The 41591-nt window shown below is 70.5% G+C and carries 38 protein-coding genes, 1 tRNA gene and 1 pseudogene; 27 read left to right on the forward strand and 13 right to left on the reverse strand.

What is annotated here, in order from left to right:
- A pseudogene (locus ACZ7H1_RS35295) lies at window positions 1–286 on the reverse strand (DEAD/DEAH box helicase); the annotation flags it as partial.
- Between the two features lie 310 nt (window positions 287–596).
- The gene (locus tag ACZ7H1_RS35300; protein WP_030647895.1) at window positions 597–800 is read right to left on the reverse strand and encodes a cold-shock protein; all 204 of its coding nucleotides are present in this window, start codon (window positions 798–800) and stop codon (window positions 597–599) included.
- Window positions 801–1633: 833 nt separating this feature from the next.
- On the opposite strand from ACZ7H1_RS35300, the gene ACZ7H1_RS35305 reads away from it, so the two are divergent.
- Entirely contained in the window at window positions 1634–1804 is a 171-nt protein-coding gene (locus ACZ7H1_RS35305) for a hypothetical protein (RefSeq protein ID WP_470792381.1), read from the forward strand.
- Window positions 1805–1924: 120 nt separating this feature from the next.
- Here ACZ7H1_RS35305 and pdxR read toward each other — a convergent pair whose 3' ends face one another.
- On the reverse strand, window positions 1925–3331 hold the full coding sequence (gene pdxR, locus ACZ7H1_RS35310; RefSeq protein WP_470792383.1) for a MocR-like pyridoxine biosynthesis transcription factor PdxR: 1407 nt from the start codon (window positions 3329–3331) through the stop codon (window positions 1925–1927).
- Between the two features lie 55 nt (window positions 3332–3386).
- On the opposite strand from pdxR, the gene ACZ7H1_RS35315 reads away from it, so the two are divergent.
- From ACZ7H1_RS35315 to ACZ7H1_RS35330, 4 genes are all read left to right on the forward strand, one after another.
- The gene (locus tag ACZ7H1_RS35315; protein WP_470792427.1) at window positions 3387–4565 is read left to right on the forward strand and encodes an MFS transporter; all 1179 of its coding nucleotides are present in this window, start codon (window positions 3387–3389) and stop codon (window positions 4563–4565) included.
- Entirely contained in the window at window positions 4562–5449 is an 888-nt protein-coding gene (locus ACZ7H1_RS35320; RefSeq protein WP_470792384.1) for a ketopantoate reductase family protein, read from the forward strand. The genes ACZ7H1_RS35315 and ACZ7H1_RS35320 overlap by 4 nt, the downstream gene beginning before the upstream one ends.
- A gap of 545 nt (window positions 5450–5994) precedes the next feature.
- On the forward strand, window positions 5995–6735 hold the full coding sequence (locus ACZ7H1_RS35325) for a helix-turn-helix domain-containing protein (RefSeq protein ID WP_470792385.1): 741 nt from the start codon (window positions 5995–5997) through the stop codon (window positions 6733–6735).
- A 2-nt stretch (window positions 6736–6737) separates the two neighbouring features.
- On the forward strand, window positions 6738–7511 hold the full coding sequence (locus ACZ7H1_RS35330; protein ID WP_470792387.1) for a hypothetical protein: 774 nt from the start codon (window positions 6738–6740) through the stop codon (window positions 7509–7511).
- A 353-nt stretch (window positions 7512–7864) separates the two neighbouring features.
- Here ACZ7H1_RS35330 and ACZ7H1_RS35335 read toward each other — a convergent pair whose 3' ends face one another.
- The 3 genes from ACZ7H1_RS35335 to ACZ7H1_RS35345 are packed head-to-tail and all read right to left on the reverse strand — an operon-like array spanning window position 7865 to window position 11917.
- Complete coding sequence (locus tag ACZ7H1_RS35335) at window positions 7865–8578, reverse strand: hypothetical protein (protein WP_470792388.1); 714 nt, start codon at window positions 8576–8578, stop codon at window positions 7865–7867.
- 53 nt (window positions 8579–8631) lie between these two features.
- Window positions 8632–10263, reverse strand: coding sequence for a protein kinase domain-containing protein (locus tag ACZ7H1_RS35340; RefSeq protein WP_470792390.1), 1632 nt, complete (start codon window positions 10261–10263; stop codon window positions 8632–8634).
- A 43-nt stretch (window positions 10264–10306) separates the two neighbouring features.
- On the reverse strand, window positions 10307–11917 hold the full coding sequence (locus ACZ7H1_RS35345) for an alpha/beta hydrolase (protein ID WP_470792392.1): 1611 nt from the start codon (window positions 11915–11917) through the stop codon (window positions 10307–10309).
- 273 nt (window positions 11918–12190) lie between these two features.
- Here ACZ7H1_RS35345 and ACZ7H1_RS35350 point away from each other — a divergent pair, with 273 nt between their 5' ends.
- Complete coding sequence (locus ACZ7H1_RS35350) at window positions 12191–12868, forward strand: response regulator transcription factor (RefSeq protein ID WP_470792393.1); 678 nt, start codon at window positions 12191–12193, stop codon at window positions 12866–12868.
- Window positions 12865–14130, forward strand: coding sequence for a sensor histidine kinase (locus tag ACZ7H1_RS35355; RefSeq protein WP_470792395.1), 1266 nt, complete (start codon window positions 12865–12867; stop codon window positions 14128–14130). Before ACZ7H1_RS35350 ends, ACZ7H1_RS35355 begins: the two co-directional genes overlap by 4 nt.
- Window positions 14131–14223: 93 nt before the next feature.
- Here ACZ7H1_RS35355 and ACZ7H1_RS35360 read toward each other — a convergent pair.
- Window positions 14224–14294, reverse strand: a tRNA-Gly gene (locus tag ACZ7H1_RS35360).
- Window positions 14295–14474: 180 nt separating this feature from the next.
- On the opposite strand from ACZ7H1_RS35360, the gene ACZ7H1_RS35365 reads away from it, so the two are divergent.
- The 3 genes from ACZ7H1_RS35365 to ACZ7H1_RS35375 all read left to right on the forward strand — a co-directional run bounded on the left by ACZ7H1_RS35365 (window position 14475) and on the right by ACZ7H1_RS35375 (window position 15832).
- Complete coding sequence (locus ACZ7H1_RS35365) at window positions 14475–14684, forward strand: hypothetical protein (protein WP_470792396.1); 210 nt, start codon at window positions 14475–14477, stop codon at window positions 14682–14684.
- A gap of 66 nt (window positions 14685–14750) precedes the next feature.
- On the forward strand, window positions 14751–15338 hold the full coding sequence (gene dcd, locus ACZ7H1_RS35370) for a dCTP deaminase (protein WP_470792397.1): 588 nt from the start codon (window positions 14751–14753) through the stop codon (window positions 15336–15338).
- Window positions 15335–15832, forward strand: a complete 498-nt coding sequence (locus tag ACZ7H1_RS35375) for a phosphoribosyltransferase (RefSeq protein WP_470792398.1) — start codon at window positions 15335–15337, stop codon at window positions 15830–15832. Before dcd ends, ACZ7H1_RS35375 begins: the two co-directional genes overlap by 4 nt.
- 68 nt (window positions 15833–15900) lie before the next feature.
- Here the strand turns inward: ACZ7H1_RS35375 and ACZ7H1_RS35380 are convergent, their stop codons facing one another.
- On the reverse strand, window positions 15901–16863 hold the full coding sequence (locus ACZ7H1_RS35380) for a Yip1 family protein (protein WP_470792400.1): 963 nt from the start codon (window positions 16861–16863) through the stop codon (window positions 15901–15903).
- Between the two features lie 276 nt (window positions 16864–17139).
- On the opposite strand from ACZ7H1_RS35380, the gene ACZ7H1_RS35385 reads away from it, so the two are divergent.
- On the forward strand, window positions 17140–18210 hold the full coding sequence (locus ACZ7H1_RS35385; RefSeq protein ID WP_470792402.1) for a hypothetical protein: 1071 nt from the start codon (window positions 17140–17142) through the stop codon (window positions 18208–18210).
- Window positions 18211–18286: 76 nt separating this feature from the next.
- Here the strand turns inward: ACZ7H1_RS35385 and ACZ7H1_RS35390 are convergent, their stop codons facing one another.
- Window positions 18287–20548 (reverse strand): heterodisulfide reductase-related iron-sulfur binding cluster, encoded by a 2262-nt coding sequence (locus ACZ7H1_RS35390; RefSeq protein WP_470792403.1) that lies wholly within the window; start codon window positions 20546–20548, stop codon window positions 18287–18289.
- A 119-nt stretch (window positions 20549–20667) separates the two neighbouring features.
- Window positions 20668–21303 carry a sugar transferase gene (locus ACZ7H1_RS35395; protein WP_470792404.1) on the reverse strand — a complete coding sequence of 212 codons (636 nt, stop codon included), beginning with the start codon at window positions 21301–21303 and terminating at the stop codon, window positions 20668–20670.
- A 205-nt stretch (window positions 21304–21508) separates the two neighbouring features.
- Between ACZ7H1_RS35395 and dnaK the strand changes: the two genes are divergently transcribed.
- From dnaK to ACZ7H1_RS35415, 4 genes are read left to right on the forward strand one after another with little or no spacing between them, the layout of a single operon-like run.
- Window positions 21509–23374 (forward strand): molecular chaperone DnaK, encoded by a 1866-nt coding sequence (gene dnaK / locus ACZ7H1_RS35400; protein ID WP_470792406.1) that lies wholly within the window; start codon window positions 21509–21511, stop codon window positions 23372–23374.
- Window positions 23374–24015 carry a nucleotide exchange factor GrpE gene (grpE, locus tag ACZ7H1_RS35405; RefSeq protein WP_470792407.1) on the forward strand — a complete coding sequence of 214 codons (642 nt, stop codon included), beginning with the start codon at window positions 23374–23376 and terminating at the stop codon, window positions 24013–24015. The genes dnaK and grpE overlap by 1 nt, the downstream gene beginning before the upstream one ends.
- A 52-nt stretch (window positions 24016–24067) precedes the next feature.
- Window positions 24068–25240, forward strand: coding sequence for a molecular chaperone DnaJ (dnaJ, locus tag ACZ7H1_RS35410; protein WP_470792408.1), 1173 nt, complete (start codon window positions 24068–24070; stop codon window positions 25238–25240).
- A 2-nt stretch (window positions 25241–25242) separates the two neighbouring features.
- Window positions 25243–25689: a heat shock protein transcriptional repressor HspR gene (locus tag ACZ7H1_RS35415; protein ID WP_470792410.1), complete on the forward strand. Its 447-nt coding sequence runs from the start codon at window positions 25243–25245 to the stop codon at window positions 25687–25689.
- A 65-nt stretch (window positions 25690–25754) separates the two neighbouring features.
- On the opposite strand, the gene ACZ7H1_RS35420 is transcribed toward ACZ7H1_RS35415, so the two are convergent.
- On the reverse strand, window positions 25755–26771 hold the full coding sequence (locus tag ACZ7H1_RS35420; RefSeq protein ID WP_470792411.1) for a helix-turn-helix transcriptional regulator: 1017 nt from the start codon (window positions 26769–26771) through the stop codon (window positions 25755–25757).
- A gap of 345 nt (window positions 26772–27116) precedes the next feature.
- On the opposite strand from ACZ7H1_RS35420, the gene ACZ7H1_RS35425 reads away from it, so the two are divergent.
- Window positions 27117–27431, forward strand: a complete 315-nt coding sequence (locus ACZ7H1_RS35425) for a Rieske (2Fe-2S) protein (protein ID WP_226731654.1) — start codon at window positions 27117–27119, stop codon at window positions 27429–27431.
- A 126-nt stretch (window positions 27432–27557) separates the two neighbouring features.
- On the opposite strand, the gene ACZ7H1_RS35430 is transcribed toward ACZ7H1_RS35425, so the two are convergent.
- Window positions 27558–27962, reverse strand: a complete 405-nt coding sequence (locus ACZ7H1_RS35430; protein WP_470792413.1) for a pyridoxamine 5'-phosphate oxidase family protein — start codon at window positions 27960–27962, stop codon at window positions 27558–27560.
- A 171-nt stretch (window positions 27963–28133) separates the two neighbouring features.
- Between ACZ7H1_RS35430 and clpB the strand changes: the two genes are divergently transcribed.
- From clpB to ACZ7H1_RS35455, 5 genes are all read left to right on the forward strand, one after another.
- Window positions 28134–30719: an ATP-dependent chaperone ClpB gene (gene clpB, locus ACZ7H1_RS35435; RefSeq protein ID WP_470792414.1), complete on the forward strand. Its 2586-nt coding sequence runs from the start codon at window positions 28134–28136 to the stop codon at window positions 30717–30719.
- Between the two features lie 166 nt (window positions 30720–30885).
- Complete coding sequence (locus tag ACZ7H1_RS35440; RefSeq protein ID WP_470792416.1) at window positions 30886–31428, forward strand: type III secretion system chaperone family protein; 543 nt, start codon at window positions 30886–30888, stop codon at window positions 31426–31428.
- Window positions 31429–31529: 101 nt separating this feature from the next.
- Window positions 31530–32075: a SixA phosphatase family protein gene (locus ACZ7H1_RS35445; protein ID WP_470792417.1), complete on the forward strand. Its 546-nt coding sequence runs from the start codon at window positions 31530–31532 to the stop codon at window positions 32073–32075.
- A 302-nt stretch (window positions 32076–32377) separates the two neighbouring features.
- Window positions 32378–32557 (forward strand): hypothetical protein, encoded by a 180-nt coding sequence (locus ACZ7H1_RS35450; protein WP_470792418.1) that lies wholly within the window; start codon window positions 32378–32380, stop codon window positions 32555–32557.
- A 186-nt stretch (window positions 32558–32743) separates the two neighbouring features.
- The gene (locus ACZ7H1_RS35455; protein ID WP_470792419.1) at window positions 32744–33229 is read left to right on the forward strand and encodes a prevent-host-death family protein; all 486 of its coding nucleotides are present in this window, start codon (window positions 32744–32746) and stop codon (window positions 33227–33229) included.
- Window positions 33230–33649: 420 nt separating this feature from the next.
- Here the strand turns inward: ACZ7H1_RS35455 and ACZ7H1_RS35460 are convergent, their stop codons facing one another.
- Entirely contained in the window at window positions 33650–34837 is a 1188-nt protein-coding gene (locus ACZ7H1_RS35460; RefSeq protein WP_470792420.1) for a pyridoxal phosphate-dependent aminotransferase, read from the reverse strand.
- A 672-nt stretch (window positions 34838–35509) separates the two neighbouring features.
- Here ACZ7H1_RS35460 and ACZ7H1_RS35465 point away from each other — a divergent pair.
- The 6 genes from ACZ7H1_RS35465 to fbaA all read left to right on the forward strand — a co-directional run bounded on the left by ACZ7H1_RS35465 (window position 35510) and on the right by fbaA (window position 41460).
- Entirely contained in the window at window positions 35510–36028 is a 519-nt protein-coding gene (locus tag ACZ7H1_RS35465; protein ID WP_470792421.1) for a DUF2617 family protein, read from the forward strand.
- A 126-nt stretch (window positions 36029–36154) separates the two neighbouring features.
- Window positions 36155–37855, forward strand: coding sequence for a polyamine aminopropyltransferase (locus tag ACZ7H1_RS35470; RefSeq protein WP_470792422.1), 1701 nt, complete (start codon window positions 36155–36157; stop codon window positions 37853–37855).
- A 46-nt stretch (window positions 37856–37901) separates the two neighbouring features.
- On the forward strand, window positions 37902–38813 hold the full coding sequence (locus ACZ7H1_RS35475) for an SRPBCC family protein (protein ID WP_470792423.1): 912 nt from the start codon (window positions 37902–37904) through the stop codon (window positions 38811–38813).
- A gap of 27 nt (window positions 38814–38840) precedes the next feature.
- Window positions 38841–39623, forward strand: a complete 783-nt coding sequence (locus ACZ7H1_RS35480; protein ID WP_470792424.1) for an aldose epimerase family protein — start codon at window positions 38841–38843, stop codon at window positions 39621–39623.
- Between the two features lie 35 nt (window positions 39624–39658).
- On the forward strand, window positions 39659–40198 hold the full coding sequence (gene pyrE / locus ACZ7H1_RS35485; protein WP_470792425.1) for an orotate phosphoribosyltransferase: 540 nt from the start codon (window positions 39659–39661) through the stop codon (window positions 40196–40198).
- Window positions 40199–40437: 239 nt separating this feature from the next.
- A complete protein-coding gene (gene fbaA / locus ACZ7H1_RS35490; protein WP_470792426.1) occupies window positions 40438–41460 on the forward strand; it encodes a class II fructose-bisphosphate aldolase in 1023 nt (340 codons plus the stop codon).
- Window positions 41461–41591: the final 131 nt, after the last annotated feature.

A 41591-nucleotide genomic window follows, 5' to 3' on the forward strand; every position in this document is an offset into this window, starting at 1 on the left:
CGCCCTCGGCGGCCAGCGCGGCGAGCAGCTGCTCGGGCAGGTCGAGATCGGCGAAGGCCTCGACGGCGGGCAGCGCGGGAGTGATCGTCTTCGGCGGGGCGAACTCGCCCTGGATCGCGGCGGGCCGGCGGCCGTAGCCGCCGGAGCGGCTCGGACCTCCGGAACGGCTCGGGGCCGACGAGCCGAAGCGGCTGCCCCGCTCCGAGCCGGCGGCAGCGCCGAAAGCGGGGCCGCCGGTGCGGCCGCGGGTGCGAGAGGAACGGTCGTTCGTACGTGTGCGGTTCATTCAGAACCTTCCTTGATGCGGCACATATCAAGGAATTCCCGCAGCGGAAACGCAGTGCGGGGAATCACAAGAACGGGCCGAATGGAATGCGAAAGCGGCTCTGGCCTACAGGAATTCTGTACGGGCGCATGCGCTGAGATGGGGTGACGTCATGCGGACGCGAAACCAAGAAAAATCGAGGGGGTGAAGCGCCGGGCAGGCTGTAACCCTGAGTGCTTCGTCACGCAGGTGACACCACTGCGGGAAATGCGTGCAGCTGGGGCCCGCACCCCGAGGGATGCGGGCCCCAGCTACGAAATGCGCGTCAGCGTCAGGCGGGAACGATGTTCTCGGCCGTCGGGCCCTTCTGGCCCTGCGCGATGTCGAAGGTGACCTTCTGGCCTTCCAGCAGCTCGCGGAAGCCCTGTGCGGCGATGTTCGAGAAGTGGGCGAAGACGTCGTCGCCGCCACCGTCCTGCTCGATGAAGCCGAAACCCTTAGCCGCGTTGAACCACTTCACGGTGCCAGATGCCATGTCATATCTCCTTTGGGGCAGTACACCGGCATCCGCACCGTACGGACACCGTGTCGCCGCGATGATGCCCCGCCGGAAAATGACCCGGAAATATGAAGCACTCGAATGTGGCGCGGAGGCCGACTGGAGTGCCTGAAGTTTTTGGGTACCAAAACTGCAACCGAGATCGACAGTAGCACGCCGCGGCGGCTTGTGTGCGTTAAATATCTCCATCGTGTGCGGTGCGGAAAAACCCTCCCTGCGGGGTCCATTAAACTCTCTGACCGCGGGGATAGATATTGATTCCCCCCGAGTGCAGCGTTTCGTGAGCAAGGGCGTCCACCGGCTGCGCACTCGCTACACGTCTGTTCCGCAGCGTCTGATCGTCACTGCGGTCGTTCGCGAAGCCGCTCTCGCAGGTGGAGGAGAACCTCGGTGTCGGCGACGTTGACCAAGGCTGCCAGCAGGATCCGGATACGAGCGTCATCGCCATGGTGCACAGCCCGCACGATGGCCTCGACGGTGGCGGCCGCCTCAGCGGGAAGGCACGGTGGGTCGGCCGTGGCCCACACGTGAACGGCAGGACCGTCCGTGCCCGGCCGCTCTGCCGGAGTGTCCTGCTCGGGGTCACTGCCTTGATCCACCGGCACCCGTGGGAACCTCCTGGCGAGATGGTCAGCTCGGTGATCTCAGTGGCCACCCCACTGACACGGCTGGACCAAGCCGCCCCCGAGTCCCGGTGCGCCGCTTTCTTCGAGAGTTGCATCAGTGGGGACCGGTGCGTGAAGCCTGTCCCGCTGAGAGGCGTGGCACTCTCGTCGCGAGCACCGTTGGCGGGGAAGGTGGCGTAGGTGATGGCTGAGCTGAAGTTCGAAACCGTCGTGTGCCCGCACTGCGCGGCCTGCCCGGCCCCTGGGCAGGCCCGTACCATCGCCGCCGACCGGCGCCGGGTGACGGTGACGTGGCACCTCCCTTCCTGCCCGCACTACGCCGCCGATCGTGTGTTGGCGGGGAAAGAGGACTAGACAACGACGAGGTCAGTGTGTCGAGGGCGGCGGTGATCCGGGCAGCGGAGCGGGTGACTTCCTCGAGTACGTCGAGCATCCACGTACCGTAAGGCGGGGGGAACCGACACGTGACGCGGGCTATCGGCCCCTGAGCAGGCTGCTGACCGCCGTGATGCCTGCCGTGACGGCACGTTCGCCGACGTTGCCGAACCCGAGGATCAGCTGCACCGGTTCCGTCGCACGAGAGGAGCGGCAGGTGCTCATTCCGTAGAGGCCGACGGAGCGGGCGCGGGCGGCGGAGACGAGTTCCTTCTCGCCGGCCGGTCCCTCGAGGTGTGCCACCGCGTGGAAGCCCGCCGCAAGACCGGTCACCGCGACGGCAGGGGCGTGCTCGGCGAGCGCTGCCACCAGGGCGGTACGACGTGCCTCGTAGGTCGTCCGCATCCGGCGCAGGTGCCGGTCGAAGCGTCCTGACTCGATCAGTCTCGCGAGGGCGAGCTGATCGAGCGTGGGGGACCCGCGGTCGTTCAACTGCTTGTGCTCGACGATCAGTTCGGTGAGCGCGGGCGGGCAGAGCATCCACCCGATGCGTAGCCCGGGCGCGAGGGACTTGCTGACGGTGCCGATGGATATCACGCGGTCTGCGGCGAGTCCCTGCAGCGCGCCCACCGGCTCCCGGTCGTACCGGAATTCGGCGTCGTAGTCGTCCTCGATGACGACGGCATCCCGCCTCCTGGCCCACTCGATCAGTGCGAGTCGTCTCTCGGGCGCCAGGGCGACGCCGGTGGGCCACTGGTGCGCGGGGGTCAGGACGACGGCGCGGGCGTCGGTCCTGGCGAGTGCCCGTACGTCGATCCCGCGCTCGTCGACCGGTACGGGGGTGGCCGACAGGCCCGCCGAGGCCGCGGCGGAGGAGATCGTGGCCGGTGAGCCGGGGTCCTCGTACGCCACCGTACGGATACCTGTCCTGGCCAGGGCGGACAGGGCCAGACCGAGGCCCTGCGCGTAGCCGGAGCAGATCACGATCCGTTCCGGATCTGCCGCGGCGGCGCGCACCCGCCGCAGGTATCCGGCCATGACCTCGCGCAGTGCCGCACTTCCGCGCGGGTCGCCGTAGTCGAGCGCCGCCGTCGGCATGGTGCGTGCCGCTTCGCGCGTGGCCCACAGCCAGTCGGCGAGCGGGAAGCTGCTCAGGTCGGGGACGCCGTATCTGAAGTCGGCGACCAGGGGTGACGGCGCCGGGAGCGGTGACGTGGGCGCCGACGGTACGCCCGCTCCGGCGGCGACCCGCGTGGCCGAGCCGACGCGTGTCACGAGGTAGCCCTCGGCCTGGAGCTGGGTGTAGCACTCCTGCACGAGGCCGCGCGAAACCCCGAGCATCCGGGCGAGTTCACGGGAGGACGGCAGCCGCTCGCCGATCCGCAGCCGCCCGGTCCGGATCGCGTCCCGCAGCCGCAGTTCCAGCTGGGACCGCAGCGGTTCGCCGCTGTCCCGGTCGATGACCAGCAAGAGTTCGGGTGACAGACCGGACCACTCCAGAGGCATGGAATTGGATCTTACTGGCGGTCCGCCCGGCCCCTAGCTTCGTCGTGTGACCAGGATGATCAACTCTCAAGCCGAGGGCCATGGTGTGCGGCCGGCGCTGGTGACTCGGCCCCTGCTGCTGCGCTTCGTCTCGGTTGTCGGTGCCTCGACGAGCTTCTACCTCCTGCTCTCCGTCGTTCCCCGCTACGCCGAGGCGTACGGGGGCGGTCACGCCGCGGGGCTGGCCTCGGGTGCGCTGCTGCTCGCGACGGTCGGAGGCGGGCTGGCCGCTCCCCGGTTCGTGGCCCGCTTCGGGTACCGCCCGCCGCTGGTGGCGGGGTTGGTCCTGCTCGGTGCGCCCGCGCTGGTACTGACCGTGTCCGGGAGCACGGTGTGGATCGCGGCGGTCTGTGTCGTGCGCGGTCTGGGCTTCGGGGTCACGGTCGTCGCGGGTGGTGCTCTGACGGCGTCGTTGATCCCGCCCGAGCGCCGTGGCGAAGGGCTGGCGCTGGTCGGCATCGTGTCCGGGGTTCCGTCGCTGGCCGCCCTGCCGCTGGGGGTGTGGTGGGCAGCGCACGCCGGGTACGGACCGGTGTGCTCCGCCGGTGCGGTGGCCGCGCTGGCCGCCATCGTCTCGGTGCTGGGAGTGCCGGACCGAGAGTCGGCCTCCGAGCAGTCGATCGGGGTGCTGGCCGGGTTCCGGACGGCCGCTCTGCTGCGGCCCGTCGTGGTCTTCTCGGCCACCGCGCTCGCTGCCGGAATCATCGTCACCTTCCTGCCCCTCGCCGTTCCGTCGGCTTCCACCGGAGTCGTCGCCGTGGCCCTGTTCGTCCAGTCCGCGGCAGCGACCGTGGCCCGCTGGGTCGCGGGCCGGCACGGTGACCGGCACGGACCGGCCTCACTCGTCGTACCCGGCCTCGTCGTCTCGGCCGCAGGGACGCTGCTGACCGCTCTGACCCACAGCCCGGTCGCCGTCGTGGTGGGCGTCGCCCTGTTCGGGGTCGGATTCGGAGCCACCCAGAACGCGACGCTGTCGCTGATGTACGCGCGTGTCCCCAAGTCCGGCTACGGCACCGTCAGCGCTCTGTGGAACGTCGCCTACGACGCGGGCATGGCCGTCGGGGCCGTCGGCTTCGGCATCCTCGCCGCCCGGACCGGCTACCCCTGGGCCTTCACCCTCACCGCCGCCCTGATGCTCACCGCCCTAGTCCCGGCCTGGCGCGACCGCCTGGCCACGAACAGGAGCTTCACATGACCAGCACCTCCATGACGGTGGCCATCCTCGGACCCGGCGGAGTCGGCGGCCTGCTCGGCGCGCTGTTGGCCCGCGACGGACACCGCGTCATCTGCCTCGCCGGAGAGGAGACCGCCGCTGTGCTGCGCCGTGACGGTCTGTGCGTCCGGAGCGCGCGGTACGGCGACTTCACCACTCCGGTCGAGGCCGACACTTTGCTGCGCGAACCGGTCGACGTCACGCTCGTGACCGTTAAACAGACCGCCCTGCCCGCAGCCCTCGACCGTGTTCCGCCGCAACTCCTCGGCGACGGCGTCGTCGTACCGCTGCTCAACGGGCTCGAACACGTCGCAGCGATGCGCCGACGATATCCGGCCTGCCAGGTCGTGGCCGGAACCATCAGGGTCGAGGCCACCCGCACGGCGCCCGGACGCATCGCGCACACCAGCCCCTTCGCCGCCCTCGAACTGGCCGCCCCGCTCGACGCCCTCGCATCCTGCCTACGTAACGCCGGCCTCGACGTGACCGTGCGCACCGACGAGAGCGCGATGCTCTGGGACAAGCTCTCCTTCCTCGCCCCGTTCGCCCTGCTGACCACGCGCCACCAGGCCGCTGTGGGCGTCATCCGCGACGAGCGGCGGTCGGAACTGCTCGCCGTCCTCGACGAAATCGCCGCCGTGGCTCGCGCAGCGGGCGCACCGGTGACCGCCGAGGACGTGCTCTCCTTCTTCGACCGGGCCCCCGAGACGATGAAGTCATCGATGCAGCGCGACGCGGAGAACGGTCACCCGATCGAACTCGACGCCATCGGCGGCGCTGTCCTGCGGGCCGCGGCCACTCACAGGATCGAGACACCGATGACCGCACGCCTCGTCGCAGAGCTGGCTCCCACAGCGAGCGAGTAGGCGCAGCCGCGGAAGATCCACGCGGCCTCATCGTTTGAGAGGTCCGGACAACGACGAAGCCCCAGGTCGCTGACCTGGGGCTTCGTTCAAGAGCGGATGACGGGAATCGAACCCGCGCTATAAGCTTGGGAATCTTTGGCGTGCCGGGTGTCGGCAAGGCGCCTGGCCTGCGAAAACAGCCCACCGAGCAGGCTGCCGCACGGGTCCGCCCGCACCCGTGTTGACCGCTGTTCACCGCCGTAAAGGGCACGGATAGGGCACGTGCCCGCCGGCTTGGCGGGCTGGGGTGTTTCCCCCGCTTGGTAGGCGGATTGGAAAGGGTTCGACATCGCGCGACGGGGCCCACGTCGCGTGTGCAGCCAGGGTGTCCGGCAGGTTCGGTGTCGAGGGTGTTCCGTGCCGCAGGGGAAGATAATGCGTCGTACCGCTGCGTAAGCGATTGCGCCTTGCCTCCCGGAATCGTGAGGGTTGACGCAATGGTCGGGGTGGGAGGCTGATTGCGTGTTCTCTCCTGAGTTTGTGAGGGCAGCCGCAAGGAGCTGGTCATGGAATTGCTGTCGGTGAAGCAGGCTGCGGCCCTGCTCGGGGTGGATGACTCCCGTGTTCGTCAGTTGCTGCATGACGGAAAGCTCCAAGGCCGGCGAGTTGGTGGTCGTTGGCTGGTCGCCGGGGACAGCGTCCGAGATCGCAAGGACCGGGGCCCTCGTTCCCGGAGACCTCTGTCGGTCCGCAACGCGTGGGGCGTTCTGGCGGTACTGGACGGCCATCGGCCCGTGGGTCTGTCCGACGCCGAAAGGTCCCGGGTGAAGATGCGGTTGCGGAATCTCCTTGCTCACGAGCGGTCGGCCCCGGTGCTACTCCAAGAGCTTCTTGCTGCCCGGGCGGAGCTGCGCTCGTACCGCGTTCATCCGGGCATGCTGCCGGCGTTGCTCGCCGCTCAGGAAGTGGTGAGGGGCGGAGCGAGCGCCGCAGCCCAGGTGGGGGCGGACTATGTCGCTCTCGGTCGTGCGGAGATCTACGTCCATCCCGAGAAGGTGGACAAGTTGGAAGCCGAGTTCGGGTTGGTCCGTGACGAAGAGCGGGGCAATGTCTCGCTCCGTGTTCCCCCGGCGGAGATGTGGTCGTTCCTGACTTCAAGGCCTGTAACGGCTGGGCAGGTCCATGACGCTCCGGCCTCGGTAGTGGCGGCCGACTTGCTGGACCTCCACGAGGGCCGAGCCGACGCCGCGGCAGCCGGGCTCCTTGAGGCTCTTCTGGCTCGCTACGCACAGCCTCGGAGGGTGTGATCATGGCGGCTGAGATGCCCAACGTGCGACTGGAATCGGATCTGTTCACCGATCCGCTGGTAGAGCTGTGGGGCGTGTTGTTCGACCTGTCGGAGCGCGTGCCGGATGCCTGGTCGCTGATCGGCGGGCAGATGGTGCTCCTGCATGGCCTGGAGCACGGTCGGACTCCACCGGCGGCGAGCGCCGACCTGGATGTCCTGGCTGATGTGCAGTCGGACCAGCAGAGCTTGCGCCGTTTGGTCGCGGCGCTGGAACGGCTCGGATTCTCCCCCGCCGGCATGTCGCCGCAGGGCAACCTGCTGCACCGCTACCAGCGCGGTGTGGAGCCCCAGCGGCTGGTGGTGGATCTGCTGGCGCCCGACAACCTCGGCCCTCGTGCAGATCTCACAACGACGCCGCCCGGCCGCACGCTGGAGGTGCCAGGCGGCCGGCGGGCCGCGCAGCGCACCGAGGCCGTGGTGGTTCAACTGGGGCAGCGAACGGGCCGCATTCGCCGCCCCAGTCTGCTTGGGGCGATCGTGGCAAAGGCTGCCGCAGTGAGCATCAAGACCGCTTCACCGGAGCGGCACTACCGGGATCTGGCGTTCTTGCTCTCGTTGCCCGCCAATCCGCTGCAACTTAGAGATCAACTCGACAGGGGCGACCGCAAGAAGCTCGCGTTCGCGAAAGCTCTGCACGATCCGCAGCATGCTGCTTGGCGTCGACTGGCCGACGAGGGTGCGCGAACCGACGGCCAGGCCATGTACGGGTTCCTGTCTCCGCCGACGGCGAGGTGAGGGTGACGGAAGGCCTGTGACCTGGTCGCCGCCGCTGTGGTGCGCAAGTGGTGCGGGACACCTGAATAGGTCTAGACAACGAAGAAGGCCCAGGTCGCTGACCTGGGGCTTCGTTCAAGAGCGGATGACGGGAATCGAACCCGCGCTATAAGCTTGGGAATCACCCAGCACTTGAACGTGTACGTCGTGTCTGATCTGCGGAAACGCCCATAAGGTGACCCCTTCCGGGCCCCTCGAAGCGTCCGCTAATGACCGCTGTTGACCCGTCCTACTGGCACGTTATGGCACGCCCCCAGCGGCAGTGGGAGCGTGCGGGGGCGCGTTCCAGCCTGGGTGGGATCCGTCGCAGGTGCCTAGAGCCTCATGAACTTGACGGCAAGCTCCATCGTCCCTGCGTCGTCCGCTTCACCTGCGCTGGCTCGGGATCGTCGCTCCGGCATGTGGGGCTGTTCGGTGGTCCGTCCCCCCTTCGTGGCGGGCCACCAAGTAGCGGATGACGAGCGTCGCCAAAAGGTCGCCCACGGACATGCTGGAGTCGAAGGCCGCTTTGCTGAGCTCCCGTTCCCGCAATCCGGACTGCTCCTCGGCGGCGCGGTGTGCCTGCTCGGAGAGGAACTGCGCTCCCGCAGTGCCCTGACCAGCCGCTCGCGCTGGCCGACCAGTGCCCCGACCAGGCCGGGCAGCACGCCGCACACGACCCCGGTGACGAGCACCACCATGACCGAGTACCGCAGCAGCGGCAGGGGCCCTTCGGCCGCGATGACAGCGGTCACGGCAGCCGGTACGGCCAGACACGCGGCCGGCAGAGCAAGTCTGCGCGGCAGGCTCGACCAGCGCAGACCTGCCGTATAGGCCACGATCGCCAGCGCGCCGCCGGTCAGCGGATCGACCCCCACCAGGCCCGCCACGACCACGACGGCCACCGACGGCACCCGTCGGCGGATCAGTACGGCCGACACGGCGCAACCGGCCACCGCAATACGGCCCGCCGACTCGCCGAACAGCCCGGCTCCGACGCCCCAGCTGTCGACCCAGCCGAACAGAACCCACACGGTGGCACCCGACACAGCGATCAGGGTGAGGTCGGCGATGACTCGGTACGAACGGCCCCGCACGACAGTCAGTTGCCGTTGCGGTAGTAGTCCATCGAGATCGTCACCGGACCGCTTTCGGCCACGGTGATCACTCGCACGATCGCGATGTCGTGAGTGCTCCGTGAGCGCACACAGAAGGCGTGTCCGGCCGGCAGGTCGCCGAAGGCGAGGGCCGTCGCCGGTTGCTGGTCGATGGCCGTCGAGCATTCGGCCGGGGTCGGCCGGCCGCTGGGGGTGATGGAGGCGTCGCTGTCCGACGGGCTCAGGAACCCGTCGGCGTCGTGCCCCACGGCCCACGGGGTGGACCCTGCGGGTGTGAGCGTGCCGGTGGTGATGTCGAAGTCGTAGGAGTCGTCGGGTGCGGTCAGGACCGTCTCGGTGTACACCGCGGCGTACATGGCCGTGCTCGCCGCCGCGTCGGGGCTGGTGTCGTCGGACGATTCCGTGTCTTCGAGGGTCTGGTCGGCTTTGATGACGAGAAGCACGCCGCCGACCGCGCCGCCGAGCGCCATCACCAGCGCCACCACGAGCACCGTCTTCCAGGACGCGCCCTTGCGGCGACGGCGGTGGGGCTTGGTCTGCTCGGGTGGCGCCGGAGCGGCAACGGTCGCCGGCGGTGTGGGCAGCAGGGCGGTCGACATCCGGGTCGGGGGGTGCGGGGCGCCGAAGGAGCCGGGCGGTGCCTGGGCGGGAACGGAGGTGGGGGAGACGGCCGTGGGAAGGTGCTGCCGCAGGTCGCAGCGGCGGGTGATGTCGGTGCTGACCCCCATGGGCAGCCAGTCGTCGGCGAAGCGCAACTGCCCGCCCACGGCGGGGTGGGTGCGGGCGGCCTCGATGATCTCGGAGGGAGTCGGCCGGTCCTCGGGCCGCTTCGCCAGGCAGCGCAGCAGCAGCGCGCGCAGGTCGCCCGGGACGCGGTCGAGACCGGGTCGCTCGTTCACCACGCGGTACAGCACCGCGGTTTCCGGCCCCTCACCGAACGGCGGGGTGCCGCCCGCTGCGTAGGCTGCCAGCGCGCCCAGCGCGAAGACGTCCGTCGCGGGGGTGGCCGGCCGGCCCAGGGCCTGCTCGGGCGCCATGAAGGCGGGGGAGCCGATCCGGAACCCGGTGCCGGTCAGCGCGACGGCGTCGGCCGCGCGGGCGATGCCGAAGTCGATCACGCGCGGTCCGTCGGCCGCGAGCAGCACGTTGGCGGGCTTGAGATCCCGGTGCACCACCCCGACGCCGTGGATCGCCTGCAGCGCCTCCGCGACCCCGCCCATCAGGAGCAGCACCGTGCGCACCGGCAGCGCGCCGTGTTCCCGTACCACCTGCTGCAGCGACGGGCCCGGCACGTACGCGGTGGCCAGCCAGGGCACCTCGGCGTCCGCACCGGAGTCGATCACCTGCGCGGTGTACAGCCCGTGGATCCGCCGGGCGTTGGCCACCTCGTGCGCGAACCGCCGCCGGAACTCCGGGTCCTGTGCGAACTCCGGCCGGACCGTCTTCAGGGCCACCGGCCGGCCGCCGGGTGTGTACGACAGGTAGACCCGCCCCATCCCGCCGGCCCCGAGCCGGGCGTGCAGCCGGTAGCCGCCCACTTCGCCCGGGTCGTCGGGCTGCAACGGCTGGAAGACCGCCCGCGCGAGCGAGGAGTCCGGGGTCAGATCGGTGGGCATGCGGAGGGTCTCCAGTGGTACGTACGAGCTGTGAGGTGGCTGTTCAGCAGGTCTTCCCGTCCGGGACCGGCTTGAGGTCGAGGAGGTAGGCGTCCACGGCGTCGGTGACGCAGGCGCTGCGGCCGTAGGCGGTGTGGCCCGGACCCCGGAAGGTGAGCAGCATGCCGCCGGGCAGCTGGGCGGCGAGGTTCTTCGACCACTCGTAGGGCGTGGCCGGGTCGCCGGTGGTGCCGACGACCAGGGCCGGGGGGAGGCCCTCGGCCTGGACGCGGTGCGGCTTCTGCGCTCCGGCGGGCCAGTCCTTGCAGATGAGCTCGGCGAGGACGTTGGAGGTGCCGAAGGCGCCGGCCTCGCGGTTCGCCCGGTCGAGCAGGTCCCAGTAGGGCTGCGGATCCCTGGGGTGCGGCTGGTCGAGGCAGTTGACGGCGATGAGGGCGTCGGAGGAGTTGCCCGGGGGCTGGTCGTCGGTGGCGCCGGGATCGGATCCGGAGCTGTCGGAGCTGTCGTCCTGAGCCGATATACCGGGGTCCACGATCTCGGCGAGTTTCGTCCCGTCGCCCTGCTGTGCGGCGCGAAGCGCCTCGGACAGGGGCTGCCACTGGGACTCGGGCGAGTACATCGACATGCTGACGGCGGTGTGCAGCATGGCCTGGTCGAGCCGCTCTTCGGTGCCCTTGATGCGCAGCGGGCGCTTGGAAACCCGCACGTACAGGTCGGTGATCACCGTGCGGATGCCGTCCGGGGTGGCGGCGGGGCAGGCGTCCTCCACCACGGAGGCGCATTGCCCGGCGTAGTCCTCCACCGACTTCCGGAAGCCCGCGGCCTGCTGGAGGGCGGCCTCGGACCAGTCGAGTGCGGGGTCGGCCGCGGCGTCGAGGACGAGGGCGCGGACCCGGCGCGGGAACAGCTCGCCGTAGACCGTGCCGAGGTAGGTGCCGTAGGACCAGCCGAGGTAGGTGAGCTTGTCGTCACCGAGGGCGGCGCGCAGTACGTCCATGTCGCGGGCGGCGTCCAGGGTGCCGACATGCGGCAGGATCGCGCCGCTGCGGGCCTTGCAGGCGGCGCTCTGGCGTTCGGCGTCGGTGAGCGCGGCGTGACGTTCGGCGTCGGTCTTCGGATACAGACTCGTCGACGTGTCGCCGGCACCGGATATCGGCTGGTCCTCGGCGGCGGGGTCCGAGGACCCGCAGTCGACGGCCGGCTTGCTGCCGGCCACGCCGCGCGGATCGAAGCCGACGATGTCGAAGCGGGCGCGGGCCCGCTCGCTGAAGGACGACAGCCCGCCGGATTTCAGCTGGTCGACCCCGGATTCGCCCGGGCCTCCGGGGTTGAAGACCAGCGATCCGATGCGCCCGGCGGGGTCCGCCGTGACGGCCTTGGCCAGCGGCAGGGTGAACGTCCGGCCGTCCTCGGGGTGTGCGTAGTCCATGGGGACGGTCAGCGTGGCGCACTGCAGCTCACCGCATCGCATCCAGGACAGCTTCTGCCGGTAGAAGCCCTGCAGCTCGCGCTGCCCGGCAGGATCGACGGATACGGCGCCGGCGCCGGGCGGGCGTGCGTCATCACTGGCCGGGCCGCAGCCGGCGAGTGCCGTCGCGGCGAGTGCGGCCAGGGCCAGGATCAGGCTGCCGCGCTTGAGGGCCGGGTGGTTCATGGGAGTACTCCGTCGGGACTGGTCGGCGCCGGTTCACGGCGCGCGCAGGGCACGGGCGTCCAAGCCGGTGCCGCAGAGCAGGGAGGCGGCCGCCTGCGGCCTGCCCCCCGGACGTGGAGCCGGGTGGGGGTGGGGGGTCCACGCCCGGGGGTGTCTCAAGTCGCCGCGTGTTCGATTCCGCTGTGACCTGGATGGATGGTCCCTGAGGGAACCTGAGGATTTGATGAGGACGGGCCCGGGGCCTGCCTGACGGGCGGGGCTATCCTGACCGCCGTGCGAGTACTGGTGGTCGAGGACGACGACGATCTGCGGTTCGCGGTGTCCGCGGCGCTGCGCTCCGAGGGGCTGGCCGTCGACGAGGTCGCCGATCTGCCGGCCGCCGACGAGGCACTTTTCGTCACCGAGTACGACTGCGTGGTGTTCGACCGGACCCTGCCCTCCGGAGACGCCATCGACTACGTGGACAAGCTGCGGCGCGCCGGGCGGACCGTTCCGGTGCTGTTCCTCACTGCCCGCGACACCGTCGCCGACCGGGTCGCGGGGTTCGCCGTAGGCGGCGACGACTACCTGGTCAAGCCGTTCGCCGTGCCCGAGCTGGTGGCCCGGGTGCACAACCTGTGCCGGCGGGCGGGGGCAGCCCGGCCACCGGTGCGGCACATCGCCGACCTGGAGATCGACACCGCCCGCCGGCAGGTGCACCGGGGCGGCGTGCTGCTGGTCCTGACCCGCAAGGAGTTCGCCGTGCTGGAACTCCTCGCCGCCCGGGAGGACCAGGCCGTACCGCGCGCCGAGCTGATCGAGAAGTGCTGGGACGAGATGGCCGAGCCGAGCTCCAACGTCGTCGAGGTACTGGTCTCCCAGCTCCGCCGCAAGCTCGGCGACCCACCGCTGATCCACACCGTCCGAGGAGTGGGCTACCGCCTGGCACCACTCACCACCGGCCGCGCATGACGGCCGCCGAGGCCCGCGCCCGCCGGCTGCGCCGACGGCTCACCGCTCTGTTCACCCTGACCAGCGCGGTCGGGCTGATCGCCCTCGCGGCATTCGCCATCCGCACGGACGACAACTCCTGGCGCAACCGGCTCGACGACTCACTCAACCTCCAGACCAGCCGGGCGATCCCGCTGCTGGGCACCGACGAGAACGGCAAACTCGACGTCCAGGCCTTGAAGGAAGGGATCGAGACCGAGTGCCCACTGCTCACCGTGGTGGCCACGACGGCGAACAAGCCCACCATCGTCTACCAGCCGCGCCAGGCCTGCGTAGGGCCGCAGAACGAGGACATCGAGGAGGCGGCCGCCGCAGCCGTGAAGGAGGGAGAGGCGATCGCCATCGACGTCCTGAGCGAGGAAGGCCAGGAGATCCGGCTGGTTGCCGAGCCTTACACGGCAGCCGACGGTGCGGCACCGGAGGGCGCGCTGGTCGCCGCAGCGGACATGTCCGCGGACCAGGCCGCGCACCGTCGGCTGACGCTGCTCCTGATCGGCGGCTGCGCCGGCCTGGTGGCCCTGTCCGCCGCGGCCGGACACCTGCTCTCCGGACGCGCGATCCGACCCGCGCTGACGGCACTGCGCCAGCAGGAGGAGTTCCTCGCTGATGCGGCCCATGACCTGCGTACCCCGGCCGCCTCGCTGCGCATCCTCGCGGAGACCGCACTGCGCGACGACGCCAGCCGGGACGCCGCGCTGGAAAGGACCGTGCGTCTGGCGGACCGGATGGGCGACATCATCGACGGCCTGCTCACCCGCGCCCGGATGGCAGCAGGCGTCAGCGCCCCGGACCGCCAGCCCATGCGCCTGGACCAGCTCGTCGAAGCGGTCGTCGACGACACCGAGACCGGCGGGCACCGCGTGACCGTACGCACCGAACCGGTCGTCGTGGTCGCGGATCCCGACCTCCTGCGGCGGGCGGTGGCCAACCTGCTCGGCAACGCCCTCGTCCACGGCCACGCCCCCGGCCGGCCTGCGGAGGTCGAGCTCACCGTGACCGCCGACGGCACGCTGACCGTCGACGACGCAGGGCCGGGCGTACCCCGGGAACTGGCCGACTCGCTCTTCCAGCGTTTCCGCAGCGGCTCCGCCTCCGGCTCCAGTGGCCTCGGCCTCTCCATCGCTTCCTGGGTCGCCCACGCCCACGGCGGCACCCTCGACGTCGCCACCAGTCCACGCGGCGGCGCCCGCTTCACCCTCCACCTCGCGCCACAGACGAAGTAGCGCGTCCCGAGTGGCGCGCCAATTCCAATTCCTCCGAAGGCTGTTCGGAGGAACGAAGAAGGCCCAGGTCATTGACCTGGGCCTTCGTTCAAGAGCGGATGACGGGAATCGAACCCGCGCTATAAGCTTGGGAAGCTCATGTTCTACCATTAAACTACATCCGCATGTACGGGGCAGCTAACTGTTCCGTACGCTCGGACACTGTACCCCATGATCGGCCCCCGGTGTTGTCGCCGTGGGGTCGCGCGCGTTTTCGGGGGGCGATACGGGTGTGGGGGGCGGGAGTTGAGGCGTACGGTGAGGGTGCGGAGTGCCGTGTGGAACCGGCTCCGCTTCATCCCCTAATGTGGCGATTCGTCGCTCGTTCGCTCGTTGGGGAAAGGGACTCGATGGAGCACACCGTCGTCCGTTGTGCCGAAGGGCACGTATTCAGCACCGCTTCGTTCCCGATGCAGCAGCTCGGCGCCTCCCGCATCGGACCCGGGCGCCTCCTGCGGTGTCCGCGCTGTGCGCGGCTGCGGCACGCCGTGCCCGTCGTGGCGGTCAAGCGGTAGGGCGCGGCGCTGCGCGCGGGTGCCTTCGATTGGGGGTGGCCCGCGCGCTCTGCGTATCCTCGGGACGTGCTTCTCTCAGACAAGGACATCCGCGCCGAGATCGACAGCGGACGGGTGCGCATCGACCCGTTCGAGGAATCGATGGTGCAGCCCTCCAGCATCGACGTACGTCTCGACCGGTTCTTCCGGGTGTTCGAGAACCACCGCTACGCGCACATCGACCCCGCCATCGAGCAGGCCGACCTGACCCGTCTCGTCGAGCCCGACGGGGACGAGGCCTTCATCCTCCACCCGGGTGAGTTCGTCCTCGCCTCGACGTACGAGGTCATCTCGCTGCCCGACGACATCGCCTCCAGACTGGAGGGGAAGTCCAGTCTTGGGCGGCTGGGGCTCGTGACGCATTCCACGGCCGGGTTCATCGACCCCGGTTTTTCCGGGCACGTGACCCTGGAGCTGTCGAATCTCGCGACGCTCCCGATCAAGCTGTGGCCCGGTATGAAGATCGGGCAGCTGTGCATGTTCCGGCTCAGCTCGCCCGCCGAGTTCCCGTACGGAAGCGAGCGGTACGGATCGCGTTACCAGGGCCAGCGCGGCCCGACGGCGTCGCGGTCCTTCGTGAACTTCCACCGCACCCAGGTGGGAAGGCCGGAATGACCCAGGTACGCGAATCCCTGACGTACGACGGCTTCGGGCGGGCCGTCCGCGAGCTCGCCCAGACCATCGCCGACGACGGCTACGAGCCCGACATCGTGCTCAGCATCGCCCGGGGCGGTGTCTTCGTCGCCGGCGGTCTGGCGTACGCGCTCGACTGCAAGAACATCCACCTGGTGAACGTCGAGTTCTACACCGGCGTCGGCACCACGCTGGAAATGCCGGTCATGCTGGCTCCGGTGCCCGAGGCGATCGACTTCACCGCCAAGAAGGTGCTGATCGCCGACGACGTCGCCGACACCGGCAAGACGCTCAAGCTGGTCCACGACTTCTGCCTGGGCCACGTCGCCGAGGTGCGCTCCGCCGTCATCTACGAGAAGCCGCACTCGCTCGTGAAGTGCGAGTACGTGTGGAAGCGCACGGACGACTGGATCGAGTTCCCCTGGAGCGTCGAGCCGCCCGTGGTGAAGCGGGCCGGCCAGGTCCTCGACGCCTGAGGCGGACCGAACGACCGAGGGCCCCGGCGCGTGCGCGCCGGGGCCCTCGTCGTGTCCGTGCGTACGGGCTACAGCGTGCCCAGCTTGATGATCGACAGCAGCGCGACCAGCTGGATGGCCGAGGCGCCCAGGGCCTTGGGCCAGGGGAGGTCGTGGGTCTTGCTCATCAGCGACGTGAAGAGCGCGCCGGCCGCCAGCCAGGTGAGCCAGCCCAGGACCTGCACGAGGCCGTTCTCGCCGCCCAGGAAGACCGCGAAGAGCAGGCGCGGGGCGTCCGTGATCGACATGACGAGCATGGAGAGGCCGACCGTGGGCTGCCAGGACCCGTCGCCGCCCAGCTGGCGGGCGAGCGTGTGCGTCACGGCGCCCAGGATCAGCCCGCAGATCACGAAGGCCACGCCCGCCGAGAGGACGATCGGCACGGCCTTCGAAAGGGTCGAGTTGATCGCGTCGTCGCGTGCCTCGTCGAAGCCGAAGACGGCGAGCAGGCCGTAGAGGAACGTCACCGCGAGCGCCGTCCCCCATACGGGGTAGTCGCGCATCTGCAGGAACGTGGGGCCCGGGCGCAGCACGATGCCGCTCAGGAGCTGCTTCCAGGGCAGCCGGGGGCCCGCGGGCGGGGTGCCGGCCCCACCGGCCCGGTAGGTCTGCCCGTCGCCGTACCCGTACTGCTGCTCGTCGCTCACCGAGAAGGCCTGGGTGTGGCCCGCACTGTTGGCGTACGCGTCACCCGGCCCGGCGGCGTGGTGCGGCGGCTGCCCGCCGTACTGCGGGTGCTGCGGGTGGTGCCCCTGCGGGTGCTGCTGCGGGTGTCCGTACGGGTCGGCGAAGTACTCCGGTTCGCCGTGCCCGCTGCCGCTGCCGCCGCCGGTCGCCGCCTGCTGGGGCCACTGCTGCTGCGGCGGCGGGCCCTGCGGAGGGTACGGCTGCTGACCGTACGGCGGCACCTGCTGCTGACCGTACGGCTGCTGCCGCGGGGGTTGTTGGGGAGTGCGGTTGTCCCGGCCGCGTCCGATCCTGAATCCAGCCACGTGATCGAACGTACCTGGTCGGAGGCGGGCCGGTGGGCGGGCAGCCGGAACACGCGGGGTTTGCGGCTGACCTGTGACATCCCCTAGGGGATCCCCGGGGGGCCTGCACCAGACCGATTTAGGGGCTTTTGGTGCGTTTACTCGGTTGCATCAGAGTCTGCGGCCGGTCGTTACATTACCTACGGCTTACCCACATATGCCCCCCGTAGCTTCGTTCGTGTCGCCACCCGAACCACCCCGAACGAACACAGACCCACGAAGTCACGAGGAACAGCCATGCGCGTCACCCGCCGTACCGTCCGCACCGCCGCCGTCTCCGCCGGGGCCTTCGCCGTCCTGGCCCTCCCGGCGGGCGCCGCCTTCGCCGCCTCGCCCGAGGCCCCCGAGCCGCAGGTGCTGCCCGGCATCGAGCAGCCGGCCCAGCCGGACGGCGGCAAGCAGGACGAGGTGACGAAGGACGAGGTGACGAAGGACGAGGTGACGAAGGACGAGGCGAAGCAGGACGAGGTCAAGAAGGACGACAGCGCCAAGGACCAGGGCGCGCTGCGCTCCTTCGTGACCACCGTCCGGCTCGCCGACGGCTCGGTGGCGAAGGTGTACTCCTTCGGCAAGGGCCACTTCGAGGCCGAGATCTTCGCGGGCGGCGCCAAGCTCGACACCCTGGTCAGCAAGGACGGCACGCCCGCCTACGGGCAGAACAACGGCCTCCACATCGTCCTCCAGCCCAACGGCACCGTGACCTCCTGGATCGAGGGCGCCCCGAAGAAGGACGAGGCGAAGAAGCCGCAGCCGAAGAAGGACGAGACCCGCAAGGACGAGACCCGCAGGCAGCAGGCGTCCTCCGCCCGGATCACCCTCCCCGACGGCCGCATCGCGAAGCTCTTCAAGGGCGGGGCGGCCGGTCCGCGCGTCGAGATCTCCATGCCGAACGGCAACTTCCTCGGCGGGATCGACCTGAAGAAGCCGAGCACGCTCAACGACGGCTGGACGTACAAGATCGTCATGGACGGCAAGCTCGCGAAGTTCGTCGTCATCGACGGCAGGAACGGCGGCAACAGCTGGGTCTACGGCTTCGACGGCCGCCTGATCGAGAAGTACACGGTCCAGACGGACCGCAGGGGCAAGAAGACCCCCCACCACGACCGCCAGGACCACCACGACCGCAAGGTGACCGGCACCGTCACCGACCAGCGGGTCCTGCCCAAGGGCGGCGTCCGCGCCGGCGCCGAGGGTGCCGAGACCTCCTCCGAAGGCCCGGTGATGCTCGCCGCGGGCGGCGGCATGGCCGCTGCCGGCGCCGCCGGCCTCGGCTTCGCCCTGCTGCGCCGCCGCGACACCCGGGCCTGACCCCCACGAACGACGGACGGCCGGTCCTTGCCACGGGGGGCAGGACCGGCCGTCCGTCTTGCAGGCGGGAGCCGTACTAGGCGGCGGGCTCCGGCTCCGGAGCGGCGGCCTCTTCGGGCTCCGGCGGCGCCGGGGTCTTGACCGACTCCAGCAGCAGCTGGGCCACGTCCACGACCTGCACGGACTCCTTCGCCTGGCCGTCGTTCTTCTTGCCGTTGACCGAGTCGGTCAGCATGACGAGGCAGAACGGGCAGGCGGTGGAGACGATGTCCGGGTTCAGGGACAGGGCCTCGTCGACGCGCTCGTTGTTGATGCGCTTGCCGATCCGCTCCTCCATCCACATCCGCGCGCCACCGGCGCCGCAGCAGAAGCCGCGTTCCTTGTGGCGGTGCATCTCCTGCTGGCGCAGGCCCGGCACCTTGTCCATGATCTCGCGCGGCGGCGTGTACACCTTGTTGTGACGGCCCAGGTAGCAGGGGTCGTGGTAGGTGACCAGGCCGTCGACCGGGGTCACCGGGATCAGCCGGCCCTCGTCGATCAGGTGCTGGAGCAGCTGGGTGTGGTGGATGACCTCGTACTCGCCGCCCAGCTGCGGGTACTCGTTCGCGATGGTGTTGAAGCAGTGCGGGCAGGTCGAGACGATCCGCTTCGCCGACTTCGGCTTCTTGGTCGACTCGTCCTCGTCGTCCTCGCCGAACGCCATGTTCAGCATCGCGACGTTCTCCTGGGCCAGCTGCTGGAACAGCGGCTCGTTGCCCAGGCGGCGCGGCGAGTCACCGGTGCACTTCTCGTCGCCGCCCATGATCGCGAACTTGACGCCCGCGATGTGCAGCAGCTCCGCGAAGGCCTTGGTGGTCTTCTTGGCCCGGTCCTCCAGGGCGCCGGCGCAGCCGACCCAGTAGAGGTAGTCGTACTCCGACAGGTCCTCGACGTCCTTGCCGACGATCGGGACCTCGAAGTCGACCTCCTTGGTCCACTCGACGCGCTGCTTCTTGGCAAGACCCCAGGGGTTGCCCTTCTTCTCCAGGTTCTTGAGCATCGTGCCCGCCTCGGACGGGAACGCGGACTCGATCATCACCTGGTAGCGGCGCATGTCGACGATGTGGTCGATGTGCTCGATGTCGACCGGGCACTGCTCCACGCACGCACCGCAGGTGGTGCAGGACCACAGCACGTCCGGGTCGATGACGCCGTTTTCCTCGAGGGTGCCGATCAGCGGGCGCTCGGCCTCCGCGAGGGCGGCGGCGGGCACGTCGGCCAGCTGCTCCTCGGTGGCCTTCTCCTCGCCCTCCATGGTCTTGCCGCCCCCGGCCAGCAGGTACGGGGCCTTGGCGTGCGCGTGGTCGCGCAGCGACATGATCAGGAGCTTGGGGGAGAGGGGCTTGCCGGTGTTCCAGGCGGGGCACTGCGACTGGCAGCGGCCGCACTCGGTGCACGTGGAGAAGTCGAGGATGCCCTTCCAGGAGAACTGCTCGACCTGGGAGACGCCGAAGACGTCGTCGTCGCCCGGCTCCTCGAAGTCGATCTCCTTGCCGCCGCTGGTCATCGGCTGCAGGGCGCCGAGAGCCGTCGCGCCGTCGGCGTTCCGCTTGAACCAGATGTTCGGGAAGCCGAGGAAGCGGTGCCAGGCGACACCCATGTTGGTGTTGAGGGAGACCGTGATCATCCAGATCAGCGAGGTGCCGATCTTGATCATCGCGGTGAAGTAGATGGCGTTCTGCAGGGCGCCGAGGGAGAGTCCCTCGAAGGCGAGCACCAGCGGGTACGAGACGAAGTACGCGGGCTCGTACGAGTCGACGTGGTGGATCGCGCCCTCGAGGCCGCGCAGCGCGAGGATCGCCAGACCGATGGTGAGGATGACGTACTCGACGAAGTACGCCTGCCAGGCCTTGGAGCCCGCGAAGCGCGACTTGCGGCCGGCCCGCGACGGCAGCGACATCAGCCGGATCGCCATCAGGACGAGGATGCCGACGACGGTCATCAGGCCGATGAACTCGATGTAGAGCTCGAAGGGCAGGAAGCCGCCGACGACCGGCAGCACCCAGTCGGCCTGGAAGAGCTGTCCGTAGGCCTGCGCCAGCGTGGGCGGAAGCGTCAGGAAGCCGATCGCGACGAACCAGTGGGCGAAGCCGACGATGCCCCAGCGGTTCATCCGGCTGTGGCCGAGGAACTCCCTGACCAGGGTGAGCGTTCGCTCCTTGGGGCGGTCCGTGCGGCTGCCGGCCGGGACGGGCTGGCCGAGCTTCACGAACCGGTAGATCTGCGCCACGGCTCGGGCGAGCAGCGCGACGCCGACCACGGTCAGGACCAGCGACACGATGATCGCGGCGAGTTGCATTGGGGGCTCCTCGGGCGGGCCTGCGAGGCGGATTACTAAGCAGTAACTTATTCAGTCAAGCCTGAGGTTACCCACTTATCCCGCCGCACTGTAGCCGCGCACGCGGTGATCTGTGTCGCTCAGGTCACCCTATGCGGCGCGGCCGCGGGCACGGCCCTGGCCAGGGGCGGCGCCGGGTCGGGGACCGGGGCCGGCGCCGGGTCGGGGACGGGCGTCGGCGTGGGGACCGGGGCCGGGTCCGCAGGCGGGTCCGCCGGGGCGGTCGTACGGCCGGGTCCGCGCAGGGCCGCCCGCGGGGTCTGGGCCAGGATCGCGAGGTCCATGGCGAGCCAGTGGTGCTCGACGTAGTGCAGGTCGAGCAGGGCCATTTCCTCCCAGGGCAGGTCGGAGCGCGCGCTGACCTGCCAGAGGCCGGTCATCCCGGGGCGTACGAGCAGCCGCTCGCGGGGTTCGGCCGCCGGACTGGGTCGCGGCCCGACCAGCGACATCTCGCCGCGGACGACGTTGAGCAGCTGCGGCAGGCCCTGGAGGCGCCGGCGGCGCAGCCAGTCGCCGGCCGGGCAGCCGTCCGTACGGAACAGCCAGCGGCGGAAGGGTCGCCCGCCGAGCCCCGCCGCCGGTTCCCGTACGACCGGTGCGCCGCGGCCCGTGACGGCCAGCAGGGCCGTCACTGCCAGGAGGGGTACGGCGCCCAGTGCCAACAGGGCCAGGGCGCCGGCCAGGTCCAGGGCCCGCTTCGCGGAGAGCTCGCGCATGCCGGAACAGTGCCGTGTGCGGGGAGGCGGGCCCGGCTGCCGCGCGGGCGGAGTCCCCCGCACGGCCCGCGCCCGCCGGAGGACGGCTCAAGGGCGAGCGTAAGGGGGGCATAAGAATTGAGTGCCCTCCACTCAGGTCTGTTGACGGGTGCGCGGAGGTTTGGCATCCTTGAGTCCGTTCCACTCAAGTCATGGAGGAATTGAAATGGCACGTGCGGTCGGCATCGACCTGGGCACGACTAACTCCGTCGTCAGCGTTCTCGAAGGCGGCGAGCCCACCGTCATCACCAACGCAGAGGGCGCCAGGACCACGCCGTCCGTCGTCGCCTTCGCCAAGAACGGCGAGGTTCTCGTCGGCGAGGTCGCCAAGCGCCAGGCGGTCACCAACGTCGACCGGACCATCCGCTCGGTCAAGCGCCACATGGGCACGGACTGGAAGATCGAGCTCGACGGCAAGAACTTCAACCCGCAGCAGATGAGCGCCTTCATCCTGCAGAAGCTCAAGCGCGACGCCGAGGCGTACCTGGGCGAGAAGGTCACCGACGCGGTCATCACCGTTCCGGCGTACTTCAACGACTCCGAGCGCCAGGCCACCAAGGAGGCCGGCGAGATCGCGGGTCTGAACGTCCTGCGCATCGTCAACGAGCCCACCGCGGCCGCCCTGGCCTACGGTCTCGACAAGGACGACCAGACCATTCTCGTCTTCGACCTCGGTGGCGGCACCTTCGACGTGTCGCTCCTCGAGATCGGCGACGGCGTCGTCGAGGTCAAGGCCACGAACGGCGACAACCACCTCGGTGGCGACGACTGGGACCAGCGCGTCGTCGACTACCTGGTCAAGCAGTTCCAGAACGGCCACGGCGTCGACCTCGCCAAGGACAAGATGGCGCTCCAGCGTCTGCGCGAGGCCGCCGAGAAGGCGAAGATCGAGCTCTCGTCCTCGACCGAGACCACGATCAACCTGCCCTACATCACGGCCTCCGCCGAGGGCCCGCTGCACCTGGACGAGAAGCTCACGCGCTCTCAGTTCCAGCAGCTGACCGCGGACCTCCTGGACCGCTGCAAGACCCCGTTCCACAACGTCATCAAGGACGCCGGCATCCAGCTGTCCGAGATCGACCACGTGGTCCTGGTCGGCGGCTCCACCCGCATGCCCGCCGTGGCCGAGCTCGTCAAGGAGCTCACCGGCGGTCAGGACGCCAACAAGGGCGTCAACCCGGACGAGGTCGTCGCCATCGGCGCCACCCTCCAGGCCGGTGTGCTCAAGGGTGAGGTCAAGGACGTCCTGCTCCTCGACGTGACCCCGCTGTCTCTTGGTATCGAGACCAAGGGCGGCATCATGACCAAGCTCATCGAGCGCAACACCACGATCCCGACCAAGCGGTCCGAGATCTTCACGACGGCCGAGGACAACCAGCCGTCCGTGCAGATCCAGGTCTACCAGGGCGAGCGCGAGATCGCGGCGTACAACAAGAAGCTCGGCATGTTCGAGCTGACCGGCCTGCCGCCGGCCCCGCGCGGTGTCCCGCAGATCGAGGTCTCCTTCGACATCGACGCGAACGGCATCATGCACGTGACCGCGAAGGACCTCGGCACGGGCAAGGAGCAGAAGATGACCGTCACCGGCGGCTCTTCGCTCGCCAAGGACGAGGTCGACCGGATGCGCCAGGAGGCCGAGCAGTACGCGGAGGAGGACCACCGCCGCCGCGAGTCCGCCGAGGCCCGCAACCAGGCCGAGCAGCTCGTCTACCAGACCGAGAAGTTCGTCAAGGACAACGAGGACAAGGTCCCGGCCGAGGTCAAGACCGAGGTCGAGTCCGCTGTCGCCGAGCTGAAGGAAAAGCTCAAGGGCGAGGACACCTCCGAGATCCGTACCGCCACCGAGAAGGTCGCCGCGGTCTCGCAGAAGCTCGGCCAGGCCATCTACGCCGACGCCCAGGGTGCCGCGGGTGCCGCGGGTGCCGCGGGTGCCGACGCCGGCCAGGCCGGTGCCGCGGGCGCCGACGCCGCCGACGACGTCGTCGACGCCGAGATCGTCGACGACGAGAAGCCGAAGGGCGGCGCTGCCTGATGACGGAGGAGACCCCGGGCTTCGACGAGAAGCCCGAAGTCCCCGCCGACGGCACGCCCGACGAGCCGCAGGCCGCCGACTCCGCCGACAAGGCGGAGGGGGCGGCCCCGGCCGGGGAAGCAGCACAGGACGCAGGCCGCGAGACGGCCCTGCTGGCCCAGCTGGACCAGGCCCGTACGGCGCTCGGCGAGCGCACCGCGGACCTCCAGCGCCTCCAGGCCGAGTACCAGAACTACCGTCGCCGGGTGGAGCGGGACCGCATCACGGTCAAGGAGATCGCCGTCGCGAGCCTCCTGACCGAGCTGCTCCCCACGCTCGACGACATCGGCCGGGCCCGCGAGCACGGCGAGCTGGTCGGCGGGTTCAAGTCGGTGGCCGAGTCCCTGGAGACGGTCGCCGCCAAGATGGGCCTGCAGCAGTTCGGCAAGGAGGGCGAGCCCTTCGACCCGACGATCCACGAGGCCCTGATGCACTCGTACGCGCCGGACGTCACCGAGACGACCTGCGTGGCGATCCTGCAGCCGGGGTACCGGATCGGCGAGCGCACGATCCGCCCCGCGCGGGTCGCGGTGGCCGAGCCCCAGCCGGGGACGGCCGCCAAGCCGGAGGGCTCCGACGACTCCTCCGGTGAAGACGAGTAAGACGAGCAGGACGAGCAACGAGTAACACCCGGCAGCGGGAGGAGGGACGTCGATGAACACGAAGGACTTCGTCGAGAAGGACTACTACAAGGTTCTCGGCGTCCCCAAGGACGCCACCGAGGCCGAGATCAAGAAGGCGTACCGGAAGCTCGCCCGCGAGTTCCACCCGGACGCCAACAAGGGCAACTCCGAAGCCGAAGAGCGCTTCAAGGAGATCTCCGAGGCGAACGACATCCTCGGTGACCCGAAGAAGCGCAAGGAGTACGACGAAGCGCGTGCTCTCTTCGGCAACGGCGGCTTCCGTCCGGGCCCCGGGGCCGGCGGCTCCTTCAACTTCGACCTGGGCGACCTCTTCGGAGGCGCCCAGGGCGGGGGAGGGGCCGGCGGCTTCGGGGGCGGCCTCGGCGACGTGTTCGGCGGGCTGTTCAACCGCGGCACGGGCCCGGGGACGCGTACCCAGCCGCGCCGCGGCCAGGACATCGAGTCCGAGGTCACCCTGAGCTTCACGGAGGCCGTGGACGGCGCGACCGTCCCGCTCCGCATGTCCAGCCAGGCCCCCTGCAAGGCCTGTTCGGGCACCGGCGACAAGAACGGCACCCCCCGGGTCTGCCCGACCTGCGTCGGCACCGGCCAGGTCTCGCGCGGCGGCGGTGGCGGCTTCTCGCTGACCGACCCCTGCGTGGACTGCAAGGGCCGCGGGCTGATCGCCGAGACCCCCTGCGAGATCTGCAAGGGCAGCGGCCGGGCCCGGTCCTCGCGCACCATGCAGGTCCGCATCCCGGCGGGCGTCTCCGACGGCCAGCGGATCCGGCTGCGCGGCAAGGGCGCCCCCGGCGAGCGCGGCGGTCCCGCCGGCGACCTGTACGTCGTCGTCCACGTGGACAGCCACCCGGTCTTCGGCCGCAAGGGCGACAACCTGACCGTCACCGTGCCGGTCTCCTTCGTGGAGGCCACGCTCGGCGCCGACGTCCGGGTGCCGACCCTCGGCGGCCCCCCCGTGACCCTGAAACTGCCCCCGGGCACGCCGAACGGCCGCACCATGCGGGCGCGCGGCAAGGGTGCGGTCCGCAAGGACGGCACCCGCGGGGACCTGCTCGTCACCGTGGAGGTCGCGGTGCCGGCGGAGCTGTCCGACAAGGCACGTGAGGCCCTCGAGAACTTCCGCAGCGCCACCGCGGGCGAGGACCCCAGGGAAGAGCTGTTCCAGGCCGCGAAGGGAGCATGAGCATGGACGGCCGACGACGCAATCCCTACGAACTGACCGACGAGTCGCCGGTGTACGTCATCTCGGTGGCCGCCCAGCTCTCCGGTCTGCACCCGCAGACCCTGCGCCAGTACGACCGCCTCGGCCTGGTCTCCCCGGACCGCACGGCCGGCCGCGGCCGGCGCTACTCCGCCCGTGACATCGAACTGCTCCGCACCGTCCAGCAGTTGTCGCAGGACGAGGGCATCAACCTGGCCGGCATCAAGCGGATCATCGAACTGGAGAACCAGGTCGCCGCGCTCCAGCAGCGCGTCGCCGAGCTCTCCGCCGCCGTCGACGGCGCGGCCGTCGCCATGCAGCAGCGCGAGGCCCAGGTCCACGCCTCGTACCGGCGCGACCTGGTCCCGTACACGGACGTCCAGCAGACCAGCGCCCTGGTGGTCTGGCGCCCCAAGCGCCCGATGGACTGAGCCCGGCCCGGCCCGGCCGCGCTGCGCGCCCCTGAAGGCCCCTCCCGGCTGTCCCGGAGGGGCCTTCAGTCGTCCTCGGGGGCGTCCAGGATTCCCGACTGGGCGATCAGGTAGCCGAGTTGGGCACGGCTGCCGCTGCCGAGGTGGGTGGCCAGCTTGGCGATGTGCGCCCGGCAGGTGCGGACGTTCATGCCGAGGCGGCGCGCGATGGCCTCGTCCACGTGGCCCTCGACGAGCAGTTGGGCGATGGAGCGCTGCACGCCCGAGATGCCCGTGGGCGTGCGGTTGTACGGGATCTGCTCCCGCAGCGGGATCGCCCGCCGCCACAGCTGCTCGAACACCTTGATGAGGTACGCGACCACGCTGGGGTGCCGCAGTTCCAGGGCCACCTGCCGGTCGTCGCTCGCCGGGATGAAGGCGACCGTCGTGTCGAAGATGATGAGCCGCTCGAACAGCTCTTCCAGGGTGCGCACTTCGACCTTGCCGGCGGAGATGCGCTCCACGTAGGCCAGTGTGCCGCGGCTGTGCCGCGCGGTGTGCTGGTAGAGGGTCCTTATGCTGACCCCGCGGTCGGTGAGCGGCTGGTCGCGCTCCAGGGCCTCTGTGAGGGCGATGACGGGCCGCGCCCCGCCGGGCTGGATCGTGAGCATCTCCGTGTGGCAGTCGGCCGTGGCGAGGTTGAGTGCGGCGTTGATGCGGTCGATGCCCTCGAGAACCGTGATGGCATGGGTGCTGGCGGGGTTCTGCGCACTGATCGCGAGGAACGGCTCGAACGCTTCGGACAGTTCGAGCGAGTCGCGCCTGCGGTCCTGAATCTCTCGCTCGATCGGGTGAAGACGCTGCGCGAGTGCGACGCTCGGCGGAACCGGGCGGAGAGAGTTGGCGTCATCTGGGTCGGGCTGAAGAAGGGCGAATTCGAGCAGGCACGGAGCGTTCTTCACATCCGCACGGGCGATACGGCCCGTGCGCAGCGCGCTGGCGTAGAGGCGCGTCCCCTCGCCGCACAGGGCAGCAACCGAGTGGGGATGTGTCGGCTTTGTGCTGTGTATGGGCAAATCTCCACCCCCCAGGGTCCTGAACATGCAAGAACATGATGCATCGTCCCTGTGGCATTGACGTGCCCGAATGAGCCATCGTCTTGTCTCGCGGGGGAGAGGATTTCATCAAGTGAGGACGAAGCCGACCATGAACAAGAGAATGCTTCGCTCGGCGCTTGCCACTGTCATCTTCTCGGCTGTGGCCTGCGGGGGGTTTGTCGAGGCAGTCACGCCGGGTGTGGCTGAAACCCAGCGGGCTGCGGGCGGGCCTCCGGACAGCGGGTGGCATATGGCCCCTGTCGACAGTGGATGGCGTCCGGCCGCTCCTGCGGACGGCTCCGACTCCTTGGCGGACGCGGATGCCGCCTCCCTTCCCGCCGGGATGTCGGCATGACTCCTGACGACCGCTCTTTCCGCAGGGAGATGGCCTCCGCCTACCGTTCCGGCTGGCAGTTCGTGGACCTGGTCACGGCGATCCCCCACGCCGGCGACTCTTTGATGGTCACCCTGTTCGGCCAGCCGATCGTCGTCGTCCGCGAGGAGGACGAGGACGTCCGCGCCTACCGGTGCCTGCGCAGGCCCCGGGGCGCACCCCAGCCCGTCCGGTGCGAGATCCGGTACGGAATGGTCTTCGTCAACCTCGATCAGCGTGACCACCAGCTCTTCGAGCCCGATATCACCACCGCCACCCCCCGCAGTGCCTGACGCGATTCCCCCGTCGTTCCACATCGCGCAGGCGCTTCCCCCACACAACGGCGCCATCGTGGACCTGAACACGATGGCGCCGTTGTGTTGCCCGCGTCCATCCCAGGACCAGCCAATCTGCGGCCGCTATGCGCGGCCCATCGCGCGGTCCAGCGTGATCTCGATGACGACCCGGTCCGGGTTCGGGGACGGCGTGCGCTCGTAGCGCTCCGCGTAGCGGGCCACCGCGTCGGCGACCGCCTCCTCGTCCGTACGCACCACCGCGCGCCCTTCCAGGGTGGCCCAGCGGCGTCCGTGCATCTGGCAGACCGCGACCCGTGCGCCGCCCGGCTGCGCCGCCAGGATGTTGCGGACCTTCTTGCTGTTCTTGTTGCTGATCACCCGTGCCACCCCGGCCCCGGGGTCGTACGTCACGCCCACCGGCACCACGTGCGGCGTGCCGTCCGGCCGCGGGGTCGTCAGCGTGCAGATGTGCCGCTCCCGCCAGAAGGCGAGGTACTCCGGCGTCGGGTTCAGTGGATCGAGGGACATGCCCCGAGCCTAAGGGCAGGTCCCGTGGGCCGGTCGGCGGTCCCGTACGGCCCCGGGGGGCCGAAACTTGCCTTGAGTGGAATAGACTCAACTTTGTGCAGGTTGACTGAGTCAGTCTTCAGTCGGACGTGCCGATCGCCCCAGAGGCGCCCGAGAGAGGAGAAGCCGTACGTGGACGCCGAGCTGACCAACAAGAGCCGTGAGGCCCTGAACGCCGCCACCAGCAGGGCCGTGAAGGACGGGCACGCGGACCTGACCCCCGCGCACCTGCTGCTGGCCCTCCTCACGGGCTCCGAGAACGAGAACATCACCGACCTGCTCGCCGCAGTGGAGACCGACCAGGCCGCCGTGCGCGCGGGCGCCGAGCGGCTGCTCGGCGAGCTGCCCAGCGTGACCGGGTCCACGGTCGCCCCGCCGCAGGCCAGCCGCGAGCTGCTCGCCGTCCTCGCGGACGCCGACCAGCAGGCCGGCCGCCTCGGCGACGAGTACCTCTCCACCGAGCACCTGCTCATCGGCCTCGCCGCCCGCGGCGGCCGCGCCGGCGAGCTGCTGGCCGCACAGGGCGCGACCGCGAAGAAGCTCCTGGCCGCATTCGAGACAGTACGAGGAGGACGGCGGGTGACCACCCCCGATCCGGAGGGCCAGTACAAGGCCCTGGAGAAGTTCGGCACCGACTTCACGGCCGCCGCCCGCGAGGGCAAGCTCGACCCGGTCATCGGCCGGGACCACGAGATCCGGCGCGTCGTACAGGTCCTGTCCCGCCGTACGAAGAACAACCCGGTCCTCATCGGCGAGCCCGGCGTGGGCAAGACGGCCGTCGTCGAGGGCCTGGCCCAGCGGATCGTCAAGGGCGACGTTCCCGAGTCCCTCAAGAACAAGCGGCTGGTCGCCCTGGACCTCGGCGCGATGGTCGCCGGGGCCAAGTACCGCGGTGAGTTCGAGGAGCGCCTCAAGACCGTCCTCGCCGAGATCAAGTCGAGCGACGGCCAGATCATCACCTTCATCGACGAACTGCACACCGTCGTCGGCGCGGGCGCCGGCGGCGACTCCGCCATGGACGCGGGCAACATGCTCAAGCCCATGCTGGCGCGCGGCGAGCTGCGCATGGTCGGTGCGACCACCCTCGACGAGTACCGCGAGCGCATCGAGAAGGACCCGGCCCTGGAGCGCCGCTTCCAGCAGGTGCTGGTCGCCGAGCCGAGCGTCGAGGACACCATCGCGATCCTGCGCGGGCTCAAGGGCCGCTACGAGGCCCACCACAAGGTCGTCATCAACGACGGCGCGCTGGTCGCGGCCGCGACCCTGTCGGACCGGTACATCACCTCCCGCTTCCTGCCCGACAAGGCCATCGACCTGGTCGACGAGGCCGCGTCGCGGCTGCGGATGGAGATCGATTCCTCCCCGCTGGAGATCGACGAGCTCCAGCGGTCCGTGGACCGCCTGCGGATGGAGGAGCTGGCGCTGAAGAACGAGTCCGACGCGGCCTCGAAGGAGCGCCTGGAGCGGCTGCGCAGGGACCTCGCCGACAAGGAGGAGGAGCTGCGCGGCCTGACCGCCCGCTGGGAGAAGGAGAAGCAGTCCCTCAACCGCGTGGGCGAGCTCAAGGAACGCCTCGACGCCCTGCGCGGTCAGGCCGAGCGGGCCCAGCGTGACGGCGACTTCGACGCCGCCTCCCAGCTGCTGTACGGGGAGATCCCGGCGCTGGAGCGGGAGCTGGAGGAGGCCACGGAGGCCGAGGCCGAGGTGGCCGTGGACACGATGGTCAAGGACGAGGTCGGCCCGGACGACATCGCGGACGTCGTCGGCTCCTGGACCGGCATCCCGGCCGGGCGCCTGCTGGAGGGCGAGACGCAGAAGCTGCTGCGGATGGAGGCCGAGCTCGGCCGCCGCCTGATCGGCCAGGAGGAGGCCGTACGGGCCGTCTCCGACGCGGTGCGCCGGACCCGCGCCGGCATCGCGGACCCGGACCGGCCGACCGGGTCGTTCCTCTTCCTGGGCCCGACCGGCGTCGGCAAGACCGAGCTGGCCAAGGCGCTGGCCGACTTCCTCTTCGACGACGAGCGGGCGATGGTCCGCATCGACATGTCGGAGTACGGCGAGAAGCACAGCGTGGCCCGGCTGGTCGGCGCGCCGCCCGGCTACGTGGGCTACGAGGAGGGCGGTCAGCTCACCGAGGCCGTGCGGCGGCGCCCGTACTCCGTGGTGCTGCTGGACGAGGTGGAGAAGGCCCACCCCGAGGTCTTCGACATCCTGCTCCAAGTGCTCGACGACGGCCGCCTCACGGACGGCCAGGGCCGGACCGTGGACTTCCGCAACACCATCCTGATCCTGACGTCCAACCTCGGCAGCCAGTACCTGGTGGACCCGGCGATCGGCGACGAGGCGAAGAAGGAGAAGGTCCTGGAGACGGTCCGGGCATCCTTCAAGCCGGAGTTCCTCAACCGCCTCGACGACCTGGTGGTCTTCTCGGCCCTGACCCGGGACGAGCTGGCCCACGTCGCCGAGCTCCAGATCGGCTCGCTGGCCCGGCGGCTGGCCGAGCGCCGGCTCACCCTGGAGGTCACGCCGGAGGCACTGGCGTGGCTGGCCACCGAGGGCCACGACCCGGCGTACGGCGCGCGGCCGCTGCGGCGGCTCATCCAGACCGCGGTCGGCGACCGGCTGGCCAGGGAGATCCTGGCGGGCGAGGTCAAGGACGGCGACACCGTGCGCGTCGACGTCGCGGGTGACGGCCTGCTCGTCGGGCGCGCGCTCTAGTGCTGTGACCGCCCGGTCGCGCTGAGCAGCGGAACTCCCGGACCGGGCGGGATCCGGCCCTTCGGGGCCGGATCCTGTCCGCTCGCAGCGGATCGTGGTGGCGGGGGTTGCCACGGGGTAGGCGCGATGGGGGAGTATGGCGGTATCCGCACGAAGGGAAAACACGGTGAGCATCGACCCGGCCTCGATTCCGAATTTCGGAGGGCAGCAGCCCGAACCGCAGGCCTCTGGACCGGCGGGTCCCGTCGTGCCCGATCAGGACCTCGTCAAGCAGCTCCTCGAGCAGATGGAGCTGAAGTACGTCGTCGACGACGAGGGTGACCTCGCGGCGCCGTGGGAGGAATTCCGCACGTACTTCATGTTCCGTGGCGAGGACGAGCAGCAGGTCTTCTCGGTGCGGACGTTCTACGACCGCCCGCACAAGATCGAGGAGAAGGCCCAGCTTCTCGAATCGATCGACGACTGGAACCGCCGCACCCTGTGGCCCAAGGTCTACACCCACACCCACGACGACGGCTCGGTCCGCCTGATCGGCGAGGCTCAGATGCTGATCGGCACCGGCGTCTCCCTGGAGCACTTCGTGTCCTCCACGGTCAGTTGGGTCCGCGCCTCCATCGAGTTCGACAAGTGGCTCGTCGAGCAGCTCGGCCTGGAGCAGGAGATCGACTCTGCCGACGGTGAGCAGGGCGAGCAGGGCGACGCGCAGTAGTACGCCCCCCGGTGTGCCGTGGCACGCCGACGGGCACATGAGGGCCCGGCCGCTTTCCCAGCGGCCGGGCCCTGCGGCGTTCCGCGTGCCAGTCTGGGGTCATGGAACCCGGAGTGCGCAGTGAGCGGGGCGGCCGGCGGCTGGTGCTGCTGCGGCACGCGAAATCCTCGTGGGACGTCGCCGACGACGCGGCGGACCGGGACCGGCCGCTCGCGGCGCGCGGCCGCCGGGACGCGCCGGTGGCCGGCCGACTGCTGCGCGAAGGCGGTTGGCTGCCCGACCTCGTGGTCTGCTCGCCGGCCCGGCGGGCCCGCGAGACGTGGGAGCTGGCGGCGGGCGGACTGGGCGCAGAGGTGCCCGTACGGATCGAGGAGCGGGTCTACTCCGCGGGCGCGGATCCGGCCGGGCTGGCCGGTGTCCTGCGCGAGCTGCCCGCGGAGGTCGCAACGGCGGTGCTGGTCGGACACAACCCGGGCATCGAGGACCTGGCGGACGAGCTGACGGACGAGGCGGAGGGCGACGCGCTGGTCCGGATGACGGCCAAGTTCCCCACGGCCGCCTTCGCGGTGCTGTCCTTCGACGGCCCGTGGACCGCGCTCGGCACGGCCACGGCACGCCTGACGGCCTTCGTCGTCGCCCGGGGCTGACCGCCCCGGCATCCCCGGCATCCCCCGGACATACAGTCCCCGGCGGGCCGCGTTCGAGTTTCCGTGTACCTCAGTCGTCGCTGACGGCGCCGGTTCCTCGTGGGTCCCCGCCGGGGGCCTGGCCAGAGCCTTGAAAGGTCACGCGAGTCGGATGACGTCTCCGCCGACAGGTGCGGCTCTCTCCGGTATTCCGGTGTATGTCCAGTCTCCTCCGCATTTGCCCTGAGTCAAGGGCCCACAGCCCCGCCCTTCCCGGCCCCTGCTCCTCACAGCCTCTGCAGCCGGGCCGGGCCGACGGAGTGGTGGACCCCTGCGCCCGGGAAGTCGTCCTCCACACCCAGCCGACCGGCACCGGTTACATCGCGGCGCACACCCACACGCACGGCACGGGCAAGCTCCCCGTTCCGCTGGCCGACGGCCGCACCTTCACCCTCGGCTTCCACGAGCTCCCGCGTCCGGAGCCCGAGGTGGACGCCCGCTGACGGACCCCCTGCGCAGCCGTGCCGGGGGCGCAACGTGAAGTGGCGTGAGTTTCAGGACGCGAGGCGTCGAAGACGGCTGGTGGCCTCCTGGAGGACCTCGTCCTTCTTGCAGAAGGGCAAGGCGTGAGCATCGGAATGCAGCACACACCCCTGGCACTCAGAGCACAATCTGAGTACAGTCTGAGTATGAGCCTTGCTTACCTGGGAGCCGAGCCCGAGTCGGTGTCGTTCACTGACCTGTCAAGAAACCCGAAGGCTGTAGCCGCCCGGGCTGCAGCCCTTGGTGCTCTCCGCGTCACCCATCGGGACGCGCCCGACATGGTGCTGACGACTGCCGTGCACGCGGAGCGCACCGAGGAGAACCTCACGACGGCATCCCGGCTCTTCCTCGCGCTCATGAAGCACGACGACGGAGCCCGCTCACTCCTGCTGGCCTTGCCTGAAGTCTTTCCGTGGGTGCGACACCTGGACGGCGAGGAGATGCGCGCTTTCACGGTGGAACTTCTGGAAGCGCTTTCCGATGCGGCAGAACTGGGTGCCAGGGAGGCTGTGCACCGGGCGCTTGTCTCCTGGCGGGCGACGGCTCGGATCAACGCCGATCCGGAACAGCTCAAGGAAGCGCTGCGCCCGCTCGACGGGGAGGGCCTGGGTCCGGTCGAGGTGGGCGGGTGAGCCCCGAAGAAGGGCGATCGTGTCAGCGTTCCGCCGCTGAGCGGATGGAACGTCGTCTTCGGGTCAACCGATGCGGTGACGGGGTGGGAGGAGCTGTGCCGCGCGGCGCTGCCCAGTGCCCACCGCTGCCTTGAGGCGCTGCGCACCGACCCGTTGTCGCGTGACAACTGGAACCGTCAGCATCAGCTCCGTGGAAGACTCGCCACGAAGGAGTGGAAGGGATCACTTCTGGACCAGTGGGAGTTCGAGGTCACAAGCGGCGGCCGCGTGCGCTACCTGGTCAGCCCTGAGACATCGACCGTCGTTCTGGTCTACGCGTCTACTCGGCACCCGAAGGACACCGAATAGCTCGTCTCTCCCGTGCGGCTGGAGCCGGCTGAAAGGCCTGGCCCCACGCCCGCACGTCCATCTGGCCGGCTCTCAGCGGGCCAGCCGACCGAGGCGCTCAACCGCCTCCTGGAGGACCTCGTCCTTCTTGCAGAAGGCCCAGCGGACCTGGGTGCGGCCGGCGTCCTTGTCGTCGTAGAAGACGGCGTTCGGGATGGCGACCACCCCGCAGCGTTCCGGGAGGCGGCGGCAGAAGTCGATGCCGTCCGTCTCGCCGAGCGGGGCGATGTCCGTGGTGATGAAGTACGTGCCCGCCGGGGCGTAGACCTCGAAGCCTGCGGCGCGCAGGCCCTCGGAGAGGATCTCCCGCTTGCGGGACATGTCGGCGAGGAAGCCGGCGTAGAAGGAGTCGGGCAGGGCGAGTGCCTCGGCGACCGCGTACTGGAACGGGCCCGAGGAGACGTACGTGAGGAACTGCTTCGCCGAGCGGACCGCCGAGACCAGCGCCGGGGAGGCCATGGCCCAGCCGACCTTCCAGCCGGTGAAGGAGAAGGTCTTGCCGGCGGAGGAGATGGTGACCGTGCGCTCGCGCATGCCGGGCAGCGAGGCCAGCGGGATGTGCGCCGCGCCCTCGAAGACCAGGTGTTCGTAGACCTCGTCGGTGATGACGAGCAGGTCGTGGGCGACGGCCAGCTCGGCGATCAGCTCCAGCTCGGGCCGGGTGAGGACCGTGCCGGTGGGGTTGTGCGGGGTGTTGACGAGCAGCAGCCGGGTCCGCGGGGTGACCGCGGAGCGCAGCTCGTCCGGGTCGAGCCGGAAGGCGCCCTCGTGGGGGCGCAGGGTGACCGGCACGCGGGTGGCGCCGGCCATCGCGATGCAGGCGGCGTACGAGTCGTAGTAGGGCTCCAGGGCGATGACCTCGTCGCCCGGTTCGAGGAGGGCGAGCAGGGCGGCGGCGATGGCTTCCGTGGCGCCCGCCGTGACCAGGACCTCTGTGTCGGGGTCGTAGGTGAGGCCGTAGAAGCGCTGCTGGTGCCCGGCGACGGCGCGGCGCAGTTCGGGGATGCCGGGGCCGGGCGGGTACTGGTTGCCCCGGCCGTCGCGGACCGCGCGGACGGCGGCCTCCGCGATCTCGGCCGGGCCGTCCGTGTCGGGGAATCCCTGGCCGAGGTTGATGGAGCCGGTCGCCGTGGCCAGGGCGGACATCTCCGCGAAGATCGTCGTGCCGAAGGCGGCGAGACGGCGGTTGAGGAACGGGCGCGGTGCGGTCATGGGCGCCATCCTGGGCCGAACCTCTGGACTTGCTCAAGTGTGCTTTGGGCCGTGCCGGGCCCGGGAATCCCCCTGACACGCGGGACGCGGGGGTCCCGCTCCCTCGGGGGACCGAGGTGTCAGCGAAGGAGGCGGGGGCCGTGTTCATTGCCTTTGCCGTTCTCATCGTCCTTCTGGTGGCCGGATTCGTGTGGGTGCTCGCCAGGGGCGGCCGCTCCGGAAGCCGGACGAGCCGCAGCAGCGGGCGCAGCAGCTGGTGGGGTGACGGCGGTTCGTCCCACGGCGGGGCGTCCTGCTCCAGTGGTTCGTCGTGTTCCGGTGGCTCGTCCGGTGGCTCGTCCGGCGGGTCCTCCTGCGGCGGGGGAGGCTGCGGGTCCAGCTGACACGGGGCAGCGGGCACCGCAAAAAGGAAAGGACGTCCGGCCGTGCCAACTGCTGCCGGACGTCCTCCTGTTGAACAGGTGAACTGGATAGCCCCCGAGGGGATGTAAACCCCGTCAAGTTGGGTAAAAACGCTGTGAGTGCCGTGCCTTTCATGATTCCCTCGGTTGAGTAGACCAGTCCTCGGACCCTCTGGACTCCTGGACTTCCTGTTGGATCCGAGCCGGCGAGACCCCACCCGACTGATTCCGGCCGGGGCGAGTCCGGCCCACCTCCCTTGCGCGTTTGCGGAGCCGACTCATGCTCACGACCCTCAAGACCACGTACACCGACACGCGTGCTGCCGATCTCGCCTGGGCCCTGGGGCGCGATCCGCTGCCCGCGCTGTCGGTGCTCCAACTCGATCTGACGGGCGCGAAGGTCGAACTGCGCCTGCTGGGCGCCTCCCATCAGGTGCTCCTGGAGGAGGGGGACGTCCTCTGTTCGGAGACGGTCGCCTGTATGCCCGGCAGCAGTACGCCGCTCCCGCTGGGGGTGGCCAAGCGGATCGGCGACTGGGAGTACGAGTTCGCCGCGCGCGTCGAGACGCTCTCGCAGGGCTCGTTCGCGGGGCGCGCGCAGGAGCTGCTCGCGCTGGTCGCGGACCACCCGAACGGCCTTGCGGGGACGTTCCCCGGCAGTCCGTACGCCTTCACCGCGATGCTCGCCCAGCGGCACGAGGGCCAGGTGCGCTGGCGCACCTGGCACGCGTATCCGCAGGAAGGGCAGCTGGTGGCGACCCGCACCCGGGTCGGGGTGCGGATGGCCGCGGCGGTCTGAAGCGCCGGGGCGTGCGGACGTGCGTGCGCCATGGCACGAACGTTCCGCCAACTGGGCCAAGCAGTGCGCCAGTTGCACCCATGTGGGTGACGGGGCGCGAGCATGCCGTGACGTACGGTTCGGCCCATGATCGACCGTTCCCCTCGCCGCGGTGGGGAGGCCCCGAGCGCTCCAGTCGCGTCCGTCGTGTCCGCCGAACTCCCGGCACCCGCCGGTGTGTCCGCGGCCGCGTCCGCCGCCGGGTCCGCCGCGCAGGAGGCGGTCCTGCCCGTGGGGCCGCGCGCGGGACGCCTGCTCGTCCTGGCGACCGTCTTCGTGTGCGCCGCGTGCGGACTCGTGTACGAGCTGGAGCTCCTCGCCCTGGCCTCCTACCTGATCGGGGACTCCGTCACCCAGGCCTCCGTCGTGCTGTCCCTGATGGTCTTCGCGATGGGCGTCGGCTCGCTGCTCGCCAAACGCCTGCGCGAGCGCCCGGCCGCCGGGTTCGGGGCCGTCGAGGCGGTGCTCGCGCTGGTCGGCGGCCTGTCGGCGACCGCCCTGTACGCGAGCTTCGCCTGGCTGGGGGAGTCCCGGCCGGTGCTCGTGGCGTTCTCCCTCGCCATCGGCGTGCTCATCGGCGCGGAGATCCCGCTGCTGATGACGCTGATCCAGCGGGTCAGACTGCAGGACGCGGGCGGCGCGGTCGCGGACCTGTTCGCCGCCGACTACGTGGGCGCGCTGGTCGGCGGGCTCGCCTTCCCGTTCCTGCTGCTGCCGCTGCTCGGGCAGCTGACCGGCGCCATGCTCACCGGCACCGTCAACGCCGCCGTGGGCGGAGCCCTCGTGCTCTGGCTGTTCCGCCGCGACCTCACCCGGCGGGCCCGCTGGCTGCTGCTGGCCGCGAACGTCTCCGTCCTCGCCGTGCTGGCCACCGCGACCGTCCTCGCCGACGACTTCGAGGAGGCGGCCCGCCGCGCGGTGTACGGCGACGAGGTGCGGGTCGCCGTCCAGACCGACGTGCAGGAACTGGTCCTGACCGGCCCCGGCCGGGGCTCGCCGCGCTCGCTCGACCTCTACCTCGACGGCCGGCTGCGGGTCAGCGGCTACGACGAGCACCGCTACCACGAGGCGCTGGTGCACCCCGCGATGAACGGCACCCGGCAGCGGGTCCTCGTCCTCGGCGGCGGCGACGGCCTCGCCGCGCGCGAGGTGCTGCGCCACCCGGACGTCCGGTCCGTCACCGTGGTCGAGCTCGACCCCGGCGTGGTGCGGCTGGCCCGGACCGACCCGATGCTCGCCGCGCTCAACGGGCACGTGTACGCCGACCCGCGGCTGCGCGTGGTCAACACGGACGCGTTCCGCTGGCTGCGCGAGACCGGCACCCGGCACCCGTACGACGTGATCGTCTCGGACCTCCCCGACCCCGGGATCACCCCGAGCACCAAGCTGTACTCGCAGGAGTTCTACGGGCTCGCCGCGCGCTCCCTGCGCCCCGGCGGCCGGATCGCGGTGCACGCCGGGCCGCTCACCACCCGGCCGCGCACCTACTGGACCATCGAGTCCACGCTGCGCGCCGCGGGCCTGGCCACCGTGCCGTACAGCGCCGGCGGGCGGCTCTCCGGATTCGCCGCCGGACCCGACCGGTCAACCGGGCGCACCGGATCCCCGCAGGACTGGGGCTTCGTCCTGGCCGCGCCGGGACGGGCTCCGGCGCTGGGGGTCCGCGGGGACGGCGACGGGCTGTTCTCGCTCTCCACGCAGGCCCTGCGGGAGGCCGCCCGGGAGGCGGAGCGGCTGCGGATCCCCGGACTGCCGCCCTCGACGCTGCCGCATCCGCGGTACACGTGAGCACGTACGGGTGCAGGAGGGGCACTCGTCGGTAGGCTCGGATGTCATGGAGCATCAGGTGTTCGTTCCGGTACCGGCAGAGAACCTCCGTGCAGTGCTGCGGGACCCCGCGCGCGTGGCCCGATGCGTCCCCGGGCTCCAGCGGGACGCGGACGCGGACTCGGGTCCGCTGGCCGGCCGGCTCAAACTCCGGGTCGGGAACAACACCGTCACCTACCGGGGCGCTCTCACCCTCGTGGAGCGGGATCCCGGCACGTTCGAGGTGACGGGCGTGGGCACCGAGGTGCGGGGCACCGGGGCGGTGAAGCTGGCCCTGACGGTGCGGCTGCGGCCGGTGTCCGGCGGCACCCAGCTCGAGCTGACCGCGACGGGCACCGCGGACGGCCGCGCGGCGTCCTTCGAGCCCGGCGCCCTGGGGACCGCGGCCCGCCGCGCGCTGGACCGGGCGGCCGGGCACCTGTCGGCACTCGCGGCCGCGGACCTCCAGGAGCCGGGGCACCCGGGCGGGATGGACACGGAAGCGGATGCGGATGCGGAGAAGGAGGCGGAGAAGGAGACGGAGGCCGCCGCCGGGTCCGGCACCGCCGCCGCTGCGGACGCCGATGCCGCCGATGCTGCCGATGGCGCCGATGACGACGAAGGCGACCACGACGGGGCGGGGCCCGACGCGCTGCCCCTGTTCGAGGCCGAGGTGCCGCCGCCCTCGCTGGACCCCTTCCTGGACGACGAGTTCATGGATGCCGGACGGCCGCCCGCCGAGGCCGCCCACGCCCGCCGCACCATGATCGGCCGCAGTGCCGAGGAGGTGGACCACGCGCCCCCGCGCGGCCGGTACGCCCCCGTGCCCGGCCCCGACGCGGGGGCCGCCTCCGGCCCGATGCGCTGGATCGCCCCGGCCGCCGCCCTCGCCCTCGCCTCGGCCGTGGTGGCAGCGCGTGTGCTGCGCCGCCGCCGGTGAGGCCCGTACGGCCGTAGGGTCGTGGGCATGAGTACGCAACTGACGGCGGGTGGCGCCGAACTGGTCGTGGATCAGGAGAACGGCTGCCGGATCAGCAGCCTGCGGATCGACGGGACCGAACTGCTGCGGCAGGGATCCAAGTACGGGGTGTTCCCCATGGTGCCGTGGTGCGGCCGGATCGAGGGCGGCCGGTTCCGCAACGGCGGAGCCGTGCACCAGATGCCGCTCAACGCCCCGCCGCACGCCATCCACGGCTTCGGCCGCGACGCCGCCTGGAAGCCAGCCCGGGTGGACAAGGCCGAGGCGGCCTTCACCTACGACCTGACCGACCCGTGGCCGTACCCCGGCCGGGTCACCCAGACCTTCGAGCTGACCGAGGACGCGCTGACCCTCGGGATGGGCATCGAGACGTACGGCGACTCCTTCCCGGCCCAGGCCGGCTGGCACCCCTGGTTCCTGCGCAACCTCGGCGACGGCGAGGACGTACGCGTCGACTTCGAGCCCGCCTGGCAGGAGGAGCGCGGCGAGGACCACCTCCCCACCGGCCGCCGCATCGAGCCCGGGCCCGGTCCGTGGGACGACTGCTTCGGCATGCCGTACGGCGTCGACGTCACCCTGACCTGGCCCGGCCGGCTGGAGCTGAAGGTCACCAGCCGGGCCGAATGGGTGGTCGTGTACGACGAGCAGGCCGAAGCCGTCTGCGTGGAACCCCAGTCCGGCCCGCCCAACGGCCTCAACACCCTGCCGCGGCTGGTCACGCCGGTCGACCCGCTGGAGATCGGCGCCACCTGGACCTGGCGCAGGCTCTGACCCGGGCCCGCCCCGCACCCCCTAAGCTCAAGGCCATGAGTGACGTACGTGGTGAGCTGCTCCAGCAGATCAAGGACAAGGCCGTCGTGCACGGCAAGGTGATCCTCTCCTCCGGGATGGAGGCCGACTGGTACATCGACCTCCGCCGCATCACCCTCGACGGCGTGGCGGCCCCGCTCGTCGGTCAGGTCATGCTCGACCTCACCGCCGAGCTCGACTTCGACTGCGTCGGCGGCCTGACCCTGGGCGCCGACCCGGTCGCCACCGCGATGCTGCACGCCTCCGCGGCCCGCGGACAGCGCCTCGACGCGTTCGTGGTCCGCAAGGCGCAGAAGGCCCACGGCATGCAGCGCCGGATCGAGGGCACCGATGTGAAGGGCCGCCGCTGCCTGGTCGTGGAGGACACCTCGACCACCGGCGGCTCCCCGCTGACCGCCGTCGAGGCGGTCCGCGAGGCCGGCGGCGAGGTCGTGGCCGTCGCCACGATCGTGGACCGCGGTGCCACCGACGCCATCGCCCAGGCGGGACTGAAGTACCTCACCGGGTATCAGCTGTCGGACCTCGGACTGTCCTGATCCCGGACCGGGGGAACTGGGGACCAAGGTCCCGTGAATCCCCCGGGCGGGGCCTGACCTGCTCTTTTCCCGCACCCTTGCGGGACTGCCGGTGCAGGGCGGAGTGTTTCACGTGAAACGCTCCGCCCCGCGCGGGTGGAGCGTTGCGCCGAGTCTGGAAAGATATGCCGCGACGGCGACGTCGCACCCAGGTCAGGGCCAGCAATCGCACACTCCCCGCACATCCAAGGAGCGGACAGATGCCCATCGCAACCCCCGAGGTCTACAACGAGATGCTCGACCGGGCGAAGGCAGGCAAGTTCGCCTACCCGGCCATCAACGTGACCTCGACCCAGACCCTGCACGCTGCGCTGCGCGGCTTCGCGGAGGCCGAGAGCGACGGCATCATCCAGATCTCCACCGGCGGTGCGGAGTTCCTGGGTGGCCAGTACAAGAAGGACATGGTCACCGGCGCGGTCGCCCTGGCCGAGTTCGCGCACATCGTCGCGGCGAAGTACGACATCACCGTCGCGCTGCACACGGACCACTGCCCCAAGGACAAGCTGGACGGCTACGTCCGCCCGCTGCTCGAGGTGTCCGCCGAGCGCGTGGCCAAGGGTCTGAACCCGCTCTTCCAGTCGCACATGTGGGACGGCTCCGCCGAGACCCTCGCCGACAACCTGGCCATCGGCCAGGAGCTGCTGGCCAAGGCCGCGGCCGCCAAGATCATCCTTGAGGTCGAGATCACCCCGACCGGTGGCGAGGAAGACGGCGTCAGCCACGAGATCAACGACGAGCTGTACACCACCGTCGACGACGCGATCCGCACCGCCGAGGCCCTGGGCCTGGGCGAGAAGGGCCGCTACCTGCTCGCCGCCTCCTTCGGCAACGTGCACGGCGTCTACAAGCCGGGCAACGTCGTCCTGCGTCCCGAGCTGCTGAAGGACCTGCAGCAGGGTGTCGGCGAGAAGTACGGCAAGACCAGCCCGTTCGACTTCGTCTTCCACGGCGGCTCCGGCTCCTCCGAGGAGGAGATCGCCACCGCGCTGGAGAACGGCGTCGTGAAGATGAACCTCGACACCGACACCCAGTACGCCTTCACCCGCCCGGTCGCGGACCACATGTTCCGCAACTACGACGGTGTCCTGAAGGTCGACGGCGAGGTCGGCAAGAAGTCCACCTACGACCCGCGCACCTGGGGCAAGCTCGCCGAGGCGAGCATGGCCAAGCGCGTCACCGAGGCCTGCGCGAACCTGCGCTCCACGGGCACCCGCCTGAAGTAGCCACGGGCGCACCACGGCTCAGCCGGGGGGGGGGGGGGGGGGGGGGGGGGGGGGGGGGGGGGGGGGGGGGGGGGGGGGGGGGGGGTCGGGGGGGGGGGGGGGGTGGGGGGGGTGGGGAGGGTTGGGTGGGG

The sequence above is a fragment of the Streptomyces sp. NPDC037401 genome, from assembly GCF_055602345.1.

Excerpts from the sequence above, each read along its gene's own strand:
- ACZ7H1_RS35300 (WP_030647895.1), bottom strand. The coding sequence starts at position 800 with ATGGCATCTGGCACCGTGAAGTGGTTCAACGCGGCTAAGGGTTTCGGC.
- ACZ7H1_RS35305 (WP_470792381.1), top strand. The coding sequence starts at position 1,634 with ATGGCTGAGCTGAAGTTCGAAACCGTCGTGTGCCCGCACTGCGCGGCC.
- pdxR (WP_470792383.1), bottom strand. The coding sequence starts at position 3,331 with ATGCCTCTGGAGTGGTCCGGTCTGTCACCCGAACTCTTGCTGGTCATC.
- ACZ7H1_RS35315 (WP_470792427.1), top strand. The coding sequence starts at position 3,387 with ATGATCAACTCTCAAGCCGAGGGCCATGGTGTGCGGCCGGCGCTGGTG.
- ACZ7H1_RS35320 (WP_470792384.1), top strand. The coding sequence starts at position 4,562 with ATGACCAGCACCTCCATGACGGTGGCCATCCTCGGACCCGGCGGAGTC.
- ACZ7H1_RS35325 (WP_470792385.1), top strand. The coding sequence starts at position 5,995 with ATGGAATTGCTGTCGGTGAAGCAGGCTGCGGCCCTGCTCGGGGTGGAT.
- ACZ7H1_RS35330 (WP_470792387.1), top strand. The coding sequence starts at position 6,738 with ATGGCGGCTGAGATGCCCAACGTGCGACTGGAATCGGATCTGTTCACC.
- ACZ7H1_RS35340 (WP_470792390.1), bottom strand. The coding sequence starts at position 10,263 with ATGCCCACCGATCTGACCCCGGACTCCTCGCTCGCGCGGGCGGTCTTC.
- ACZ7H1_RS35345 (WP_470792392.1), bottom strand. The coding sequence starts at position 11,917 with ATGAACCACCCGGCCCTCAAGCGCGGCAGCCTGATCCTGGCCCTGGCC.
- ACZ7H1_RS35355 (WP_470792395.1), top strand. The coding sequence starts at position 12,865 with ATGACGGCCGCCGAGGCCCGCGCCCGCCGGCTGCGCCGACGGCTCACC.
- ACZ7H1_RS35365 (WP_470792396.1), top strand. The coding sequence starts at position 14,475 with ATGTGGCGATTCGTCGCTCGTTCGCTCGTTGGGGAAAGGGACTCGATG.
- ACZ7H1_RS35375 (WP_470792398.1), top strand. The coding sequence starts at position 15,335 with ATGACCCAGGTACGCGAATCCCTGACGTACGACGGCTTCGGGCGGGCC.
- ACZ7H1_RS35385 (WP_470792402.1), top strand. The coding sequence starts at position 17,140 with ATGCGCGTCACCCGCCGTACCGTCCGCACCGCCGCCGTCTCCGCCGGG.
- ACZ7H1_RS35390 (WP_470792403.1), bottom strand. The coding sequence starts at position 20,548 with ATGCAACTCGCCGCGATCATCGTGTCGCTGGTCCTGACCGTGGTCGGC.
- ACZ7H1_RS35395 (WP_470792404.1), bottom strand. The coding sequence starts at position 21,303 with ATGCGCGAGCTCTCCGCGAAGCGGGCCCTGGACCTGGCCGGCGCCCTG.
- dnaK (WP_470792406.1), top strand. The coding sequence starts at position 21,509 with ATGGCACGTGCGGTCGGCATCGACCTGGGCACGACTAACTCCGTCGTC.
- grpE (WP_470792407.1), top strand. The coding sequence starts at position 23,374 with ATGACGGAGGAGACCCCGGGCTTCGACGAGAAGCCCGAAGTCCCCGCC.
- dnaJ (WP_470792408.1), top strand. The coding sequence starts at position 24,068 with ATGAACACGAAGGACTTCGTCGAGAAGGACTACTACAAGGTTCTCGGC.
- ACZ7H1_RS35415 (WP_470792410.1), top strand. The coding sequence starts at position 25,243 with ATGGACGGCCGACGACGCAATCCCTACGAACTGACCGACGAGTCGCCG.
- ACZ7H1_RS35420 (WP_470792411.1), bottom strand. The coding sequence starts at position 26,771 with ATGTTCAGGACCCTGGGGGGTGGAGATTTGCCCATACACAGCACAAAG.
- ACZ7H1_RS35425 (WP_226731654.1), top strand. The coding sequence starts at position 27,117 with ATGACTCCTGACGACCGCTCTTTCCGCAGGGAGATGGCCTCCGCCTAC.
- ACZ7H1_RS35430 (WP_470792413.1), bottom strand. The coding sequence starts at position 27,962 with ATGTCCCTCGATCCACTGAACCCGACGCCGGAGTACCTCGCCTTCTGG.
- ACZ7H1_RS35445 (WP_470792417.1), top strand. The coding sequence starts at position 31,530 with ATGGAACCCGGAGTGCGCAGTGAGCGGGGCGGCCGGCGGCTGGTGCTG.
- ACZ7H1_RS35455 (WP_470792419.1), top strand. The coding sequence starts at position 32,744 with ATGAGCCTTGCTTACCTGGGAGCCGAGCCCGAGTCGGTGTCGTTCACT.
- ACZ7H1_RS35460 (WP_470792420.1), bottom strand. The coding sequence starts at position 34,837 with ATGGCGCCCATGACCGCACCGCGCCCGTTCCTCAACCGCCGTCTCGCC.
- ACZ7H1_RS35465 (WP_470792421.1), top strand. The coding sequence starts at position 35,510 with ATGCTCACGACCCTCAAGACCACGTACACCGACACGCGTGCTGCCGAT.
- ACZ7H1_RS35470 (WP_470792422.1), top strand. The coding sequence starts at position 36,155 with ATGATCGACCGTTCCCCTCGCCGCGGTGGGGAGGCCCCGAGCGCTCCA.
- ACZ7H1_RS35475 (WP_470792423.1), top strand. The coding sequence starts at position 37,902 with ATGGAGCATCAGGTGTTCGTTCCGGTACCGGCAGAGAACCTCCGTGCA.
- ACZ7H1_RS35480 (WP_470792424.1), top strand. The coding sequence starts at position 38,841 with ATGAGTACGCAACTGACGGCGGGTGGCGCCGAACTGGTCGTGGATCAG.
- pyrE (WP_470792425.1), top strand. The coding sequence starts at position 39,659 with ATGAGTGACGTACGTGGTGAGCTGCTCCAGCAGATCAAGGACAAGGCC.
- fbaA (WP_470792426.1), top strand. The coding sequence starts at position 40,438 with ATGCCCATCGCAACCCCCGAGGTCTACAACGAGATGCTCGACCGGGCG.